This window comes from Paraburkholderia sp. 40 (assembly GCF_050434105.1).
GTDB classification, from domain to species: domain Bacteria; phylum Pseudomonadota; class Gammaproteobacteria; order Burkholderiales; family Burkholderiaceae; genus Paraburkholderia; species Paraburkholderia tuberum.
The window spans coordinates 1,840,690-1,898,360 of record NZ_JBNPVY010000002.1 but is presented as its reverse complement, the minus strand read 5'-3'; the positions used below and the strand labels follow the sequence as shown (position 1 = coordinate 1,898,360).

Annotated in this window: 46 protein-coding genes, 4 tRNA genes, 3 rRNA genes and 4 pseudogenes (2 of these 57 only partly in view); 24 read left to right on the top strand and 33 right to left on the bottom strand. The window is 62.8% G+C overall.

What is annotated here, in order from left to right:
• From OKW28_RS10050 to OKW28_RS09985, 14 genes and pseudogenes are all read left to right on the top strand, one after another.
• Window positions 1-202 carry the 3' portion of a GntR family transcriptional regulator gene (locus OKW28_RS10050; RefSeq protein WP_429445173.1) on the top strand. It extends 611 nt beyond the left edge of the window, so 202 of the gene's 813 nt are visible here — the last part of the coding sequence; the start codon falls outside the window, past its left edge; its stop codon occupies window positions 200-202.
• A gap of 98 nt (window positions 203-300) precedes the next feature.
• Complete coding sequence (locus OKW28_RS10045; RefSeq protein WP_429445171.1) at window positions 301-567, top strand: hypothetical protein; 267 nt, start codon at window positions 301-303, stop codon at window positions 565-567.
• Complete coding sequence (locus tag OKW28_RS10040; protein WP_429445169.1) at window positions 564-1,334, top strand: cupin domain-containing protein; 771 nt, start codon at window positions 564-566, stop codon at window positions 1,332-1,334. The genes OKW28_RS10045 and OKW28_RS10040 overlap by 4 nt, the downstream gene beginning before the upstream one ends.
• Window positions 1,331-1,879, top strand: a complete 549-nt coding sequence (locus OKW28_RS10035; protein ID WP_184040377.1) for a 2,4'-dihydroxyacetophenone dioxygenase family protein — start codon at window positions 1,331-1,333, stop codon at window positions 1,877-1,879. The genes OKW28_RS10040 and OKW28_RS10035 overlap by 4 nt, the downstream gene beginning before the upstream one ends.
• 23 nt (window positions 1,880-1,902) lie before the next feature.
• Window positions 1,903-3,150, top strand: coding sequence for a CaiB/BaiF CoA transferase family protein (locus tag OKW28_RS10030; protein ID WP_429445167.1), 1,248 nt, complete (start codon window positions 1,903-1,905; stop codon window positions 3,148-3,150).
• On the top strand, window positions 3,147-3,911 hold the full coding sequence (locus tag OKW28_RS10025; protein WP_429445165.1) for an enoyl-CoA hydratase-related protein: 765 nt from the start codon (window positions 3,147-3,149) through the stop codon (window positions 3,909-3,911). Before OKW28_RS10030 ends, OKW28_RS10025 begins: the two co-directional genes overlap by 4 nt.
• Complete coding sequence (locus OKW28_RS10020; protein WP_429445163.1) at window positions 3,896-5,704, top strand: acyclic terpene utilization AtuA family protein; 1,809 nt, start codon at window positions 3,896-3,898, stop codon at window positions 5,702-5,704. Before OKW28_RS10025 ends, OKW28_RS10020 begins: the two co-directional genes overlap by 16 nt.
• On the top strand, window positions 5,701-6,861 hold the full coding sequence (locus OKW28_RS10015; protein ID WP_429445161.1) for an acyl-CoA dehydrogenase family protein: 1,161 nt from the start codon (window positions 5,701-5,703) through the stop codon (window positions 6,859-6,861). Before OKW28_RS10020 ends, OKW28_RS10015 begins: the two co-directional genes overlap by 4 nt.
• Window positions 6,862-7,001: 140 nt before the next feature.
• A complete protein-coding gene (locus tag OKW28_RS10010; RefSeq protein WP_429445159.1) occupies window positions 7,002-7,913 on the top strand; it encodes an SDR family NAD(P)-dependent oxidoreductase in 912 nt (303 codons plus the stop codon).
• A gap of 75 nt (window positions 7,914-7,988) precedes the next feature.
• Window positions 7,989-8,483 (top strand): YbhB/YbcL family Raf kinase inhibitor-like protein, encoded by a 495-nt coding sequence (locus tag OKW28_RS10005; protein WP_429445157.1) that lies wholly within the window; start codon window positions 7,989-7,991, stop codon window positions 8,481-8,483.
• Between the two features lie 202 nt (window positions 8,484-8,685).
• Entirely contained in the window at window positions 8,686-9,819 is a 1,134-nt protein-coding gene (locus OKW28_RS10000; RefSeq protein ID WP_429445155.1) for a porin, read from the top strand.
• 29 nt (window positions 9,820-9,848) lie between these two features.
• Window positions 9,849-10,229, top strand: a complete 381-nt coding sequence (locus tag OKW28_RS09995; RefSeq protein WP_429445153.1) for a BON domain-containing protein — start codon at window positions 9,849-9,851, stop codon at window positions 10,227-10,229.
• A 72-nt stretch (window positions 10,230-10,301) separates the two neighbouring features.
• A pseudogene (locus tag OKW28_RS09990) lies at window positions 10,302-10,463 on the top strand (IS6 family transposase); the annotation flags it as partial.
• Window positions 10,464-10,512: 49 nt separating this feature from the next.
• On the top strand, window positions 10,513-10,686 hold the full coding sequence (locus tag OKW28_RS09985; protein WP_429445150.1) for a hypothetical protein: 174 nt from the start codon (window positions 10,513-10,515) through the stop codon (window positions 10,684-10,686).
• Between the two features lie 713 nt (window positions 10,687-11,399).
• Here the strand turns inward: OKW28_RS09985 and OKW28_RS09980 are convergent.
• From OKW28_RS09980 to fdnG, 8 genes are all read right to left on the bottom strand, one after another.
• Window positions 11,400-12,653: a tyrosine-type recombinase/integrase gene (locus OKW28_RS09980; RefSeq protein ID WP_429445148.1), complete on the bottom strand. Its 1,254-nt coding sequence runs from the start codon at window positions 12,651-12,653 to the stop codon at window positions 11,400-11,402.
• A 171-nt stretch (window positions 12,654-12,824) separates the two neighbouring features.
• A tRNA-Sec gene (locus OKW28_RS09975) sits at window positions 12,825-12,917 on the bottom strand.
• A gap of 49 nt (window positions 12,918-12,966) precedes the next feature.
• The gene (gene selB, locus OKW28_RS09970) at window positions 12,967-14,880 is read right to left on the bottom strand and encodes a selenocysteine-specific translation elongation factor (RefSeq protein WP_429445146.1); all 1,914 of its coding nucleotides are present in this window, start codon (window positions 14,878-14,880) and stop codon (window positions 12,967-12,969) included.
• Between the two features lie 13 nt (window positions 14,881-14,893).
• Complete coding sequence (gene selA, locus OKW28_RS09965; protein ID WP_429445144.1) at window positions 14,894-16,342, bottom strand: L-seryl-tRNA(Sec) selenium transferase; 1,449 nt, start codon at window positions 16,340-16,342, stop codon at window positions 14,894-14,896.
• Window positions 16,343-16,386: 44 nt separating this feature from the next.
• A complete protein-coding gene (gene fdhE, locus OKW28_RS09960) occupies window positions 16,387-17,388 on the bottom strand; it encodes a formate dehydrogenase accessory protein FdhE (protein WP_429445142.1) in 1,002 nt (333 codons plus the stop codon).
• A 120-nt stretch (window positions 17,389-17,508) separates the two neighbouring features.
• Window positions 17,509-18,165 (bottom strand): formate dehydrogenase subunit gamma, encoded by a 657-nt coding sequence (locus tag OKW28_RS09955; protein WP_429445140.1) that lies wholly within the window; start codon window positions 18,163-18,165, stop codon window positions 17,509-17,511.
• Entirely contained in the window at window positions 18,162-19,085 is a 924-nt protein-coding gene (fdxH, locus tag OKW28_RS09950) for a formate dehydrogenase subunit beta (RefSeq protein ID WP_429445138.1), read from the bottom strand. The genes OKW28_RS09955 and fdxH overlap by 4 nt, the downstream gene beginning before the upstream one ends.
• A gap of 9 nt (window positions 19,086-19,094) precedes the next feature.
• Complete coding sequence (gene fdnG, locus OKW28_RS09945) at window positions 19,095-22,163, bottom strand: formate dehydrogenase-N subunit alpha (RefSeq protein WP_429445136.1); 3,069 nt, start codon at window positions 22,161-22,163, stop codon at window positions 19,095-19,097.
• A gap of 105 nt (window positions 22,164-22,268) precedes the next feature.
• Here fdnG and OKW28_RS09940 point away from each other — a divergent pair, with 105 nt between their 5' ends.
• From OKW28_RS09940 to OKW28_RS09920, 5 genes are all read left to right on the top strand, one after another.
• Window positions 22,269-22,706, top strand: a complete 438-nt coding sequence (locus OKW28_RS09940) for a beta-xylosidase (RefSeq protein ID WP_429445134.1) — start codon at window positions 22,269-22,271, stop codon at window positions 22,704-22,706.
• A 279-nt stretch (window positions 22,707-22,985) separates the two neighbouring features.
• Window positions 22,986-24,044 (top strand): selenide, water dikinase SelD, encoded by a 1,059-nt coding sequence (gene selD / locus OKW28_RS09935; protein WP_429445133.1) that lies wholly within the window; start codon window positions 22,986-22,988, stop codon window positions 24,042-24,044.
• A gap of 117 nt (window positions 24,045-24,161) precedes the next feature.
• Complete coding sequence (gene mnmH, locus OKW28_RS09930) at window positions 24,162-25,229, top strand: tRNA 2-selenouridine(34) synthase MnmH (protein WP_429445131.1); 1,068 nt, start codon at window positions 24,162-24,164, stop codon at window positions 25,227-25,229.
• Window positions 25,230-25,254: 25 nt separating this feature from the next.
• On the top strand, window positions 25,255-26,310 hold the full coding sequence (locus OKW28_RS09925) for a permease (RefSeq protein ID WP_429445129.1): 1,056 nt from the start codon (window positions 25,255-25,257) through the stop codon (window positions 26,308-26,310).
• 36 nt (window positions 26,311-26,346) lie between these two features.
• Window positions 26,347-26,481, top strand: a complete 135-nt coding sequence (locus tag OKW28_RS09920) for a hypothetical protein (protein WP_018424239.1) — start codon at window positions 26,347-26,349, stop codon at window positions 26,479-26,481.
• 76 nt (window positions 26,482-26,557) lie between these two features.
• On the opposite strand, the pseudogene dhaL reads toward OKW28_RS09920, so the two are convergent.
• Window positions 26,558-28,183, bottom strand: a pseudogene (gene dhaL / locus OKW28_RS09915) (dihydroxyacetone kinase subunit DhaL).
• 33 nt (window positions 28,184-28,216) lie between these two features.
• Here dhaL and OKW28_RS09910 point away from each other — a divergent pair.
• Window positions 28,217-28,411: a hypothetical protein gene (locus OKW28_RS09910; protein WP_429445127.1), complete on the top strand. Its 195-nt coding sequence runs from the start codon at window positions 28,217-28,219 to the stop codon at window positions 28,409-28,411.
• A 50-nt stretch (window positions 28,412-28,461) separates the two neighbouring features.
• On the opposite strand, the gene OKW28_RS09905 is transcribed toward OKW28_RS09910, so the two are convergent.
• The 3 genes and pseudogenes from OKW28_RS09905 to OKW28_RS09895 form a co-directional block, all read right to left on the bottom strand.
• Window positions 28,462-28,538 (bottom strand) — tRNA-Val (locus OKW28_RS09905).
• A gap of 78 nt (window positions 28,539-28,616) precedes the next feature.
• Entirely contained in the window at window positions 28,617-30,107 is a 1,491-nt protein-coding gene (locus tag OKW28_RS09900; RefSeq protein WP_429445125.1) for a M81 family metallopeptidase, read from the bottom strand.
• Window positions 30,104-30,448 (bottom strand): annotated as a pseudogene (locus tag OKW28_RS09895) (M20/M25/M40 family metallo-hydrolase); the annotation flags it as partial. The gene OKW28_RS09900 and the pseudogene OKW28_RS09895, both read right to left, overlap by 4 nt.
• On the opposite strand from OKW28_RS09895, the gene OKW28_RS09890 reads away from it, so the two are divergent.
• Both OKW28_RS09890 and OKW28_RS09885 read left to right on the top strand, forming a co-directional pair.
• On the top strand, window positions 30,399-30,746 hold the full coding sequence (locus tag OKW28_RS09890; protein WP_429447006.1) for a hypothetical protein: 348 nt from the start codon (window positions 30,399-30,401) through the stop codon (window positions 30,744-30,746). The pseudogene OKW28_RS09895 and the gene OKW28_RS09890 overlap by 50 nt on opposite strands.
• A gap of 44 nt (window positions 30,747-30,790) precedes the next feature.
• Window positions 30,791-31,252, top strand: a complete 462-nt coding sequence (locus tag OKW28_RS09885; protein ID WP_429446906.1) for a hypothetical protein — start codon at window positions 30,791-30,793, stop codon at window positions 31,250-31,252.
• A 234-nt stretch (window positions 31,253-31,486) separates the two neighbouring features.
• Here OKW28_RS09885 and OKW28_RS09880 read toward each other — a convergent pair whose 3' ends face one another.
• From OKW28_RS09880 to tnpA, 6 genes are all read right to left on the bottom strand, one after another.
• Window positions 31,487-31,855, bottom strand: a complete 369-nt coding sequence (locus OKW28_RS09880; protein WP_429445123.1) for a calcium-binding protein — start codon at window positions 31,853-31,855, stop codon at window positions 31,487-31,489.
• A 30-nt stretch (window positions 31,856-31,885) separates the two neighbouring features.
• Entirely contained in the window at window positions 31,886-32,374 is a 489-nt protein-coding gene (locus OKW28_RS09875) for a hypothetical protein (RefSeq protein ID WP_429445122.1), read from the bottom strand.
• Window positions 32,375-32,388: 14 nt separating this feature from the next.
• A complete protein-coding gene (locus tag OKW28_RS09870; RefSeq protein ID WP_429445120.1) occupies window positions 32,389-32,754 on the bottom strand; it encodes an IS66 family transposase in 366 nt (121 codons plus the stop codon).
• Window positions 32,636-33,910 (bottom strand): IS66 family transposase, encoded by a 1,275-nt coding sequence (gene tnpC / locus OKW28_RS09865; protein ID WP_429445118.1) that lies wholly within the window; start codon window positions 33,908-33,910, stop codon window positions 32,636-32,638. The genes OKW28_RS09870 and tnpC overlap by 119 nt, the downstream gene beginning before the upstream one ends.
• 65 nt (window positions 33,911-33,975) lie before the next feature.
• The gene (tnpB, locus tag OKW28_RS09860; protein WP_429445115.1) at window positions 33,976-34,323 is read right to left on the bottom strand and encodes an IS66 family insertion sequence element accessory protein TnpB; all 348 of its coding nucleotides are present in this window, start codon (window positions 34,321-34,323) and stop codon (window positions 33,976-33,978) included.
• A complete protein-coding gene (gene tnpA, locus OKW28_RS09855) occupies window positions 34,317-34,727 on the bottom strand; it encodes an IS66 family insertion sequence element accessory protein TnpA (RefSeq protein ID WP_429445113.1) in 411 nt (136 codons plus the stop codon). Before tnpA ends, tnpB begins: the two co-directional genes overlap by 7 nt.
• A 105-nt stretch (window positions 34,728-34,832) precedes the next feature.
• Between tnpA and OKW28_RS09850 the strand changes: the two genes are divergently transcribed.
• On the top strand, window positions 34,833-36,038 hold the full coding sequence (locus OKW28_RS09850) for an IS3 family transposase (protein ID WP_429445111.1): 1,206 nt from the start codon (window positions 34,833-34,835) through the stop codon (window positions 36,036-36,038).
• A gap of 172 nt (window positions 36,039-36,210) precedes the next feature.
• Here OKW28_RS09850 and rrf read toward each other — a convergent pair.
• From rrf to OKW28_RS09825, 5 genes are all read right to left on the bottom strand, one after another.
• Window positions 36,211-36,324: ribosomal RNA gene (rrf, locus tag OKW28_RS09845) — 5S ribosomal RNA — on the bottom strand.
• A 252-nt stretch (window positions 36,325-36,576) separates the two neighbouring features.
• A 23S ribosomal RNA gene (locus OKW28_RS09840) occupies window positions 36,577-39,458 on the bottom strand.
• Window positions 39,459-39,824: 366 nt separating this feature from the next.
• Window positions 39,825-39,900, bottom strand: a tRNA-Ala gene (locus OKW28_RS09835).
• 53 nt (window positions 39,901-39,953) lie between these two features.
• Window positions 39,954-40,030 (bottom strand) — tRNA-Ile (locus OKW28_RS09830).
• A 79-nt stretch (window positions 40,031-40,109) separates the two neighbouring features.
• Window positions 40,110-41,640 (bottom strand): 16S ribosomal RNA (locus tag OKW28_RS09825).
• The 16S, 23S and 5S rRNA genes sit together here with 2 tRNA genes alongside, the layout of an rRNA operon.
• A gap of 734 nt (window positions 41,641-42,374) precedes the next feature.
• On the opposite strand from OKW28_RS09825, the gene rpoD reads away from it, so the two are divergent.
• Window positions 42,375-44,372 (top strand): RNA polymerase sigma factor RpoD, encoded by a 1,998-nt coding sequence (gene rpoD / locus OKW28_RS09820; RefSeq protein WP_429445109.1) that lies wholly within the window; start codon window positions 42,375-42,377, stop codon window positions 44,370-44,372.
• A gap of 330 nt (window positions 44,373-44,702) precedes the next feature.
• Here rpoD and OKW28_RS09815 read toward each other — a convergent pair whose 3' ends face one another.
• From OKW28_RS09815 to OKW28_RS09770, 10 genes and pseudogenes are all read right to left on the bottom strand, one after another.
• On the bottom strand, window positions 44,703-45,806 hold the full coding sequence (locus tag OKW28_RS09815; RefSeq protein ID WP_429445108.1) for a YjgN family protein: 1,104 nt from the start codon (window positions 45,804-45,806) through the stop codon (window positions 44,703-44,705).
• Between the two features lie 627 nt (window positions 45,807-46,433).
• A complete protein-coding gene (locus OKW28_RS09810) occupies window positions 46,434-47,642 on the bottom strand; it encodes a PLP-dependent aminotransferase family protein (RefSeq protein WP_429445107.1) in 1,209 nt (402 codons plus the stop codon).
• Window positions 47,643-47,794: 152 nt separating this feature from the next.
• A complete protein-coding gene (locus OKW28_RS09805; protein ID WP_429445105.1) occupies window positions 47,795-48,967 on the bottom strand; it encodes an NAD(P)/FAD-dependent oxidoreductase in 1,173 nt (390 codons plus the stop codon).
• A 156-nt stretch (window positions 48,968-49,123) separates the two neighbouring features.
• Window positions 49,124-50,623: an L-piperidine-6-carboxylate dehydrogenase gene (gene amaB / locus OKW28_RS09800; protein ID WP_429445103.1), complete on the bottom strand. Its 1,500-nt coding sequence runs from the start codon at window positions 50,621-50,623 to the stop codon at window positions 49,124-49,126.
• A gap of 175 nt (window positions 50,624-50,798) precedes the next feature.
• Window positions 50,799-51,710, bottom strand: coding sequence for a LysR family transcriptional regulator (locus OKW28_RS09795; protein ID WP_429445101.1), 912 nt, complete (start codon window positions 51,708-51,710; stop codon window positions 50,799-50,801).
• Window positions 51,711-51,824: 114 nt separating this feature from the next.
• Window positions 51,825-53,207 (bottom strand): MFS transporter, encoded by a 1,383-nt coding sequence (locus OKW28_RS09790; RefSeq protein ID WP_429292065.1) that lies wholly within the window; start codon window positions 53,205-53,207, stop codon window positions 51,825-51,827.
• Window positions 53,208-53,505: 298 nt separating this feature from the next.
• Window positions 53,506-53,936, bottom strand: a pseudogene (locus tag OKW28_RS09785) (substrate binding domain-containing protein); the annotation flags it as partial.
• Window positions 53,937-53,979: 43 nt separating this feature from the next.
• Window positions 53,980-55,314 carry an MFS transporter gene (locus OKW28_RS09780; RefSeq protein WP_429445100.1) on the bottom strand — a complete coding sequence of 445 codons (1,335 nt, stop codon included), beginning with the start codon at window positions 55,312-55,314 and terminating at the stop codon, window positions 53,980-53,982.
• 12 nt (window positions 55,315-55,326) lie between these two features.
• Window positions 55,327-56,946, bottom strand: a complete 1,620-nt coding sequence (locus tag OKW28_RS09775) for a glycoside hydrolase family 43 protein (RefSeq protein WP_429445098.1) — start codon at window positions 56,944-56,946, stop codon at window positions 55,327-55,329.
• A 42-nt stretch (window positions 56,947-56,988) separates the two neighbouring features.
• Window positions 56,989-57,671: the 3' portion of an HpcH/HpaI aldolase/citrate lyase family protein gene (locus tag OKW28_RS09770; protein ID WP_429445096.1), read on the bottom strand. The gene runs 154 nt beyond the window's last position; the window shows 683 of its 837 coding nt (coding positions 155-837); its start codon lies beyond the right edge, outside the window; the stop codon is at window positions 56,989-56,991.

Genomic DNA, 57,671 nt, shown 5'->3' with positions numbered 1-57,671 from the left:
CCTGTGCGACATGCTGAAGATTCCGTTTGCCTCGCCCGTCGCGAAGATGTCGCGGCGCCTGGTTGACGGCAAAGGCAACGTGCTGTACGCCGGTGTTACCTGGTATCGGGGAGACCGCTACGTCTCCGAGATCGACCTCCCCGCGTCCGCCCTGAAAACCGTGCCTGGGATCACCGAGCCGCAGCGGCGGGCTGTCGGGTAAGCCCGTACTTGACGCCGCTTTGCGCATGCCTAAACTACTAACATTAGGCATTTAGGTTTAAGTCCCTGAAGTTGAGTCCTGAGTGGAGCTCGATGCGCATGCGGAACCTTCTCTTCCTCCTGGCTACCCCCGTCCTTGAGCCGCAAGCGATGGCGGTGGCCCCTTATCCGGCCAAGCCCATCAAGATCATCATTCCCTTTCAGGTCGGAAGCGGACGGGACGCCAGGGCGCGCGTGCTCGACCAATCGCTGCCCGCCAGCAAGGGCAAGCCCGTCATCGTGGAAAATCATCCCAATGCCTCCGGCTTCACGGCGGCGCAGGCCGCCGCCCCGGAGCTCAAGACCGCATGGAGCCAGCCCGAATGAAGCCCGTACCTACCGTGGTCAGGGCGGCCGATCTTGCCGCCTACGCGCCGGCGAACCATACCGGCACCTCTAACGTGCGCGTGATCGGCCCCGAGACTGTCGGCGCGACGGCGCTCGAAGTGCTGGTCGGCACGATCATGAAATCGCACGGCGCGCGGCCGCACGCGCATCCCCACCTGGAGCAATGCGCCTACATGATCGAGGGAACCGGCGAGTCGGGGGCGGAGGGCATCGTGGAAGCGATGGAGCCCGGGACCTGGGCTTACGTGCCGGCCAGCGTGTTCCATTCGTTTCGCGTGACCAGCGACCAGCCCGGGCGTGTGCTGGTCGTCTATACGCCGCCTTATGGCGAGAACCCGGCGCACACGATCACGGAACCCGACGGCGCTGCCGCCGCGCCTGCTCACGGCAAGGTGCGCGTGCTTGCCGCCGGCGACGCCGCCACCGGCACGGTTCCCCTCATCGACCGCGAGACCGCTGACGCGCGCTGGGTCGACATTGCGGCGCTGCGCATGCCTGCCGGCAGCGCATCGGTCTGCGCCTCGGAGCCTGACGCCGAGCAGGTTCTCTACGTCGAAGACGGACGGATCGACGCACGTGTCGACGGGCAGGACTTCGGTCTCACCCCGGGCGACTTCCTGTTTCTTCCGCGCGGGGCCGCTGCCTCCCTGCGCTGTTTGCCGGAGCAGCCTGCGTCCGGCTTCCTTATCAAAGGGCGGCTTCCATCGACTGCCTTACACCCACTAGCAACCGGAGACAACGCATGAACGCAAGAATTCTCGCGCAGCCCACCACGTCCACCGGCGTCCCGCTGCCGCTGCCCGCCCTGCCCCAGGACAAACTTCTGACCGTCAACATCGAGCAGATCCCGCTGATCAGGGATGTCTTTCCGGGCATCCACATCAAGCCGCTGCGCCTGGACCTGGAGCGCGGCGAGTGGGTCTTCATGGCCATCCTGGAACCCGGTTGCTCGCTGCCGATTCACTACCACACCGGTACGGCGCAGGTGTGGACGATCCAGGGCTGCTGGGCGTATCGCGAATACCCCGAGCAGCGGCAGACGGCAGGCTCCTACCTGTACGAGCCCGCCGGCTCGGTGCACACCTTCTACACCCCCGAGGACAACACCGAGGACACCATCACCATCGCCTGGATCGAAGGCGCGCAAGTGAGCTTCAACGAGGACGGCACGTTCCACTCGCTCAATGACGCGGTCTCGATCCGGTACGCGATCGAGGCCCTCGCGGCAGCGCGCGACATCGGACCGGTGCCCTACATCCGCGGCAACGGCGCCGACGTGGCCGGTTCCTGACCGGAAAGAGGAGCACGGACAGAATGAACAACGACTCGAACCAGGGTGGGCCGCTGGCCGGCCTGCGCATCATCGACATCACCGAAGTCGTCATGGGACCTTCGGCCACGCAGATGCTGGCCGACCTGGGGGCCGACGTGATCAAGGTGGAGCCGCCCGGCGGCGACATGCTGCGCGCCGTCGGACCCGGCGGGCGCTCGGGCGCCGGCCCGCTGTTCCTCAACCTGAACCGCAACAAGCGCAGCGTTATGCTGGACCTGAAGCGCCCTGCCGGCAAGGAAGCGCTGCTGAAGCTGGCGCAGACGGCCGACGCGCTGGTCTACAACGTGCGGCCGCAGGCGATGCAGCGCCTCGGGCTGGATTACGAGGCGCTGCGGCTGGTGAACCCGCGCATCGTCTACGTCGGCACCTTCGGCTTCAGCCAGCGCGGCCGCTATGCGGACTCGCGCGCCTTCGACGACCTGATCCAGGCGGCCGTCGCGATCCCCGAGGCCAGCGTGCGGGCCGGTTCCGACGTGCCGCGCTATGCCCCGCTCAACCTCTCGGACCGGGCCACGGGCCTGTACGCGTTCGGCGTGATCTGCGCGGCCCTGCTAGCGCGCGAGCGCACGGGTTGCGGGCAGGCGGTGGACGTGCCGATGTTCGAGACCACCGCGCAGATGATGCTGGGCGATCATCTGTACGGCCACACGTTCATCCCGCCGCGCGGCGGCTTCGGCTATCCGCGGCTGCTCAACCCGCAGCGGCGGCCGTACGCCACGCAGGACGGCCTGGTGTGCCTCGTCGTCTACACCGACGAACAGTGGCAGGCCTTCATGCGCGTGGTCGGCGAGGCCGAGCGGTTCAACAGCGACCCGCGGTTTGCCGACGGCGAATCGCGCACCCAGCATGTCGAGGCGCTGTACGAGATCCTCGCCGACAAGCTGAAAGCGCAGACCACGCAGCAATGGCGCGAGCTGCTGGAGCCGCTCGGCATCCCGGTGTTGCCGGTGCACACCTTCGAGTCGCTGATGGACGATCCGCACCTGCAGGACATCGGGTTTTTCCAGCAGTTCGAGCATCCCACCGAAGGCATGCTGCGAACCATGGCGGTGCCCAGCGAATGGCCGCAAACCTCGCTGCCGCCGCTGCGCCCGCCGCCGCTGCTGGGTGAGCACAGCGCGCAAGTGCTGGCCGAGGCCGGCTACTCGCCGCAGCAGATCCGCGAGATGGCGCAGGAGGGCGTGACGCAAGTGGCGGCGTGCAGCGAGTCAACGGGAGTCGAAGCATGAGCGAGGTCGTGCACGGCAGCCGGCAGGACGGGCGGCTGATTCTCACCATCGACCGTCCGGAGCGCCGGAATGCGCTCAACGCGGAAGTGATCGGCACCTTGCAGAAAGCGCTGGATCGCGCCCGGTCTGACGAGACGATTCGCGCGGTGGTGCTCACCGGTGCGGGCGACGAGGCGTTCTGCGCCGGCGCCGACCTGGGCGGGGATGCCTTCGCGTTCGACTACGCCACGCCGACCAGCGCCTATGCCGACCTGCTGCGCACGGCCCGCACGCTGAACGTGCCGCTCGTCGCGCGGGTCAACGGCGCCTGCATGGCCGGCGGCATGGGCCTGCTCGCGATGTGCGATCTCGCCATCACGGCCCGGCACGCGAGCTTCGGCCTGCCCGAGGTGAAGGTGGGCGTGTTCCCGATGCAGGTGCTCGCCGTGCTGCAGGCCCAGTTGCCGCTGCGCTGCCTGGCGCAGCTGTGCCTGACGGGCGAGCCCATCGACGCGGCGCGGGCACGCGAGATCGGTCTGGTGAACGAGGTGGCTGACGACCTCGACGCTGCGCTCGAGCGCCTGCTGTCGCGGCTGCTCGCCAACTCACCTACCGCGCTGCGGCGCGGCATGTATGCGATGAAGGCGATGCGCTCGATGTCCTTCGAAGAGGCGATCGCCTTCGGCGAAGGGCAGATCGGCCTGCTGGCCCTGACCCAGGACGCGCGCGAGGGCCTGGCCGCATTCAAGGAAAAAAGGAAACCGCAATGGACGGGCAACTGACATCCGCGACGCCGGGCAAGGTCGTGCGCATCGGCGGCGCCTCGGGCTTCTGGGGCGACAGCAGCCTCGGGCCGCTGCAGCTGGTGCGCTGCGGCGCCATCGATTACCTCGTGTTCGACTATCTCGCCGAGCTCACCATGTCGATCCTCGCGGGCGCGCGCATGAAGCGGCCGGAGGAAGGCTACGCCATCGACTTCGTCACGGTGGCGCTGCGCTCGGTGCTGAAGCAAGCCGTCGAGCAGGGCATCCGCATCGTCAGCAACGCCGGCGGCGTGAATCCGAGGGGCTGCGCCGCGGCGGTGCGGGCTCTGGCCGACGAACTCGGCGTACCGGTGCGGGTCGCGACCGTCGAAGGGGACGACGTGCTCCCGCTTGCCGCCGCGATGCGAGCGGCCGGCACGGTCGAAATGACCAGCGGCGAGCCTATGCCGGAGCGCCTGGTGACGGCCAATGCCTATCTCGGCGCACTGCCCATCGCGCGGGCCCTGGCCGCGGGCGCCGACATCGTCATCACCGGCCGCTGCGTCGACAGTGCGGTCACCCTCGGCGTGCTGATGCACGAGTTCGGCTGGGCGGCCGACGACTTCCACCGGCTCGCCGCCGGCAGCCTGGCCGGCCACATCATCGAATGCGGCTGCCAGGCGACAGGCGGCCTGCACACCGACTGGGCCAGCGTGCCGGACTGGGCGAACATCGGCTATCCGATCGTCGAGTGCCGCGAAGACGGCAGCTTTGTGGTCACCAAGCCCGCAGACACCGGCGGCCTCGTCACGCCCGCAACCGTCGGGGAGCAACTGCTGTACGAGATAGGCGATCCGGCCAACTATCTGCTGCCGGACGTGACCTGCGACTTCCGCCAGGTGCGCATGGAGCAGGCCGGGCCGCATCGCGTGCTCGTGACCGGCGCGCGCGGCCGCCCGCCAACCGGCACCTACAAGGTCAGCGCCACCGCGCCGGCGGGCTTCAAGGTGTCCGGGCAGCTCACCATCGTCGGGATCGACGCCGCAGCGAAGGCCAAGCGCACGGGCGAAGCGCTGCTCGAGCGCGGCCGTCGGCTGCTGCACGAGAGCGGGTTCGCGGATTTCCTGGCCACCCATATCGAGCTGCTCGGCACGGAATCAGCCTACGGGCCGCATGCTCGCCCCTTGCCGACGCGCGAAGTTGTGTTGCGCCTGACGGTGAGGCATGCCGACCGGCGCGCACTGGAGATGTTCAGCCGCGAGTTAGCCGCACCCGGCACGTCCTGGTCGCCCGGCACGACCGGTGCCGGTGGCCGTCCCTCGGTGTCGCCGGTGCTGCGGCAGTTCGCCTGGCTCATTCCGAAGGCGCAGGTGACGCCGACGGTCACGCTCGGCGAGACGACATTCGCCGTGACGTTGCCGCCACCGCAAGCGCAGGCCGCGCCCGGACCGCTGGCGCCCATCGAGGGTGCGCTGCCCGCGGGCCCACGCCAGACCGTGCCGCTCGTGAGAATCGCGCTCGGACGCAGCGGCGACAAGGGCGACACCTCCAACATCGGCCTCATCGCGCGGCATCCAGCCCTGCTGCCGGTGCTGCAAGACCAGGTGACGCCAGAACGCGTCGCGGAGTACCTCCGCCATCTGGTGCAGGGGCCGGTCCACCGTTACGAGCTGCCCGGCATCCATGCCATCAACCTCGTCTGCGAACGGGCGCTGGGCGGCGGCGGCATGGCGTCGCTGCGCAACGACCCGCTCGGCAAGGGCATGGCGCAGATGCTGCTCGACATGCCGGTCGACGTCCCCGCAGACCTGCTGCAGGAGCGCCCCGCATGAATTTCGACTTCTCCGACGACCAGCTTGCAATCCGCGACGCCGTCGAGGCCCGCTGCGCCGACTTCGGCGCCGATTACTGGCTCGAGCGGGACCGCGATGGACGCTGGCCCAGCGAGTTCTGTGACGCCGTCGCTCGCGGCGGGTGGTTCGGCGTGACCATGCCCAAGGAACACGGCGGCGCCGGCCTCGGCATCTCCGCGGCTGCGATGGTGATGCGCACGATCGGCAAGCTCGGCTCGGCGGCGGTGTCGTCGGTACATCTGAACCTGTTCGGCCCGCAGCCGGTGGTCGTGTTCGGCAGCGAGGCGCAAAAGCGGCGCATGCTGCCGCCGTTGATCGACGGTTCGGATCGCGCCTGCTTCGGCGTGACCGAGCCCAGCGTCGGTTCCGACACCACACGCGTCAGAACCTTCGCCCGCCGCGCGGGCGACCGCTACATCGTCCACGGCCAGAAGGTCTGGACCTCGACCGCGCAGCACGCCAACAAGATCCTGCTGGTGGCCCGCACGACGGCGATCGAGGCATGCGCGCGGCCGATGGACGGCGTCACGCTGTTCTACACCGACCTCGACCGTTCGCATGTCCGCATTAGCGAGATCGACAAGATGGCGCGCAAGGCAGTGGACTCGAACGAACTGTTCATCGACGGGCTGGAGATTCCCGTCGAGGATCGCATCGGCGACGAAGGCCAAGGCTTCAGGTACCTGCTGCACGGCCTGAATCCGGAGCGCATCCTCGTCGCGGCTGCCGCGCTCGGCGCCGCTGAGACCGCGCTGGCGCGGGCAACCGACTACGCCAGGGAACGCGTCGTGTTCGGCCGGCCGATCGGCAAGAACCAGGCGATCCAGCATCCGCTGGCGGAATGCTGGATGCGCCTGCAATCGGCCGAACTGCTGATGTGGAAGGCGGCGGCACTCTACGAAGCCGGCAAGCCCTGCGGTGTCGAGGCTACGGCGGCCAAGTACCTGGCGGCGGAGGCCAGTTTCGAGACGTCGTTGCGTGCGGTGCGCACGCACGGCGGCTACGGCTACGCGACCGAGTACCACGTCGAGCGGGGCCTGCGCGAAAGCGTGCTGTCGCTGCTCGCACCGGTGACACAGGAGCTCGCGTTGTGCTACGTCGCCGAGCAGGCGCTCGGGCTGCCGAAGTCGTACTGACCCGCGCAGCGCGAGACAAACCGCATCCAGGGCGTGGCAACGGCACGTCCGACGACACCAACCAGATCAATCAGCAACGGTCGATAAACCCGGGCCTGGAGACTGCGAAATGAGGATGAACGTTGCGGGAGGACAGTTTCATGAAGAGGTTTGAGGGTAAGGTCGTAATCGTCGTCGGCGCCGCCGGTCAAGACAACATGGGGCAGTGCATTGCCCGACGCTTCGCCGGCGAAGGCGCCAGCGTGATTGTGGCTGGACGACGCGCGGAGCCGTTGGATCACCTGGCAAGCGAAATCGGAGGCGCCAGCCGGCTTTGCGATTTCACGCGCAAGGAAGACGTCGGAGCCCTCGTTGCCTTCGCGCACGAGCGCTACGGCCACGTCGATGTCGGCATCAACGCCACGGGCTGGGGACTTCTCCGGCCGTTCGAAGAGACGAGTGAGGATGAACTGCAGGCGATGATGGATCTCCAGTTCAAGGGGCCCTTCCAGTTCATGCAGGTGCTCGTGAAAGCGATGAGGCAAAATCCGACGCCGGGGGGCTCGATCATCATGATCTCGCCCGCGACCGCGACGATCATGCTTGAGAACCACGCCGCCTATCTGGGCACCAAGGCTGGCACCGACCACGTCGTGCGCTGTGTGGCCAACGACTTTGGCCATCTCGGAATTCGCGCCAATTCGATCTCTCCTGGCGTCACTCGCACGCCGATGTCGGGTGACGCCCTGGACATCCCGAAATATTGGGGCCTTCGAGGCCGGCTATCCGCTCCGACGTATTGGCACTGTGGACGACGTCGCCGAAGCGGCTTTGTGGTTGGCAAGCGACGTGTGCTTCATGACGGGACAGAACCTGCAGGTCAATGGCGGCCTGACGCTGCGCCGCAATCCGACAGTGACGGAAATGGGCGCCGCCTATGCCCGGGTTATCGCGGACCTGTCCGCATAACGGAATCAATGGGGCAGACACGATTGAATATTCGTCCGCCGCCGAACGTGTCGTGCGTGGGGAGGCCGTGGCGCAGCTGGAGGATGCCGCGCCATGACAAATAAGTGCATCGGTTCCGGGGCGCATCCAGGCGATGCAGCTTTCCTGGTTATCAAATCAAGTAAATCAAAGGAAATGACGTGAGCATCTTCACAGTGATATCGCCTGAATTCAAGGATCAGGAACGGCTGCAACTGGTGCATGAGTTCGATGGCTTCGACGGGACCGGCCAGAACCGTTCGCCCGCGCTGCAATGGCACGGCGCGCCGGCAGGCACGAGGAGCTTCGCCCTGACGCTGTACGACCCGGACGCACCCACCGGCAGCGGCTTCTGGCACTGGATCCTGTTCGATATCGATTCGTCCGTCACCCAGCTCGCCGCAGGCATAGGCTCACCCGACGCCACTGACCTGGGCGCCAGCGGCACTCAGGTCACCAACGACTACGGCGCCACCGGCTACGGCGGTCCCTGTCCGCCCAAGGGCTTGCCGGCGCACCGCTATATCTTCACCGTGCACGCGCTGGGTGTGCGCAAGCTGGAGCCGCCGGCCAACGCGCCCAACGCGGTGGTGCGATTCGTGATCTACCAGAACACGCTCGCTACGGCCACCCTGACCGGCCTCTACAACCGGTGAGGGTGCGCCTTGCTGTCACTGTTTGAACCGCTCGCCAGCAGCCCCAGGGCCATCTGCCCGAATCGAGGAACACGATCTAAGCATGGGGACTGCTTCCTGCCCCACTCGATGCCGGTAGAATCGCCCGGCCCAGTTTCATTCCAGCACTAGCCGTACGCCTGCCGGAAGTGTCCTGCGATTGCAAAACAATTAGGAGACCGAGATGAAATCGAAGTGGAGTGGCGCTGCAGCGCTTGTCGTGTTCGCGAGCGCAGCACACGCGCAATCGTCGGTGACGCTGTACGGCATACTCGATACCGGGTTCCTGTATCAGAGCGCGAACGCGAGCAACTTTCAGTCGAAGGTGAATCTCGGGCATGTCTACGAGCTCAAGGACGGCGGCATCTATGCGAGCCTCTGGGGCTTGAAGGGCACCGAGGACATCGGCGGCGGCTACAAGGTCAACTTCAAGCTGCAGGGGTCGTTCGACACACCCACCGGGAGGGCCGGATTGGCCGACACACCGACCGCCACCGCGATGTTCAACCAGCAGACGACGGTGGGCGTGTCGAGTCCGTACGGCACGCTCGACCTGGGCCGGCAGATCCTGCCGATGATCTATGCGATGGCGGACACCGACGTACGGAACGCCCAATACTTCGGCAGCATCCTGACCGCATGGCTCGGCCTGAACCAGGCCGCGGGCTGGCCGGGCACCAGCACGAACGGCTCCATCGGCGCGCTGTATGACGACAATGCGATCGTCTACCAGTCGCCGAAATTCTACGGCGCATCGCTTGCGCTCGAGTACGCGCCGGGCGGCGTCGCCGGGAAGTTTCAAGGCGGCACGCGCGAGTCGGCCGTGCTCAAGTATTCGAACTACGGCCTCAACGTGGCGGGGGTGTACTACAACGGACACGATGCCAACCCGTTTGCGCCCAACGGTGCCGTGACCCCGGCGACAGGCCTGAACAACAACCGGTTCTGGTACGTTGGCGCGCAATACACGTTTTACAATGTTTCCGTGTCGACGTCGTACGGCATGGGCAAGAATCCGGCGAAAAGCAGTCAAGACAGCTTCGAGATGATCTCCGCTGGCCTCGGCTACCAGTTCACCCCATTCTTCAAGGTCACGTCGGGCTTCTATTACCTGAGGGACCGGAATTTTTCGTCCAACCAGTCGAATCTGTTCGCGGTGGGCGCCGAATATAACCTGTCCAAGACCACCCTCGCCTACGCACAGGTCGGGTACGTCAACAACCGGGGCAACATGAGCCAGACGATCGTATACGCTGCGCCGGTTCCGGAAGGAACGTCGAGCACCGCAGCAATGATCGGCATCCGTCACGCTTTCTGACCCGTGAACCACGACAATCGGAGCATCGAATGAGCACAACCAACATGGCACTCAGGATGGCCGGTGGCATATTGCTCGCGCTGGCATCGGTTCACGTCTCGGCGCAGTCAGGCGCAGCGAGCGCGGCGTCGAATGGCGCCGCGACGGCGGCGTCGGCCGCACCGGCGGCCAAATCGGACCGGGCGGCCAGTCGCGCACTGCGCCGCAAGGTCTATTCGGCCATCGTGAAGCACAAGGAGATCAACGCCGGGAACATCAGTGTCGTCGCGAAGGGCGGTGCAGTCACCCTCTACGGGACGGTCGTCGACCCATCGCAGATCGACAAGGTGGCCGAAATCACCAAGGGCGTCCCGGGCGTCATCTCCGTGACCACCAAGCTGACGGTCGAGAAACCGTTCGGCGGCCAGTAAGCTATGGCGGTTCTGTTGCAGTAAGGCCGGTCCGCTATGATGTGCGGAACGACATGAACGACTGAAAGCTCGATGAAGACGATGAATCCGGTGGTGGCCCGAGTGCTCAAACGCCTGCATTATCCGCTGGACGTGATTCTGACTTGCGTGCGCTGGTACGTGGCCTATCCGCTGAGCCTACGGCACCTTGAAGACATGTTGGCTGAGCGCGGCGTTTGGGTCGATCAACTCACGCCTCGCTCGCTCGACGCTTGACCGCTTGCACGTAGGGGAGTGCGATCGCATGGTCGACGTCAACATTAAGGGCGAGTTGTACGGCATCGTCGCTGCGTTGGAGTTGACGATGGTGGCTAATAAAGCACACGTCATCAACGTCTTGTCGGCGACCGGACATAAGTTCGGTCCATGCATTGGACCGACATACAAGAAGGTCCGCCAGACTCCGGCTATGACTTGATGTCGTTGTGTGGATCGCGCAAAAACAAAATGCGGCTAGGCCCAGACTCTGCGGGGTTTTCCGCCGTTTCTGGCGGAGAGGGAGTGATCGAACAGCGCTGCGCTCTGCGGAGTGATAAACCTATAGGAGCCAAATCGATGTTTCGATCTGAGCAGCGATCCACCACCTTGCAGTGTCCTCATAGAGATTCCGTCAGGCTGTTATCGATAGGCCGTACTAGTATCCAACGCGCATTCCTGGTTTTCCTAAGCGAATGAACTGCTGCTCCGCCGCCCTACAGTTGGACCGCTGGCAGCCCCCGAGCCGTCAGAAATGGGACTGCGTTACCAGTAAACAGGTTGTCGCGAACACAGTTCTCGCATTGCGCGCATTGATATACGAGCCTCAATCTCGTGAGCAGCGAACGCGGCCGGCCCCTCGACGCGACCCAAAATTCCGCTTTGTTCCCGCGAGAGCCGTCCGTCCTGTGGGGGCAAACGTGGGGGCAAAATCGCCCCAAACGAAAAGGCTCTCAGAGCCGAAGCCATGAGAGCCTTATATCTATTGGTCGGCGCGAGAGGATTTGAACCTCCGACCACCTGCACCCCATGCAGGAAATGATTCTCCACACGAAGACAAAGTCCCCCTGCGACTGCCTGCCCGTCAGTAATGCTCAATGAACGATCGAAAGAAACCTGTCGAATGGTCCGGCTTTCTCCGTGTTCGAACAGCAACTATGCAGCGAACGCTTCTGATACCGCCGACGCCGTTGGCACAGTGCTCTCCTGCGCTTTGCCGCTATACCTTCCCCAGTCTTCCATCATCAGGCGCCGACGCTCAAGCTGGTCGCGACGCCGGTAGGCCGCTACCGTCTGCGATACGATGATGTGAGCCAGTGCTTCTTCGGCGAGTGAATCCGGGTATTCCGTACATTCGGCCACCCAGTCGCGAAACGTCGACCGGAAACCATGCACAGTGATCCCGTCCCGCGACATGCGCCTCAGCAGAGTCAGCATCGCCATGTTCGACAATGGGCGACCTTCCTTGCAGCCCGGGAACAGGTAGCCGTATTTCGCCCGCGGCAGCGCGCTGCGTACGATGTCGACGGCCCGTTCACAAAGCGGCACGCGAAGCAGCCGGCCACTTTTCGTCCGGTCGCCGGGTATTGACCAGATACGGTTGGCGAGGTCGAACTCCTCCGGCCGCGCAAAGCGGACCTCGTTCGTGCGGGTGGCTGTGAGGATAAGCAGGTGCAGGACCCGTGCTGCACGCCTGGGGCGCTGCTCCAGGTCGCGAATAAACCCGGGCAGTTCTTCCCAGGGCAGCGCGGGATGATGTCTTACCTGTGAGCGTTTCTTCGAGCGCGGCAATACGAGTTGCAAATGGTCAACGTACCGTGCCGGGTTGCTGCCGGTGCGGTGGCCCATGATAGTCTCGGCGTCGAGGATGGCCTTGATACGGCCGCGCACCCGGCGCGCGGTTTCCGCCTTTTTCGTCCAGATCGGCTGAAGAATCCGCACGATCATCGCGGTGTCGATATCGCGCACCCGGACCTCGCCGATCACCGGGTATGCGTACCTCTTGAGCGTATTACCCCACTGTTGGACATGCTTGCGGTTTCGCCACTCGGGCTCCCGCGCGCAGATGAACGCTTCGGCTGCCTCACGGAACGTCACGTTGGCATCCGCCGAGATATCGAGCAACTGTCGGCGCTGCTGCTCGCGCCGCGCGAGGATGGGATCAATCTGGTCACTGACCATCTCGCGGTAGCTGGCGGCCAGTTTCCTCGCCTCGCCAAGCGAGACTCGCGAAACCGGACCGAGGCCCATCTCCCTCAGGCGGCCGTCAAGCCTGAACCGGAACACCCACGAACGCGCGCCACTGTCCGCGATCTGCATGTAGAGACCACCGCCGTCGGCGTAATGGCCCGGGGCCACCTCCTTCGCGATCCGCAGTGCGCTGAGCCGGTGCAACTGTCGTCCTGACATGCTTCCCTCCTGCCCACTTACCCATCTTCCTACCCATACTTCGTGTGTAAATTGTGTGGGACCTTACCGGAATCAGCAAGCACGTCGTTACCCATAAACCGCTTTAAAATCAGCGGTCTAGAGGACGTTTTCGGAAGAAAGATATCGGAATACCCGGGAAGGCTTGCCGGGCGGAAGGCAGCCGGAGTCGAACCGACCTGAGAGCGTCTGACGCCCTCAACTGGGTTTGAAGCCCAGCCGCACCACCGGATACGAATGCCTTCCTACGGTGATTGAATGACGCGTGCCCGATAGAAACAGACCGCCAGCCAGATCAAGGCAGATCGAGCCAGCGGCTATCCGTGCGCACGAGGTGCAGGCCACGGTGGAAGCGAGTATACCCAACCCGGTCGAAGAACTCCAAAAGCTGGATCGCGCGTTTTCGGCCGAGCCCGGTCGCGTCGCGAAACGGCGCGGCCGCCACGGTGCCGCCGCTCTTGTGCGCCTCCGCCGCCGCGATCGACGCAAGTTCGCGAATCACCTGCTGGTGATAGAACAGGTCATGCACGACCTGGAACAGCTCGCCCTGACGCGCGAGCTTGCGCAGCAACTGACGCGCGCGCTCCTCCGGCACACCGTGCGCATTCGCGAGCTCGCGCACCCACGGCGGATCGAAACGCCCCGCCTCGATCTCGGGCAGCAGCGTCGCGGCAAGCGCCTGATCGGCGGCGTCGAGCGTCACGGCGTGGCCGGGCAAATGCAGCCACGGTCCGCGTCTGACGAGCTCGCCACGCACCGCCGCAACGTCGACCAGCGCGCGCCACAGCGCGTCGTCGACCAGTGGCGCCGCGATGCGCCGCAAGCGCGACACGTCCGGGCCGAGTTCGTCGGGCGAGCGCTCGTGGTATTGCGCGAGCGCGCTCGTCAGGCGCCCCTCGAGCGTGTGCCATGTCGCGTCCGCGACCAGCAGCGCGTCATGGCCCGGCAGTTCGATCGTGCGAGTCGCGGCGGGCAACGCGAGCGCGGCTGCCGGCATCCCCGTGAGGCGCTCCAGCAACGCCCGCGACAAACCGTGCGGCGCGCGAGCGAACAGCGCGTCGAGTGAGCCGGTGTCGAGCAGCGACTGCATCGCGTCGAGCCAGCCGAAGCGCTCCGGCGAGCGCCGCTTGCGCGCCGGAGCGAACGCATCGAGCACGTGCCCACCGCCCACCGTGCGATTGGCCTGAGCGTTACGCACGACGAAGCGATCGCCCGGCACCGTGCACACCGGCCGCTCGAACACGAGTTGCACGCGCGCGCGCTGACCGGGCGCGAGCGTGTCGCCTTCGAGCAGCGCGACATGCGCAACCTGATGCTGCGTGCCGAGATGCACGTGCAGCGGCTCCCAATGTTCGAGCGCGTGCGGCGCGTCGGCGAGCAGCGTCAACGCGACGTCGACGCGCTCGCTCGCTTGCGACAGTCGCGGATCGACGATCCAGTCGCCGCGCTCGATCGCACTCTTCTCGATGCCCGCCAGATTCAGCGCGCAACGCTGGCCGGCGCGACCGGTTTCGGCGGGGCGATTCTGCGCGTGGATGCTGCGCACGCGCACCGATTCGTTTTTCGGCGCGAGCAGCATCGTGTCGCCGACGCTCACGCTGCCCGCCACCACGGTCCCGGTGACGATCGTGCCCTGCCCCGCGAGCGTGAACACGCGATCGACGGCGAGGCGGAACAGGCCGTCGTCGCGCTTCATGCGCCATGCGGCGGCCTGCTCGCGCAGATGCGCGTTCAGCGCGGCGACGCCTGCATCGCCCGCGCGTGTCGCGCAGGTATCGAATATCGGCGCGTCGCGCAGCACGCTGCCAGCGACGAACGCGCTCACTTCATCGCGCACTTCGCGCAGGCGCTCGTCGTCGACGCGATCCACTTTCGTCAACGCGATTGCGCCGCGCCGGATGCCGAGCAGTTCGACGATCGCCAGATGTTCGCGTGTTTGCGGCATCACGCCGTCATCGGCGGCGACTACGAGCAGCGCGAAGTCGATGCCGCTCGCGCCCGCGGTCATCGTATGCACGAGCTTTTCGTGGCCCGGCACGTCGATCAGACCGAGCACGTCGCCGTTGTCGAGCGGTACGTACGCGTAGCCGAGCTCGATCGAAATGCCGCGTGCTTTCTCTTCCTTGAGCCGGTCCGTGTCGACGCCGGTCAGTGCCTTCACGAGGCTGGTTTTGCCGTGGTCGATATGCCCAGCAGTACCGACGATCATGCGTGCCCGTCCTTCAGCTGCTTTTCGGTTGCGCGATCAGCTGTGCGATCAATTGTGCTTCGTCGGCGGCTTCGAGGCAGCGCAGATCGAGCCGCAACGCGTCGTCCGCGATCCGGCCGAGCACCGGCCGCGCCATCTCGCGCAACTGCTTTTCGAGCGCGAGCAGATGACGGCCGCCGCGCTTGCCGTCGGTCATCCTGATGACGAGGCCATAGCTCGGCAGCACGTCGACGGGCAATGCGCCGCTGCCGATCTGGCTGAACATCGGCTCCGCGGCCACGCTGTAGCGCGCGTCGATCGCCTGCTGTAGCGCCGGTAACACGCGCTGCGCGGCGGCGTGAATATCTTCGGCAGGCCGCGTGAGGAGCCGTAGCGTGGTCAGCCGCTCCGTCAACTTCTCCGGCGCGCGATACAACTGGAGCACAGGCTCCAACGCCGCAAGTGTCAGCTTGCCGACCCGCAGTGCGCGCTTCAGCGGATGCTTCTTGATCTTCGCGATCAGATCGCACCGCCCGACGATCAACCCAGCCTGCGGGCCGCCGAGCAGCTTGTCGCCGCTGAACGTGACCAGATCGGCGCCGGCCGCGACGGTCTCGCGCACCGTCGGCTCGCGCGGCAAGCCCCATTCGGCGAGATCGACGAGCGTGCCGCTGCCGAGATCGACGGCGACCGCAAGCCCGCGCGCGTGCGCGAGCGGCGCGATCTCTTCGATACCGACTTCCTTCGTGAAGCCACTGATCGCATAGTTGCTCGCGTGGACTTTCATCAGCAGCGCGGTACGCGCGTTGATCGCCTGTTCATAGTCCTTCAGATGGGTGCGGTTCGTCGTGCCGACTTCGCGCAGCTTCGCGCCCGCGCGGCTCATGATGTCGGGAATGCGAAACGCGCCGCCGATTTCGACGAGTTCGCCGCGCGACACCACCACTTCCTTCTTCGCCGCGAGCGCGGACAGCGTGAGCAGCACCGCGGCGGCGTTGTTGTTGACGATGGTCGCCGCTTCGGCGCCGGTCAGCTCGCAGATCAGATCGTCGATCAGTTCGTCGCGGTCGCCGCGCGTGCCGGTGGCGAGATCGAACTCGAGGTTGGCCGGTTGCGTGAGCGCGCTCATCACGGCGCGCACCGACTCATCGGGCAGCAGCGCGCGGCCGAGGTTCGTGTGCAACACGGTGCCGGTCAGATTGAACACGCTGCGCAGCCGCGACGCGTTACGGGCGAGCAGCGCCGCGGCGACCGTCGCATGCAACTGCGCGGTATCGAGCGCGCTCACCGCCGGGTCGGCCGCCGCATCGCCCGATTGCGCACTGATGCGCCACGCATCGAGCGCGTCGCGCAGCGCGTTGAGTACCTGGGTGCGGCCGTATGCGCCGATGAGCGGCACGAATTCTTCCGACGCCAACACCTTGTCCACCGACGGCACGCGCGCCATCAGCGCGCGCAATGCCGAGCTGCTCACATCGCTCACGAGCAATCCTTGTCGTTTTGAACTTGCGTCCGGTCAGGTCGCCGTCAGGCCGACTCGTCGCCCTCCGTTTCGGCCGCGCCGGCCGTCTGCTCCGGCCACAGCCATGGATGCGGCGACGCGCGCCGGTAACCTTCCGCGCCCATCAGCAGATCGAGCGTGAGGCTCGCGAGGTCGTCCGCGAATGGATCGAACTCGTAGTCCTTCGCCTGAATGCCGATCTTGCGGTAAGTATGGCATTCGTCGCACGACTCCGCCTTCAGCGCGGCGTTTTTCGATTCGGCCTCGCGCGCGGCTGCGTCGGCGTCGGGCGAGCCGGCTACCTGGTACGCGATGCCCTTCGTCGAATCGCAGTTCGAGCATTTGCTACGGACCATATGCCATTCGGTCGCGCACAATCCGCATTGCAGATACCGATAGTTGTCGTACGCGCCGCCGATGCGCAGCGTGCTCGCCACCGGATGCGAGCCGCACACCGGGCACAGGCCCGGTGTGTCGAGGTACGGTACGGCGCGCTTGTCGATGTCGGCGGCGAGGTCGGTCCATACGACCTGCAGCGCGGCCATGATGAACGGCGCGCTCGCCGGCTCGACGTCGGCGAAGCGCTGCGCGAAGATCGCGTCGGCCTGCGCTTCGAGCGCGGCGACGTCGAGCGAGCGCAGGCGCGCGAACAACGCCACGAGCGGCGGCGTCAACGGGGGACCCGCCGCTTCGATCCTGTCGAGCAGTTGTAGCAACACGTCGCGCCACGCCGGATCGCGCTCGCCGGACAGCGCCGGAATCAGCGGCATCGAATACTGCTGCGCGCTCGCGATCAGCTCGGGGCTCGGTGGCTGGGCCTTGAAGTGCGCGAGCACCGCCTGCTGCGCATCGGCGAGCGCCGCCATCAGCCGCAGGTAGCCGGCGATCGGATTGCCGCGCGAGGCGAGCTGACGCAGGCGCGCGGCGCGCGGCGCGAACACCGCGAGCCGCTCGGGCATGCGGATTCGGGGTATTGCCGAGGGATCGAGCGACTCGATGTCGGCGGCTTCGAGAATGCGTTGAGTCAAGATATCGACCTCTGAAAACTGAAGGGCCGCCGCCCGTCATCGACGAGGCGCGGCGGCCCGGTGCGAAGGGCGCTGCGGCGCATTGAAACATGCGCTGGGGCAGCGCCGATTGAGCATACTTTACTTGCCGATGATTTCCCTGAACCAGTTTGGATGATGCTTGCGCGCCCAGCCATAGGTAACGGTGCCGCGCGTCATCGCACCTATGGAGCCCTTGACCCACAGCGCCGCATAGATATGCACGATGATGCCGACGATCAGCAGGAATGCCGTCACGGCATGCACGAGCGCCGAGAGCCGGATCACACCAATCGGGAAATAGAACGAAAAGTAGCGCCGCCAGATCACGATGCCGCTCAGCAACAGCAGCAGCATACAGATCACCATCACGAAGAACAGCAGCTTCTGCCCGGCGTTGTACCTGCCGATTGCGGGCAGGCGTTCCTCGCGATTGTTCAGCACGTCGCCGATCTGCTTCATCCACTGGATATCCGCCTGGTCCAGATAGTTGTGATGCCAGAAGCGCAACGCAAGAATCAGGAACGAGATGAACATCACGCAGCCGATGAACGGGTGCAGAATCCGCGTCCACTGCCCGCCGCCGAGTACCACGTACAGAAACGCCATCGACGGATGGAACATCGCGAGACCGGACAGCGCAAGCAGGACGAAACAGATCGCGGTGATCCAATGATTCGTGCGCTCGTTCGGCGTATAGCGCACGATCAGGCGGTTGCCCGTTACGTCCGTGAAGTCGGTGTGCTCCGAGTGGTTCATTGCGTACCCTCCCGCGAACGGCGTGCTTCTTCGGCTTCCTTGACGGCTGCGGCTTCGTCGGCCTCGGAAACCTCGTTCGGGCCGACCCGCGTGTAGTGGAAGAAGCCCGCGAGCGCGGCGATCCCCATAATGGCGAGCCCGATCGGCTTGGCTATGCCCTTCCACAACGAGACCAGCGGACTGATGCGCGGATCGTCCGGCAGGCCGTGATACAGCGACGGCCGGTCGGCGTGGTGCAACACGTACATCACATGCGTGCCGCCGACCTTGGCCGGGTTATACAGGCCAGCGTTCTGAAAACCGCGCTCCTTCAGATCGACGATGCGGTCCTCGGCCTGCTGCTTCATGTCCTCCTTGGTGCCGAACATGATCGCGCCGGTCGGGCAGGTCTTCACGCAGGCTGGTTCCTGGCCGACCGCCACCCGATCCGAACACAGCGTGCACTTGTATACGCGGCGATCCTGCTTCGACATACGCGGTATGTCGAACGGGCAGCCGGCGATGCAGAAGCCGCAGCCGATGCAGTTCTCCTGGTGGAAATCCACGATGCCGTTCGTGTACTGCACGATCGCGCCCGGCGACGGACAGGCCTTCAGACAGCCCGGGTCCTCGCAGTGCATGCAGCCGTCCTTGCGGATCAGCCATTCGATATCGCCGGCGGAATTCTCGTACTCGGCAAACCGCATGACGGTCCACGAATTCTCGGTGAGGTCGGGCGGGTTGTCGTAGACGCCCACGTTCACGCCGATCTCGTCGCGCAGATCGTTCCACTCCATGCAAGCCGTCTGACACGCCTTGCAGCCGATGCACTTCGACACGTCGATGAGCTTCGCGACCGTGCCCGTGGCCGGCTCGCGAATCACCGGCGGCTGCGTGGTGGTGGCCGAAACGCGTCTGATGTCCAGTGATTGCAGTGCCATCTCTGTTCCTTATGCCTTTTCGACCTTGACGAGGAACGACTTGAATTCCGGTGTCTGCGAATTCCCGTCGCCCACCGGGGGCGTCAGCGTATTGACGAGATAGCCCGGCCTTGCGACTCCCATGAAGCCCCAATGCAGCGGCAGCCCGACGGTCTGCACCTTCTTGCCTTCGATCATCAGCGGTTTGATCCGCTTCGTCACGACCGCAACGGCAACCACATGCCCACGGTTCGAGCTCACCTTGACCCGGTCGCCGGCCACCACGCCGATCTCCTTCGCGAGGTCGTCGCCGATCTCGACGAATTGCTCGGGCTGGATGATCGCGTTCAGATGCGCGTGTTTGGTCCAGTAGTGGAAATGCTCGGTCAGACGATAGGTGGTTGCCGTGTGCGGGAAGTTCTCGTGTGAGCCGAAGGTGGCCTTGTCGTCCGGGAACACGCGCGCCGCCGGATTGCTGACGGCCAACTTGTTGTCCGGATGCAGCGGGTTGTAGCCGAGTGGCGTTTCGAACGGCTCGTAGTGCTCGGGGAATGGCCCTTCCACCATATTCTCGCGCGCGAAGAACCGAGCGACCCCTTCCGGATTCATGATGAACGGATTCATGCCGTTTTCGGGCGGCTCGTCGACCTTGAAGTCCGGAATGTCGGCGCCCGACCACTTGCTGCCGTTCCACGCGATCAGCTTGCGCGTCGGATCGAACGGCTTGCCGCTGAGGTCGCACGACGCGCGGTTGTACAGAACCCGCCGGTTCACCGGCCATGCCCAGGCCCAGTTCAGCGTGTTGCCGATGCCGGTCGGGTCCGAGTTGTCGCGGCGGCCCATCTGGTTGCCCGCCTGGGTCCACGCGCCGCAGAAGATCCAGCAGCCGCTCGAGGTCGAGCCGTCGTCGCGCAGCAGCGCGAAACTCGCGAGCTGCTCGCCCTTCTTCGCGAGCACCTTGGTCGTGTCCTTCGGATCGGTAACGTCCGCGAGTGCCTTGCCGTTGAACTCCATCGCGAGTTCTTCGGGCGTCGGGCTTTCCGGGTTCGCATACGGCCAGCTCATGTTCAGGATCGGATCGGGATACTTGCCGCCGTCCTTGCGATAAGCGTCGCGAATACGCAGCCACAGCCCCGCCATGATATCGAGGTCGCTCTTCGCTTCGCCGGGACCGTCCGCGCCCTGCCAGTGCCACTGCAGCACCCGGCTCGAACTAACGAGCGAGCCGCGTTCCTCGGCGAAGCAGGTGGTCGGCAGACGGAACACCTCGGTCTGGATCGAGCCGCTGTCGACGTCATTGAACGGGCCGTGGTTCTTCCAGAACTCCGACGTTTCGGTCGCGAGCGGATCCATGATCACGAGCCACTTCAGCTTGGCCAGCGCCGCGCCGTTCTTCGCCTTGAACGGCGCGGCGGCAAGCGGGTTGAAGCCCTGCGCGAGGTAGCCGGTCATTTTGCCCTGATTCATCAGCTCGAAGACCTGCAGCAGGTCGTAGGACTTGTCGAGCTTCGGCAGATAGTCGAAAGCGAAGTTGTTTTCGGCGGTCGCCTTGTCGCCCCACCACGATTTCATGAAGCTCACGTGGAACGCGCGATAGTTGCGCCAGTAGCTCAGCTGGTTCGGCCGCAGCGGCTGCGTGGCGCGCTTCGCGATGTAGGCGTCGAAGTCCTGCTCCGCTTCCATGGGCAGCGTCATGTAGCCCGGCAGCAGGTTCGACATCAGGCCGAGATCCGTCAGGCCCTGGATGTTCGAATGGCCGCGCAGCGCGTTCATGCCGCCGCCCGCGATGCCGATGTTGCCGAGCAGCAGCTGCACCATCGCGCCGGTGCGGATGATCTGCGAGCCGATCGAGTGATGCGTCCAGCCGAGCGCGTACATGATCGTGGCCGCGCGCCCAGGCACCGACGTCGACGCGAGCATCTCGCACACGTGCTGGAACTTCTCTTTCGGCACGCCGCAGATTTTCTCGACCTGCTCGGGCGTGTAGCGCGAGTAGTGCTGCTTCATCAGCTGATAGACGCAGCGCGGGTCCTGCAGCGTCGGGGCGACCTTGGCGAAGCCGTCGTCGCCGCGCTCGTAGTCCCACGAGGTCTTGTCGTAGCTGCGCTTCCCGGCGTTGTAGCCGGAAAACAGGCCGTCCTTGAACGCGAAATCCTCACGCACGATGAACGGCATGTCCGTGTAGTTCTTCACGTACTCGTGCTGGATCTTGTCGTTCGTCAGCAGGTAGTTGATCACTCCGCCGAGGAACGCAATGTCCGTACCGGTGCGGATCTGCACGAAGTAGTCCGCGACCGACGCCGTACGCGTAAAGCGCGGGTCGACCACGATCAGGCGCGCCTTGCGGTGCGCCTTGGCTTCGGTGACCCATTTGAAACCGCATGGGTGGGCCTCGGCCGCATTGCCGCCCATCACGAGAATCACGTCCGCGTTTCTGATGTCGACCCAATGGTTCGTCATCGCTCCACGGCCAAACGTCGGGGCAAGACCTGCCACCGTCGGGCCATGTCAGACACGCGCCTGATTGTCGAATCCGAGCATGCCAAGACTGCGAACAGTCTTGTGCGTCAGATAACCCACCTCGTTGCTGCCGGCCGATGCCGCGAGCACGCCGGTAGTCAGCCAGCGGTTGACCTTTTTGCCGTCTTCGGTCGTCTCGACGAAGTTCGCGTCGCGGTCTTCCTTCATCAGCTTCGCGATGCGGTCTAGCGCGTCTTCCCACGAGATGCGCTTCCACTCGCTCGCCCCGGCCGCGCGGTACTCGGGATAGCGCAGACGGCTCGGGCTATGGATGAAGTCGATCAGGCTCGCGCCCTTCGGGCACAGCGTGCCGCGATTGACCGGATGGTCGGGGTCGCCCTCGATGTGGAAGATGCTCGTCTTCACATTCTTAGCCTCGTCGCCAAGACCGTACATCAGGATGCCGCAGCCCACCGAACAGTACGGGCAGGTGTTGCGGGTTTCAGTCGCACGCGACAATTTGTACTGACGGACTTCGGCCAGCGCGGGTGTCGGCGAGAAGCCCATCAGGGCCAGGCTCGATCCGGCAAGTGTCGTGGCAGAGACCTTCAGGAATTGTCGCCGAGTCATTTGCGTCATTGCATGGCCTCGGCTCTTTTGGGGACAAAATTGATTATAGATGCCGTTTCGCGACATGCATCGTATTCGCCACCCCGGTAAATGGGACATGCGAAAGTCACTTGAATGAAGGGCGGCACGCTGCCTGCACGATTTATTCCCGCTGCTGGGCACCGTTCATGCTGCATCCGCGAATCGGGACTCCCATTGACCTTATCGGCGGATTATTGCGCTCCTATGAACTCCCCGACTTTCTCCTGTCGCGCGGCACGCGGCGCGGCCTCGCTGGCGCTCCTCGGCGCCGCGCTGTTGGCCTCGAGCCCGCGCAGCTTCGCGCAGATTCCCCAGCCGCGCGGCTCTTCGCAAATGGAAAGCCGCTCGTCCGCGATGGGTTCGACGCCCGAACCGGCTGCTTCGGCGGTTCATGAATCGCAAAAACCTCAGTCGAAAGACAGCGGGCAGGGTAGCGCGCGCGGCAAAACCACCGGTCAAGGACAAAAACCCGAAGGGGCTGGCGGATTTAACAATGGCCTGTATGGGACCGGCGCGGGCAGCAATAATTGAGGTTCTGGAATCTCGATAACTGGTTTGTTAATTGTCGACGCCGATCAATTCGCGCGGCGCCGCGGAATTGCGTTGTAGCGTAAAGAATTCGTTTCATCGCGCGGACATGCCGCTTGCATTTCCTTCGGCATTAGTATTTTTTACGCGGCCGTCTATCGCTGGCAAAACGGGGTTCGAAACGGTTTCGGCATAGCGCCGGTTTGCGCCCGTGCCGACGCTGCACAGTGTGAAAACAACCCTCATAATGCGGTCATTCGACGAACCCCAACTCTCGCCCCCATGACCCAAGTTCAAGCAAGCCAGTCGCCCCGCCTGACGAGCCTGTCGCACGGCGGCGGCTGCGGCTGCAAGATCGCGCCCGGCCTGCTCGCCGATCTGCTCAAGCGCAGCGCGCCGCTGCCATTCTTCCCCGATCTGCTGGTCGGCAACGACACCGCCGACGACGCCGCCGTCTACAAGCTCAACGAAGACCAGGCGATCGTCGCGACCACCGATTTCTTCATGCCGATCGTCGACGATCCATTCGACTTCGGCCGCATCGCCGCGACCAACGCGATCTCCGACGTCTACGCGATGGGCGGCAAGCCGATCATGGCGCTCGCGATCGTCGGCATGCCGATCAACGTGCTGCCGCACGACGTGATCGCGGCCGTGCTGAAAGGCGGCGAATCGGTCTGCGCGGAAGCAGGCATCCCGGTCGCGGGCGGCCATTCGATCGATTCGGTCGAGCCGATTTACGGCCTCGTCGCGCTGGGCATCGTCGATCCGAAGCGCATCAAGCGCAACGCGGGCGGCCAGGCCGGAGACGTGCTGATCCTCGGCAAGCCGCTCGGCGTCGGGATTCTGTCCGCGGCATTGAAGAAGGACCGGCTCGACGAGGCCGGCTACGCGGCAATGATCGGCGCAACCACCAAGCTGAACCGGCCGGGCGCCGAGCTGGCGCGGCTCGACGGCGTGCATGCGCTGACCGACATCACCGGCTTCGGCCTGCTCGGCCACACGCTGGAACTCGCGCGCGGCTCGAAGCTGACCGCGCGCGTGCGCTACGCGGACCTGCCGTGGCTGCCGAACGTCGCGAGCCTCGCGAAAGCAGGCATTTTCACCGGCGCATCGGGCCGCAACTGGGATGCCTACGGCCACGACGTGGTGCTGCCCGCCACCTTGCCGTCCGTCGGCCGCGCGTTGTTGACCGATCCGCAGACGTCGGGCGGGCTGCTGGTGTCGTGCTCGCCCGAAGAGGTAGACGAAGTGCTCGCGCTGTTCCGCGCCGATGGCTTTGCCGACGCACGGGTGATCGGCGAGCTGGTGAGCGGGGAAGCGCGGGTCGAAGTCATCTGAGGTAGGTGGCCGAAGGACGTCACTGGAGAACCCCGGGAAGGACGCATATAACCGGCCCGAACGAGCCGCCCATGCGATAATTTCTGTCTTCCCGCGGTCCGTTTTGTCCCTACTCCCTTGAAAAGTCTTCTAGTCAGCCTCGACAAAGCCGGCGATTTCGATGAAATCGTCGACGTTCGCACTCCGCTCGAGTTCGAGGAAGACCATATTCCGGGCGCGACCAACGCGCCAGTGCTGAGCAACGAGGAACGCGTGCTGGTCGGCACGACCTACAAGCAGGTGTCGCCGTTCGAGGGCACGCGGCTCGGCGCGGCGTTAGTCGCGCGCAACATCGCGCATCATCTGGAAACCACGTTCGCCGACCGGCCGCGCAACTGGCGCCCGCTGATCTACTGCTGGCGCGGCGGCAAGCGTTCGGGCTCGGTCACGACGCTGTTCAACATGATCGGCTGGTCGGCGCGGCAACTCGACGGCGGCTACAAGAGCTACCGGCGCGCCACGCTGGAGAGGCTCGAAACCCTGCCGCGCCGTTTCAGCTATATCGCGCTCGTCGGCCCGACCGGCAGCGGCAAGACGCGGCTGCTGTCGGCGCTGCATGAGGCCGGCGCGCAAACGCTCGACCTCGAGGCGCTCGCCTCGCATCGCGGCTCGTTGCTCGGCGCGTATGCGGGCGTGGCGCAGCCGTCGCAAAAGCGTTTCGACACGCTGCTCGTCACCGCGCTGCGCGACTTCGACGTGAACCGGCCGGTGTTCGTCGAGGCGGAAAGCCGACGCATCGGCTCCGTCACGCTGCCGCTTGCGCTGCTCGAAACGTTTCATCGCGGCGCGTGCGTCGAGGTGCGCTCGAGCAGCGAGGACCGCGCGGCGTTTCTGCTGCAGGATTACGCGCATCTGTTCGAGCATCCCGATTACTTCAAGGGACAGCTGGAACGGTTGATCGGTCTGCACAGCCGCGAGCGGATCACGGGCTGGCTCCGGCTCGTCGACGAGAACCGGCGCGCCGAGCTCGCGCGCGAACTGATCGAACGGCACTACGATCCCGCATACGCGCGCAGCAGCGGCCAGCATTTCGAGCAGTTGCCGGACGCGCTGCAACTCGATTTCCGCCCGAACGACGCCGACATCGTCGAGCAGGCAAAAATGCTGCTCGCGCAGCTCGATACCCGCACGCTAGTCGTCGGTTGATCCACAACGACATTCAACAACCATCATGCAGTCAACCCTTCGGCAACCCCGCGTCCCGCTCGGCTGGATCGTATTTCTGCTGATCGCCGTCGTCGGCCTCTTCTATGTGAAGTGGTTTCCGTACTACAACCGCGCGTTCGTCGCCGCGAGCCAGCATTCGATCGGCAAGTCGATCCTGATGGGCACGTCCGCGAGCGCGCCGGCGGCCTCATGGCAGGCCGCGATCGACTTCGCGCTCGCTTACGGCAAGGCAATCTGGCAGGCGATGGTGCTCGGCCTGCTGCTCGGCTCCGCGGTACAGGCGCTGATTCCGCCGCAATGGGTCGCGCGCGCGCTCGGCCGTGCCGACTTCAACAGCGTCGTCAAAGGCGGCCTGATGTCGTTGCCGGGCATGATGTGCACCTGCTGCGCGGCGCCCGTCGTCGCGGGCCTGCGCGCGCGTGAAGCGGCGCCGGGCGCGGCGATTGCTTTTTGGCTCGGTAATACCGCGCTGAATCCCGCTACGCTGATCTTCATGGGCTTCGTGCTCGGCTGGCAGTGGATGGGCCTGCGCCTCGCGCTCGGCATCCTGATGGTGTTCGGCCTCGGCTACGTCGTGAACCGCATGGTTACGCCGCAGGAAGCGCAAGCGTCGCGAGAGGCCGTCGCGCAACTGGTGAGCGCCGACGATCCCGGCACCGCGTTCTCGCGCTGGATCACGATTCTGGGGCGCATGACGCTGCGGCTCGTGCCGGAATACATCGCGCTCGTGCTGATTCTCGGCGCGGCGCGCGCGTGGCTGTTTCCGCACATCGGCCCGGACGTCGACAACAGCCTGCTGTGGATCATCGCGCTGTCGATCGCCGGCACGCTGTTCGTGATTCCGACCGCGGGTGAAGTGCCGATCATTCAGGCGATGCTGTCGTTCGGCATGGCCGCCGGCCCCGCCGGCGCGCTGCTGATGACGCTGCCGCTCGTGAGCGTGCCGTCGCTCGCGATGCTCGCGCGGTCGTTTCCGCGGCGCGTGCTGACGGTGGTGGCCTGTGCAGTGGTGGTGTGCGGTGTCGTCAGTGGATTGCTGGCCGTTACGCTGGGCTTCTGAGTCGGTTTTTGAGTTCGAGTCGTAGAAGAAGGAAGCATGAAACGTATTGCCGCATTCGCTGTCACGTGTTGGTCCGCTGCCGGGCTGCTGTACGTTGGACAGCACTCGGTGGCGCTGATCGCACTGAGCGGCGTCGTGGCGTTCGCAGGGTTCGATCTGCTGCGGCCGTGACGGCGGCGTAGTTTTTCCCTGCTGCGAAAGTGCGCTCGTCCCTTGCGCTCGCCGTATCGTTCGCGTCCGCCTGCGCCTAACCGGGAAGCGCGTCGCGAATCGCCGCGAGCCACAATGCGACCGCATGCGCGCCCGGGTCCATATGACCGAGCGCGCGCTCGCCGACATAGCTCGAACGCCCGCGCCGCGGATGCATCGATGCGGTACGAGAAGTGCCATCGCATGCCGCCTCGACGGTGGCCTGCAATGCGGCATCCGTCGACACTCCCTGAGCGAGTGCGTCGTGCAGCGCGTCGGCAGCGGGCCTCAGCGCATCGACCATCGTCCGGTCGCCCGGCCTCGCGCCCCCCAGTTCCATCAACCCATCGACACCGGCGCTGAACGCCGTCGCCCATTGCCGGGCGGTGGTCCCGCCCGACTGTTCGAGCGCGGCCGCCGCGCGCAGCAGCATCACCGCGTACAGCGGACCCGACGTGCCGCCCACCACGCGCCGCAGCGTCGCCGACATGCCGCGCCCGGGGTGGTTGCTGACGCATAGGAATCGAGCTCGAGCTGCACCGCGCGTGCGCCGCGCGCGAGGCTGATGCCGAGGTCGCCGTCGCCGACGCGCTGGTCCATTCCGGTCAATGTCGGCTCGGCTGCCAGCAGGCACTCGCAGACCGCTTCGTTCGCGCACCGCGACCTGCGCGACGCGGCCACTCAGCGCAGGCCATGCGCTCGTCTGTGAGGCGGCGTCGAGCAGGCTCAGCCGTTCGTCATCGATACGCAGCAGCGTCAGCGAGACGCCGGCCATTTCGAGCGCGCTCAGGAACGTGCCGGCCCACGCGCGCGCGACTTCGATGCCGCGCCCGGCAAGCTCGCGCAGCGCGGCACCAGCCACCACGTTGAGTTCGCTCGGCGGCGTGCCACCCAGATTGTTGACGAGCAGCGCGACGCGCTCGCCCGCCTGCAACGCGAGATTGTCGACGATCTTTGCAAGCAGCTTGCCGACGATCGCGTCGGCCGGCTCCAGCGCGCCGCGCGCCACGCCGGGTTCGCCATGAATGCCGAGGCCCCATTCGATTTCGCCATCGCCCAGCGCGAAGCCCGGCTTGCCCGCGGCCGGCACCGTGCACGGCGCCAGCGCGACGCCCATCGTGCCGAGCGACGCGGCCGCTTCCCGAGCGAGCCGCGCGACCTCGGCCAACGGCAAACCGCGCGCGGCCGCCGCGCCCGCGATCTTGTGAACCAACACTGTGCCCGCGAGTCCGCGACGGCCCGCGTGATCGCCGCTCGCGCTCAGCGCGACGTCGTCGGCGACGATCATCATCTCAACGAGGATGCCCTCGGCGCGCGCGATTTCGGCCGCGAGGCCGAAGTTGAAGCGGTCGCCCGTGTAGTTCTTGACGATCAGCAACGCGCCCGCGGGGCCGGCCACGGCGCGTATCGCGTCGAGCACGGCGTCGGTGGAGGGCGAGGTGAAGATCTCGCCGGCCACCGCCGCGCTCAGCATGCCGTGGCCCACGTAGCCGCCGTGCGCGGGCTCGTGGCCCGAGCCGCCGCCCGAGATCAGCGCGACCTCGCCGCGCGCGGCCACGGCCTGGGCATCGGCGCGCAAGACGATCGTGCCGCCTTGCAATAGCGAGAGTTGGGGATTGAGCGCGATGAGCCCGTCGAGCATCTCGGGGACCACGGTGGACACATCGTTGATGAGCTTCTTCATTGCGTCAGCTCCGTTGGATGCTGGTGGCATCGCATGATCGAAGACGCGATGGGAACGGCAGTCGGGTCGGCGGCGAAAGCGGAAGGTCTAACTGTATCGCGCATTGTCGAACGACGACGCAACAGCGAGAGAGCGCGCATGAATGTGCACGAGCCACGAGCGGACAACGAAAACGAAGGGGACGTGATGCCGAACGGCGAAACTGAGGGAACGGCTGGATGGATTTGACAGGGACGTAGACGAAAGCGGAACCGCTTTCGTCTACGTCACAGATGCGTTGGTAGGCTCGATTGGATTCGAACCAACGACCCCCACCATGTCAAGGTGGTGCTCTAACCAACTGAGCTACGAGCCTTTAGAGGCGCGAATTATAGAGACTCCATGCGGACTGCACAAGCCCTTGCCGCGATTTATCGAAACGCATGCATGTTGATCAGTTCGTCGCGGTCCATTCGGTGTGAGGGTCCAATGGATAAACCGGCCGCTTCACGTGCTCGAAGCTGAACAGACCATAGTCCGAACTCGTGACGCCGCGGCTATCGCATTCGACGAGTGCCTCCGCGATCGGCACGAAAACCGGCCGGCAATACATGCGTGATTTGAGCAGCAGAAAACGCGCGCGGCGCGGATCGATGCCGACGCTCTCGAACACGCCGAGATCCCACGGCTCATGCGTTCGTTCGGTCACGACGAGTTTCACCGTGCCGGTGTCGAGCACTGCCGCGCGCCCCATGTACGCGCGCTGGCCGGTGTAGGTCGGGCCGCTGATCACGTATTCGCCGTCGGTCAGCGCGCGCACGACGCCGGTCATGGCAAGCGGCGAACGCGAGGGCAATGCATCGTTTGTGAGCTTGTTGCCGATCGCGAGCGTGACCGTGCTACCGACACCCGAGGCCGCCAGGGCCGCGACCGCCTGCGGATCGCACAACGGCCCGCTGACGATGCCTTCGAGGCCCTGCCTCAACGCTTCCTCGAGCAAATCCATCGTGTCGCACGTGCCGCCCGACATGCAGTTGTCGCCGTGATCGAGCATTAGCACCGGTTTATCGGCGGCGCGTGCCAGCGACGCCGCCCGCGCGACCGATTCGGCAAGCGGCGCGCTGCGATAGACGAAATCGTCGCGCTCGTCCCAGATCTGCCGCGCGATGCGCTCGGCGACCGCCTCCGCATCCGCGCGCTCGCCATTGCCCACGACGACGACGCTAATGCATGGCGCTTCGATATCGGCGAGCGAGAAGCCCGCCAGCACCGACACCGCGAGCATGCCGTCGGCCTCGGCGGCGCGCGCGGCATCGAGCGCGCGTTTCATCGCGCCGTCAACGCTCGCGCTGCGCAGCGTGTGCGTGAGCAGCGGCGGCTGACGCCACGCGATCACCGGCTTCGCGTGGCCCTCGATCATGTCGAACAGCAAGCGCGCAGCATGTGCGCCAGTCTCGTACATGTCGACGTGCGGATAGGTCTTGAAGCTGACGATGACGTCGGCGTTGTCGATCATTCTTTGCGTGACGTTGCCATGCAGATCGAGCGCGACCGCGATCGGCGCGTGCGGCAGCGACGCACGCACGCGACTGAGCAGATCGCCTTCACCGTCGGTCGAGTTCTCGGCGACCATCGCGCCGTGCAGATCGAGCATCACCGCGTCGCAGCCCGTAGCGGCTGCCACGATCGCGTCGCAGATCGCATCGTAGGCGGCGGCGTCGACCGGCCCGCTCGGATTCGCCATGGCGGAGATCGGCGTCACGATTTCGGCATGCACGCGCTCGGCGGCGTCGATGAACGCGGCCATCGCGGTTTGCATGCCCTTGTTTTCGTCGAACGCGGCGCGGCCGTAGCTCGGACCGTTGCGGCCGAATGCGGCCAGCGGGGTCTCTACTGGCGAGAACGTGTTGGTCTCGTGGTTCATTCGTGCGATCAGGATCTTCATGCGCGCATGCTCCCCGTTCTCGACGCCGCGCTCGGCATCACCTGCAGCAGCATATTGCAGCCGGCTTGCAGATGATCGGCGCGCGCGTCCTCGATTTCATTGTGGCTGATGCCGTCCTTGCAGGGAACGAAGATCATCGCGCTGGGTGCGACGCGCGCGAGATAGGCGGCGTCGTGGCCCGCGCCGCTGATCACGTCCATCGACGACACACCGAGCCGCTCCGCGCTCTGCCTGACCTCGGCGATCCATTGCGCGGCGAATGGCTGCGGCGGGAAGTAGACGACCTGCTCGATGTCGATGGTTATGGGGGCGTCCAAGCTGCCGCTCGCGCTGGTGGCGGCGGCGTCCGGCTTGCTGGCCGAGGTTGTTCCAATCGTCATGATAGAGAGGTTTCGCCGAGGTAGATGGCCGGACGAGCGCGAGGTGGCAATGCGGCGCGACGCCGTTCCGTGGGCAAGCATAGGAAGCAAAGCCGCTGGATTCGTGGGGAGTGAACGGCGCATCGCGGGCGATGTAGGTGCCAATTCGCTCGACGACGGCCGCCGCGACGTGCCGGCAATCTGCGCGCAAGTGGCCGTCAGCAAACGTTTTCGTCGAAGGAAGTGGCTAAAACGCAATGAAGGCTCAACCTTTTGCTAAGCGCGCCGTTATTGCATGTGCTCAGGCAAACCCCTCGGATCTCCATGGCACAACCAATTCCTTTCCGCAACACTGGCGCCGCCCGCGCGCGACATGCCAAAGCCATGCTGTTGCCCATCGCGCGCCAGATCGCCGACGATCTCGCGTTGCGAGTTCATCTGTCGCTCGACGCACTGCGCCGCGGCCGCGGTACGAAGAGCGATGCGCAGACGGTCACGCAGATCATGCTGTTGACCAGCTACCTCGCTGATGCCGGCTTTGGCTCGATGAGCCACGAAGAGCTCCACGCCGCGAACCGCGCCTCGGCGATGGTGTTCGACGGAGGTCGGGAACGCAACGAATGGAAGCTGGACGAAGCGGGATTCGCGCTCTTTGCATCGATCGCAACGAGCTACGATCGGCAGCTGCATCGCGCTCCGCTTTGGGCGATTACGGAGGCCAGCGAAAGACTCGACCGCTTTATCGCAGGGGGATCCGATCGAGCGCCGGCGCGTAAGCGGGCTTAGCGTGTTTGGAGGAGGTGCTGGCCGGCCGAGCCAGAAGGACACGGATTTTGGACGACCGCGTCGGAAGTCGCCGGGTTACGCGGATGCGTCGCGGATCGGAAAGTAGTGAAGCGCGCGGTATCCATCAGCGCAACCCGTCAGAAGTTGGAATTTAGTACGAGACCAACAACGCTGCGAGAGATCAGGACGAGGTGAGCGAGATCCCGCTGCGGCAGTGCGACGGCTCGCTGGATGTCAGAACGCGTAACCTTGATCGTGCCAGTAGTGCCAGTCAGCGACGGCGAGTCGTGTCGGTTTATCGCTGTTCACGGGGGTGATCTGAGCCAGGGGTGCCACCACCTCACGTTGGCCCCACCGAACCCGGACGAAGATGCCAACCCGACACAGGTCTTCATGAGCGAGTCCGGTGACCGAGACGTGTTCACCCGGGTGCAGCGGTGAAGAGGCCATTGCCTGGCGAACGCCGGCCTCGAATGGAAACGAGAGCTGTTCTTCCAGATAGCAGTACCACGACATCGCCCGCTCTTCCTCGGTATAGGCGTCGACCACCACTTCCATCTCAATGCGATGTTCACGTTTTGCGTCGATCCTGGGCTTGGCCATGATGTTGTCTTCCGACCGGTGTTGATAGGGCTATAGATCGACGATACGCCGCAGCAGGCCGTAGGAAACGCGCCAGTGCCCCTCGGAATCTGTCACGGCAATCGAGGCCGTTTTCGAGTTGAGTCTGACGATGGTGCCGACACGCTCGCTCAGGTGTTTGTCCGTGAAACCGACGGTGTCGCCGACGAAGAACTCTTCGCGTTGTGCGCGCGGTGGCGGTGCCGGTTCAGGATGAATCGGGGCTGCGCTATCGGCAATGATCGCCGCGTACGGTAGCGCCCAGCGGCGCCGGCTCGCATTGTCCTGAACGACCGCCTGTGTTTGCCGAAGCTCAACGACGGTTCCCTGCAATGGAGGGGCCAGCGGGTTGTCGGCGATATAACTGATAGCCATGCCGAGGTGCAGGCGCTGCCGTACTTCCAGAATGCGTCGGGGATCATCGAGCATTTTTCCGACGGCGAGATAAAGGCGATAGAGTTCGGCGCTGGGCGCCTGCCGAAGTGAGTCGAGAATGTCCATGAATGTGAGGGCGTTTAACGGGCGAGCGGCAACAGTTCGTGCACGCGATTGACAGGATACGATGGCAGCTTCTCGAGCGTGTCCTTGAGCCACGCGTACGGCTCGAAACCGTTCAGGCGAGCCGTGCCGAGCAGCGAATACATCGTGGCGGTCGCGCGGGCGCCGCGCGGGGAGCCCGCGAACAGCCAGTTCGCCCTTCCGAGGGCAATGGGTCGGATTTGCCGCTCGAGCGCGTTGTTGTCCGGCAGCAGGATGCCGCTCTCAGTGTAGCGAACGAGCGCCGGCCAGTGACGTAACGCATAGCCGAAGGCCTTTGCAAGCGCGCGCCTGAGCCAGCAAGCCGATGACGTTGCCTTCCAGCCATTGCTGGAACAGCGCAAGTAGCGGCAGTGCTTCAGTTTGCCGCGCCGCATATTTGAGGTCAGGCGTCTGGTCCTTGATCCGCGACTCGATCGCATACAACTGCGCGATCCACTGCAGCGCCTGCGCGGCAAGTCCTGGTTTGCTTTGCACCTTCGCGATTTCGAAGAAGCGTCGGCGGCAATGGGCCCAACATCCGACCTCGACGATGGCGCCGGTTTCGTAGAGCGCGTCATGTCCGCTGTATGCGTCGGCCTGCAGATAGCCTTTGTACCTTTGCAGGTACCGTAGCGGATGCGAACCCGCGCGCCACTCAGCGAACTCGAACACGACCGCCCGCGGATGGTCGACCCAGATGCCGTTCTTCTCACGTTGGCCGGCGCCCAGGTATCCCCATAATCGCGCGGTGCGTGTGGCCTTGCGACCCTTCTCGAGCAATGGCAATGACGTGTCCACGTGCATGCGAGGCGCCTGCAACTGGTGAGCCCGTAGCGGTGGCAGCAGCACTTCGAGCAGTTCGGCTGCCGCCAGCTTCCATTCGCACAACGTTGCGCGGGGCAGGTGCACACCACGTCGTGCATAGCGCATCTCCTGCCGGTTCAATGGCAGATGATCGACGTAGGTGTTGGCCAGGATGTTAGCCAGCAGGCTCGCGCTCGCGTTGCTCTTCGGCAGCGGCGACGGCTGGGCGCTGGCCGTCACGATGGTCGACTCGCCAACCTTCTTTGCCGCGTACCTGAAGCGGATATGCTCAATCACGGTGAGCCTGGATGGCTCGTAGTGCAGCGTCTCGCTGCGCTCTTCGCCGTTGCGTTCGAGCGAATCGAATGCCGCCTTCTGTTCGTCGCTCAGATCGTATTCAATGCGCGTGCGCGGCAGGTCCTTCGGCAGGGCCGGACGTCCCTTGCGGGTGTGGCCCGTGACCGGAACCTCGGCGGGCTCGGGCGGAACGGGTAACTCCCTCGCGGCATCGAACAGCTCCGCCTGGCCCGCCGGCCGCTCGGAACTCGCCCCGAAGCGAGCGCGGTTCGCCTGGGCAATCTGGTGTTGCAGTGTTTCCAGTTGCTCCCAAAGCACGCATGCCAGCCGGTTCTGTTCGAGCGCGAAGGCTTGCAGCGCATCGGGCTCGACCGGCAATTCCGCGACAGTGATGGCAGAGGGCGGCATGCCTGTCATGATGCCCAACTCGCGCGACGTTTACAAGATGCCGCAGCGTCGTATCTACGCAGGCGAGAGCAAAGTCAGCTCACGCGCGTCACCGCGACGGCACAATGCGGCTCGCGCGCCGGGATCTCGATGCCTTCCAGCCAGGCGCTGAGTTCAGCGAGCGTGAAGCCGCGTTGGGCGGGTGACGACGGTGATGGAAAATGTCCGTGTTCAAGCCGCTTGTACCAGAGCGCGAAACCGGTGCGATCCCAATACAGGCACTTGACCTTCGTGCGGTCCCGACCAATGAACACGAACAGATTGCCAGAAGCCGGCTTCTGGGCAAGAAGCGGTTCGACCAGATACGACAGTGTGTCGATCGACTTGCGCATGTCGACCGGATCACGGCAGATGTAGGCACGAACGTCGGCGGCGATCAGCACCGCGCACCTCCAGGCTGCCCGAGCACGAAGCGCACAATGCGCTCGGCGTGCGCGTCCGTCAGTTCGATGCGAACTCCGGCGAGTGACAGCATCACCCGATCACGCGTAGACGACGTGTCCACTGTCGGTGATGGCACCGCTGGAGGCGCCCCGATGCCCGCATGGGAAACGACGAACGCCGCGTCAACGGTGAGCGCCAGCGGACGCTCGGCTTCATGCTCCAGGCTCGACAGTCTCTTGCGCCACAGACCGAACGTACTGACGGCAAGTCCCTGCTCACGGCAGAAGCGACGCTCGCCAAGTCCGCTTCCTTTCCAAGCCATGACCATCTCTCGCCAGAACGCCTCACCCTGCCGAGGCCGTCGCGTGCCCGTCGATACAGTCTCTCCCGTGGTGTTCTCCATCGCATTGCTCCGTGGAGCGGTCTCCTGAATCGCCGGACACAGTTTCCCCCTAAAAATGGCGGGTAGGCATACGACTTTGTTTTTGACTAACAACAAAAAGAAGTGATGGAAGTGTTGACGGGACCGGAACGCCGGCGGCGGTGGTCGGCCGAAGAGAAGCTGGCGATGGTGAGAGAGAGTTTCGAGCCGGGCAAGTCGGTCTCGATGGTTGCACGCCAGCACGGCGTGAATCCGAACCAGCTGTTTCACTGGCGCACGCTGTATCAGGATGGCAGCCTGTCGGCTGTCAGTACCGGCGAGGAAGTCGTACCAGCGTCGGAGCTGAGCGATGCGCTGAAGCAAATCAGGGAACTCCAGCGACTGCTCGGCAAAAAGACAATGGAGAACGAGATTCTCCGTGAGGTGGTGGAGGTGGCGAAGTCGCGAAATGGATTGCGCGCTCACCCTCATTGCCGGGGGACGAGCAGTGAAGCAGGTCTGCGACGTTCTGTAGCGCGCTCAAACGTGGCGGCAAGGCTTGCACGTCCAGCCGACTGGCAGGAGGGACGCAGCGCCAGGAAGATGGACGATGCCGGGCTGGTCGAAGAAATACGGCTGACCGTCACTGACCTGCCGAGCTATGGTTATCGCCGGGTCTGGGGTATGTTGCGTCGGCAGCGGGAGAATCAGAGCGCGGCCCCCGTCAATGCCAAACGGGTGTACCGGGTAATGCGCGTTCACGGCCTCCTGCTACAGCGCAAAGCGCTCCCTCGACGCCCGCAGCGCCGGCACGATGGCAAGGTCGCGGTGGCGAAGAGCAACCAGCGCTGGTGCTCGGACGGCTTTGAGTTTCGTTGCGACAACGGTGAGCCGCTGCGTGTCACGTTCGCTCTGGATTGCTGTGACCGTGAAGCGATGAGCTGGGTGGCGACAACTGGTGGCCACAGTGGCGACGTGGTGCGTGACGTCATGCTGGCAGCCGTCGAGAAGCGCTTTGGCAACGTCTCGAAGGCACCGGCTGAAATTGAACGGCTGACGGACAACGGCTCAGGCTACACGGCGGAGAAAACCAGGACCTTTGCGTCTGACATTGGTTTGAAACCGTTGACCACACCGGTGTGCAGCCCGCAAAGTAACGGCATGGCAGAAAGCTTCGTGAAAACGATGAAGCGTGACTATGTCGCCTTCATGCCGAAGCCAGATGCCGCAACCGCAGCGCGCAATCTCGCCGTCGCGTTCGAGCATTACAACGAGCAACACCCTCATAGCGCGCTGAAGTACCGCTCGCCACGCGAGTTCAGGCGCAGGACCGATTCATCAACTCAAGTGTGAGGCGGTGTCCGGAGGTACAGGGGCAAATCCACTCCGTCGTTACGATGGCTACACCTTCGCACCGCGCGTACTTGCGCTCAAGACGGGGTGCGCTGACGGATACAGCGCGCAAAGTCGGCCGCGTAAGCGCAAAAACCCCACCGCGGCGGGTGGGGTTTCTGACTGGGGAGGAGCCTGACGATTACCTACTTTCACACGGGCAATCCGCACTATCATCGGCGTGGAGTCGTTTCACGGTCCTGTTCGGGATGGGAAGGGGTGGGACCGACTCGCTATGGTCATCAGGCATGACGGGTTGCTGCGTCGCAGGGTTGGAGTCAACCGGTTGCGCCACAGCCAATCGGGAAGAAGCGTAAAGGATTCGGGTGGGGGTTGTGTTGTTTCTGGCACAACACCGATCTCAACCGTGTGCGTGTTCCTGCCCCCTTCGGGGGTGGGGTCCGGGTAAGCGCTTTGCATGGGCCCGGAGTAAGTGCTGAAGCACTAACTCCGGCCGACAGCTGAAGCGCCAACGCTGACCGCAAAACACACCGGTTATAGGATCAAGCCTTACGGGCAATTAGTATCAGTTAGCTCAGTACATTACTGTACGTGCACACCTGACCTATCAACGTCCTGGTCTTGAACGACCCTTCAAGGGGCTCGAAGCCCCGGGGATATCTCATCTTAAGGCGAGTTTCCCGCTTAGATGCTTTCAGCGGTTATCTCTTCCGAACATAGCTACCCGGCGATGCCACTGGCGTGACAACCGGTACACCAGAGGTTCGTCCACTCCGGTCCTCTCGTACTAGGAGCAGCCCCCTTCAAATATCCAGCGCCCACGGCAGATAGGGACCAAACTGTCTCACGACGTTTTAAACCCAGCTCACGTACCTCTTTAAATGGCGAACAGCCATACCCTTGGGACCGGCTACAGCCCCAGGATGAGATGAGCCGACATCGAGGTGCCAAACACCGCCGTCGATATGAACTCTTGGGCGGTATCAGCCTGTTATCCCCAGAGTACCTTTTATCCGTTGAGCGATGGCCCTTCCATACAGAACCACCGGATCACTATGACCTGCTTTCGCACCTGTTCGACTTGTCAGTCTCACAGTCAAGCACGCTTATGCCATTGCACTATCAGCACGATTTCCGACCGTACCTAGCGTACCTTCGTACTCCTCCGTTACACTTTGGGAGGAGACCGCCCCAGTCAAACTGCCTACCATGCACTGTCCCCGACCCGGATCACGGGCCAAGGTTAGAACCTCAAACAGATCAGGGTGGTATTTCAAGGACGGCTCCACGCAGACTGGCGTCCACGCTTCATAGCCTCCCACCTATCCTACACAGACCGGTTCAAAGTCCAATGCAAAGCTACAGTAAAGGTTCATGGGGTCTTTCCGTCTAGCCGCGGGGAGATTGCATCATCACAAACACTTCAACTTCGCTGAGTCTCGGGAGGAGACAGTGTGGCCATCGTTACGCCATTCGTGCAGGTCGGAACTTACCCGACAAGGAATTTCGCTACCTTAGGACCGTTATAGTTACGGCCGCCGTTTACCGGGACTTCAATCAGGAGCTTGCACCCCATCATTTAATCTTCCGGCACCGGGCAGGCGTCACACCCTATACGTCCACTTTCGTGTTTGCAGAGTGCTGTGTTTTTATTAAACAGTCGCAGCCACCAGTTTATTGCAACCCTTTCACCCTTCTGGCGCAGGCCAGTCAGGCTATGAGGGCGTACCTTATCCCGAAGTTACGGTACCAATTTGCCGAGTTCCTTCTCCCGAGTTCTCTCAAGCGCCTTAGAATACTCATCTCGCCCACCTGTGTCGGTTTGCGGTACGGTCACTGTGAAACTGAAGCTTAGAGGCTTTTCCTGGAACCCCTTCCAGTTGCTTCGTCGCCTGAGCGACTCGCCTCGCACCCTTGAATTCCGCGCCCGGATTTGCCAAAGCGCCTTCTCCAATGCAAGGACCGGGACTTCCAACACCCGGACAACCTTCCGCGATCCGTCCCCCCATCGCATTTCACAATGGTGCAGAAATATTAATCTGCTTCCCATCAGCTACGCATTTCTGCCTCGCCTTAGGGGCCGACTCACCCTACGCCGATGAACGTTGCGTAGGAAACCTTGGGCTTACGGCGAGGGGGCCTTTCACCCCCTTTATCGCTACTCATGTCAGCATTCGCACTTCCGATACCTCCAGCACACTTTCCAGTGCACCTTCGCAGGCTTACGGAACGCTCTCCTACCATGCACATTACTGTGCATCCGCAGCTTCGGTATATGGCTTAGCCCCGTTACATCTTCCGCGCAGGACGACTCGATCAGTGAGCTATTACGCTTTCTTTAAAGGGTGGCTGCTTCTAAGCCAACCTCCTGACTGTTTTAGCCTTCCCACTTCGTTTCCCACTTAGCCATATTTGGGGACCTTAGCTGGCGGTCTGGGTTGTTTCCCTCTTGACACCGGACGTTAGCACCCGATGTCTGTCTCCCGTGATTGCACTCTTCGGTATTCGGAGTTTGCTATGGCGTAGTAATCCGCAATGGACCCCACAACCATGACAGTGCTCTACCCCCGAAGGTGATACACGAGGCACTACCTAAATAGTTTTCGGAGAGAACCAGCTATTTCCAGGTTTGTTTAGCCTTTCACCCCTATCCACAGCTCATCCCCTAACTTTTCAACGTTAGTGGGTTCGGTCCTCCAGCACGTGTTACCGTGCCTTCAACCTGGCCATGGATAGATCACCTGGTTTCGGGTCTACACCCAGCGACTGGACGCCCTGTTCGGACTCGCTTTCGCTACGCCTGCCCTAATCGGTTAAGCTCGCCACTGAATGTAAGTCGCTGACCCATTATACAAAAGGTACGCCGTCACCCCTTCGCAGAGGCTCCGACTGTTTGTATGCATGCGGTTTCAGGATCTGTTTCACTCCCCTCCCGGGGTTCTTTTCGCCTTTCCCTCACGGTACTGGTTCACTATCGGTCGATCACGAGTATTTAGCCTTGGAGGATGGTCCCCCCATCTTCAGACAGGATTTCACGTGTCCCGCCCTACTTCTCGTACACCCAGTTCTTCCATGCTGTTTTCGTCTACAGGGCTATCACCTGCTATGGCCGCACTTTCCAGAGCGTTCGACTAACAATACAGATAACGTGTACAGGCTGATCCCATTTCGCTCGCCACTACTCTGGGAATCTCGGTTGATTTCTTTTCCTGCGGTTACTTAGATGTTTCAGTTCACCGCGTTCGCCTCACGCAGCCTATGGATTCAGCTACGGATACTCCATTAGGAGTGGGTTTCCCCATTCGGACATCTCCGGATCAATGCTCGTTTGCCAGCTCCCCGGAGCTTTTCGCAGGCTACCGCGTCCTTCATCGCCTGTGATCGCCAAGGCATCCACCACATGCACTTGTTCGCTTGACCCTATAACGGGTGTGTCTCTGTCGACCAGTGTTAGCGCTTTAGCGCTTACTCTGGTCCCATCCCCGGAGGGGACAGGTTCCCGAAGGAGTCGACCATTCACGTTCCGTTACAGGTTGAGTATTCGTGTTGCGCCGTATTCCAAGGCAATCTTTCGATCACCTTTAAAATACATCGATACAATCACAACCCTGATTCACCTACTCACACACCCATCTCCAGGTATGCTTTCGTGAATCTCTTTACTACTTCTTCCTGATTGTTAAAGAACGGCAGCCGGTATGAAGCCTGTGCCTCATACCGCTCTGACTGGCTCAATCGCCAATGCGCAACGCTCTGCCTTCAGGCAGAACCCTGCGCATTGAGGATTGGTGGAGGATGACGGGATCGAACCGACGACCCCCTGCTTGCAAAGCAGGTGCTCTCCCAGCTGAACTAATCCCCCAGTCCCACAGATATTCCAGCGGCCCCAGCCCTTCAGCTCACCAGACAAGACCGTGGTGGGTCTGGATGGATTCGAACCATCGACCCCCGCCTTATCAAGACGGTGCTCTAACCGGCTGAGCTACAGACCCCTGATATCTGTCTGCGTTGCTTCCATTAACCACAGCCGATAAGCGTGAGCACTTGAGTGCAGTGAATGCACAGCTCTGGAAAGGAGGTGATCCAGCCGCACCTTCCGATACGGCTACCTTGTTACGACTTCACCCCAGTCATGAATCCTACCGTGGTGACCGTCCTCCTTGCGGTTAGACTAGCCACTTCTGGTAAAACCCACTCCCATGGTGTGACGGGCGGTGTGTACAAGACCCGGGAACGTATTCACCGCGGCATGCTGATCCGCGATTACTAGCGATTCCAGCTTCACGCACCCGAGTTGCAGAGTGCGATCCGGACTACGATCGGTTTTCCGGGATTGGCTCCACCTCGCGGCTTGGCAACCCTCTGTTCCGACCATTGTATGACGTGTGAAGCCCTACCCATAAGGGCCATGAGGACTTGACGTCATCCCCACCTTCCTCCGGTTTGTCACCGGCAGTCTCCCTGGAGTGCTCTTGCGTAGCAACTAGGGACAAGGGTTGCGCTCGTTGCGGGACTTAACCCAACATCTCACGACACGAGCTGACGACAGCCATGCAGCACCTGTGTTACGGCTCCCTTTCGGGCACTCCCGCCTCTCGGCAGGATTCCATACATGTCAAGGGTAGGTAAGGTTTTTCGCGTTGCATCGAATTAATCCACATCATCCACCGCTTGTGCGGGTCCCCGTCAATTCCTTTGAGTTTTAATCTTGCGACCGTACTCCCCAGGCGGTCAACTTCACGCGTTAGCTACGTTACCAAGCCAATGAAGGCCCGACAACCAGTTGACATCGTTTAGGGCGTGGACTACCAGGGTATCTAATCCTGTTTGCTCCCCACGCTTTCGTGCATGAGCGTCAGTATTGGCCCAGGGGGCTGCCTTCGCCATCGGTGTTCCTCCACATCTCTACGCATTTCACTGCTACACGTGGAATTCCACCCCCCTCTGCCATACTCCAGCGCTGCAGTCACCAATGCAGTTCCCAGGTTAAGCCCGGGGATTTCACATCGGTCTTACAGCACCGCCTGCGCACGCTTTACGCCCAGTAATTCCGATTAACGCTCGCACCCTACGTATTACCGCGGCTGCTGGCACGTAGTTAGCCGGTGCTTATTCTTCCGGTACCGTCATCCCTCACGGATATTAGCCACGAGGTTTTCTTTCCGGACAAAAGTGCTTTACAACCCGAAGGCCTTCTTCACACACGCGGCATTGCTGGATCAGGCTTGCGCCCATTGTCCAAAATTCCCCACTGCTGCCTCCCGTAGGAGTCTGGGCCGTGTCTCAGTCCCAGTGTGGCTGGTCGTCCTCTCAGACCAGCTACAGATCGTCGGCTTGGTGGGCCTTTACCCCACCAACTACCTAATCTGCCATCGGCCGCCCCTTGAGCGCGAGGTCTTGCGATCCCCCGCTTTCCTCTCCCGAGCGTATGCGGTATTAATCCGGCTTTCGCCGGGCTATCCCCCACTCCAGGACACGTTCCGATGTATTACTCACCCGTTCGCCACTCGCCACCAGACCGAAGTCCGTGCTGCCGTTCGACTTGCATGTGTAAGGCATGCCGCCAGCGTTCAATCTGAGCCAGGATCAAACTCTTCAGTTCAAACCTGTTACTGTTTTCGGGCTCTCTCGAACCCGGTCGCTCACTCAACGTACTGACGATGATTGATCCGTCTTCCGACAGACAAACCTTCCTCCAATACTGTGTGAGGCTTCTGATACTTCTGCCTGACAGCAGATTCCACAGAATCCGCCGCCGCATTCCGCATCAAGCGCCCACACTTATCGACTGTTAGTTTTTAAAGATCGGTCCGCCAAACCCGCCGCGCCTGAACCACCACTACCCGGCACTGCTTCGTTTGCGTCGCTGCGTCTGCAGCAGAGAAACGAGATTATGGAGAGCGGTCGACAACACGTCAATACCCTTCTGCGAATTTCTTTTGGGGGACAGCATTTGGGGACAGCATGCGAGGATACGACTCCATATACAGGAAAACGACATGGAGCCCCCTTGCGCAAGGAGCAACTCGCCCCTATCTAGGTTACGTCGCGCGCATGGCCACGGACTATGCACCTGCGTAGCCTCACGCATGCCTGCGACAACAGCGGCGATGATTTGATGTGCACCCATGAGCGCGAACCCCCAAGCTCGTATATAATGCGAGCCGCGCAAAATTTCGCATATCCATCGGCCCGCTTCGAGCGGGCTCATCTTTTTTGCTCCCCAGAGCACAGCCCAACAACCGCGTTGAGTCACATCAGGTGATGCTGAGCCCTGCTCGAAACGCCTGACGGTAGCGTCTTGCGTCTCATAGCGAAGCCTCTAGAGGAAATTACGTGAACCCTTTTGATCGCGAAGATTCGCAACACGACACCGCCGCCTTCACTGCCAAAGTTCCGTCCGGCCGTTCGGCCAAAGGCAAGGGCGCCGGCAAAGCGATTCCCGTGGCAGCCGAGCTGCTGCCGCAACAAGCCGAAGAACGCCAGCGCCTGATGCGCGCACTGATCCAGCTGGGTAAAGAGCAAGGCTACCTGACCCACGCGCAGATCAACGACCACCTGCCCGACAATTTCACCGCAACCGCCGCGATCGACAGCATCGTCAGCGCGTTCAGCGACATGGGCGTGCAGGTCTACGAGCAGGCCCCTGACGCGGAAACGCTGCTGCTCAACTCGAATTCCCCCGCCGTGGTGTCGGACGACCAGGCGGACGAGGAAACCGAAGTCGCGCTGTCGACCGTCGACTCCGAGTTCGGCCGCACCACCGACCCCGTGCGTATGTACATGCGCGAAATGGGCGCGACCGAGTTGCTCACCCGCGCAGGCGAAATCGCGATTGCGAAGCGCATCGAAGACGGCCTGCACGAAATGGTGCAAGCGATCGCCGCGTGCCCGCTCGCGATCTCCGCGATCCTCGCGAGCGCGCAGCAGGTTGTCGACGGCGAGCTGCGCATCGACGAACTCGTCGACGGCCTGAATGAAGAGACGGCCGCCGCAGAAGAAGTCGCGAGCGCCGACACGGATGCCGATGAAGACAGCAACGCCGACGAAAACAGGGAAGACGAAGAAGACGACGACGTCGGTCCGGCCGATTCGTCGGCGGCGGACGAAGCTCGCCTGAAGCAGCTCACGAGCGACTGCCTCGAAATCTTCGCCCAGGTCGGCATTCTGTACGACCAGATGAACGCGTCGCACACGCGCGGCGACGTCACGTCGAAGGCCTATCTGCGCGCACGCGAAGACATTCAGCAGCACCTCGCGAAGATCCGCTTCACCGCACGCACGATCGACCGTCTGTGCGGCGACGTGCAGCGCCAGGTCGCGCAAGTGCGCGCGATCGAGCGCAACATTTTGCAGATTGTCGTCTCGAAGGCCGGCATGCCGCGCGAGAAGTTCATCGAAACGTTCGCGGGTAGCGAGGCCGACCTCGGCTGGACCGAGCGTGCCGCGCGCACCGGCGCGTCGACCTATGGTGCGGCGCTCGAGCGTCACCTGCCGGCCATCCAGTCCGAACAGCAGAAGCTGATCGACATCGAAGCGACGGTGTCGCTGCCGCTCAAGCATCTGAAAGAAATCAACCGCCAGATGGTCGCGGCCGAATCGAAGATGCGCAAGGCCAAGAGCGAGATGATCGAGGCGAACCTGCGTCTCGTGATCTCGATCGCGAAGAAGTACGTGAACCGCGGCATGCTGTTCCTCGACCTGATCCAGGAAGGCAACATCGGTCTGATGAAGGCCGTGGACAAGTTTGAATACCGTCGTGGCTGGAAGTTTTCGACGTACGCGACGTGGTGGGTCCGTCAGGCCGTCACTCGTTCGCTCGCCGATCAGGCGCGCACGATCCGCGTGCCGGTGCACATGATCGAAACGATCAACAAGCTGAACCGCATTTCGCGCGAGATCCTGCAGCAGACCGGCCAGGAAGCGCATCCTGCGGTGCTCGCGGAACGCATGGAACTGTCGGAAGAGAAGGTGCGCGGCATTCTGAAGATCGCGAAGCAACCCGTATCGCTCGAAACGCCGGTCGGCGACGACGGCGATGCGACGCTGGGCGACATGATCGAAGACGCTGGCGTATCGTCGCCGGCGGATGCCGCGATGCAGGCCGACCTGCGTGCCGCGATCGACGACGCGCTCGACTCGCTGTCCCCGCGCGAAGCGAAGGTGCTGCGCATGCGCTATGGCATCAACACGAAGTCGGATCACACGCTTGAAGAAGTGGGCAAGCAGTTCGACGTGACCCGCGAGCGGATCCGTCAGATCGAGAGCAAGGCGATGCGCAAGCTCATGCATCCGAGCCGTGCGGACCGTCTGAAGTCGTTCCTCGACCGATAAGCGTTTGCCACGCTTGCCGTGCGCGCTGCACGGCAAGCCGCCCACATCGTCATACACAAGCAGCGGGATGAACCGGTCGACGGTGAGTCCCGCTGTTTGCTTTTGTGCTGTACTTTTCCACCATTCTTCAGGCGCGAATTCTCCGCTTCGCTTCCCCCTGTTGTCCACAGATTTTGGGAACAAGCTTGTGGACAACCTGCGCATGACTGCGCTAACTCATTGAGCGTACTGCGTTTCGCGCTCGCGCCTGAGATGAGTCGCGTGTCTCGTTGCTTGCCGCACATCTTGCGAACCGCCGTCCATTGCCGCGCTCTCAACGCGAGTCCAATCTCAGAAGGCGCCACCATGATCGAGCAGATTCAGCATGCCCTCGCCGGTAAGCGGCGCCGCCACGGTGCTTTGCCCCAGCATATGCGGATCGAGGTAGCCGGAAACCTGCAGCGTGTCGACGGCAAAGCGCATCAGCCGATGCAGCACGATTGGCGCCCCAAGGCCGAGCGTGAACACGATGATCGCAAGGTTGCCACACTGCAAACTGAGCAGACGCGCCACGCTGACGTTACTGCCGAAATGCAATTGCGAGCCGAGCGACGTATTGCCCATCACGTGGCGCGTCAGCGCGACGACATAGAAGCCGCGGATCAGCATCGTGCCGATGGAGAACAGCGCATAAAACAAAAACAGCGATCCGAGCGCGGCCCGCGACGGCGCCGTACTCGCCCCCGGCACGTGGCCGACATGCATCGATGCGAGAGCGCCCTTCAGAAATACCATGAACAGCACCGCGAACAACGCGACCACGCCGACGAACGTAACGAGGAACAGACCGTAAACGACCCACGCGCGCCCCTTGAAGCGAAGCGCCAGGCTACCGAAGCTGCTCGCGTTGATGCGGCACTCCATTAGACGCATCGATGACCACGGCGTCATCTGGCCAAGCGTGACAACGCACAACAGCGCGTAAAGCAACGCGCGCACGCCGAAGCCGAGCGCCGAGCCGGTCATGCCGCCGCGAATACCGCACCACTGCGTCCGGCTCAGCCGATAGCGCTGCGCGCCGAAAAACGCACCCGCCGCGAACACGACGATCAGCAGATACAACGCGATGACAGGCAGCGAACCGAGTGCCGCGCTTTTCGTCAGCATGCGCAAGACCACGCTTAGCGCGCCAGCCGCGAACACCGCGCTGAACACGACCACGATCGCGAACAGAAAGCCCTTGAATAGCTCCGCCCCGGTGCCCGTGTACTCGAAGCGCTCGTCCTGAAACCGCATGCGCGACCAGACATAGCGGCGGTTGTTCGTGGTCGCCCAGAAGCGGTAAATACCGAGCGTCACGATTTGCAGCACAAGGTTTCTGAAAAAAATGCCGTAGAGGTCGCCGAGCGTGCCGTCGTAGATCAGCAGCGGCCGCTTCTCGTCGAGTGAATTCATTGCGTTGCCCTCTTTTCCTCAATTTAACGTTTTTGTGGCCCACTCACGCATTCTCCTGCGGCACTCATATGCGGCATGCATGGGCGAACGCGACGGGCGACGATGCTTTCCCGTGCGAAGGCCGACTCGTGTGGCGCGAACCCGTGTAAAACCTGTCTTTCAGACATTCCGGGAATCACGCAAAACGGAAGCCGGCCGGCAAGCACGATAATTACACGGTTTCTTATCTTTATAAATGGCATTTCCGCATATAAATCGACCACTTCCATTACAAGATTTGGTAACGCCCGAATTTATTCGAATTGCATAATCTTGAAATTAAGGCATGCAATAACGATTTCATTGGGGGCAATCATTTGAGGGGCCACTCGCGCGTACGCGCCGTTCGACGTGGCAATCCCGGACGACCTCATCTGCGGCTTGCCACGGTCGGTCTCATAGAAGGCACGCGCGGACGAAAACGATTGCGTATTCGAACTCAACGCGATTCGCGATTAATAAGGAATGCGGTGAGTTCTGTTAAATCGCCACAATTTATGGCATTTGGATAAAAAAACCCGGCTGCACATTAGATGCTCGCCGGGTAATCTGCCGCATTCCACTGATTGTGTTGATGCAATCAGGATTTTATTGCTCGTCGAAGTACTGCTCGAGCGCGCGGTTCATTCGGTGCACGCCGGTTTCAATCTCCTCCACACCCGGCGCGGCAAACGACAGGCGCAGCGCAGCTCTATCGGCCGCGTCCTTGTAAAACGCGACACCCGGCACGAACATCACGTTCTGTTCGATGCACACGCGCAGATAGTCGGACGCATCGCGTGCCGCGTTCAGACGCGCCCACACGAACATGCCGCCGGCCGGACGATGAAATACGATGTGCCGCGCGAGATGCGTGTCGAGCGCATCGCATAGCGCGCGGCATTTGACGGAATACGCATCGATAATACGTGGCAGATGCCGCTCCAACCCGCCGCTCGCGAGGTACTCGGCGGCAATCGCCTGGGTCCAGGGCGCGCTGCATAGATCGACGGTCTGCTTGGCGACCACGCATCGCCGCACGATCTCCGCGTGCGCGACCATCCAGCCGACACGCAAACCCGGCGCGACGATCTTCGACAGACTCGATAAATGCACGACCCAGTCGCGTGAACCGGGCACCTGCTCGCTCAATGCGAAAAGCGAAGGCACTGCCGTGCCATCGAAACGCAGATCGCCATACGGATCGTCTTCGACGATCACGAACCGATAACGCGCCGCCAGTTTCAACAATACGATTCGACGTTCGAGCGACAACGTCGCGCCGGTCGGATTCGCGAACGTCGGCACCGTGTACAGCAGCTTGGGAGCGCAACGCAGCGTGCCCGTCTCGAGCACCGCGGCGAGCTTCGCCACGTCGAGGCCGTGTTGATCGACGGGCACCGTGACGACGTCGGCCTGTTGCAGCTTCAGCGCCTGCAAAGTGGCCGGATACGCGGGCTGCTCGACGAGCACGACGTCGCCGGGCGCGACCATCACGCGCAGCAACAGATCGAATCCTTGTTGCGAACCGGTCGTCACCAGCAGGTCTGTTGGCGCGCATGGCGTGCCGCGCCGTGCCATCAGCTGCGCGAGCTGTTCCTTGAGGATCGCGATGCCATCGGTCGGGCCGTATTGCAGACACAGCGTCGGCTGTTGCGAGGCGCGCGCGGCCGCGGCATCGAGTCCTGCACGGTCGAACAGATCGCTCGCCGGATAGCCGCCGGCAAACGAGATCATGCCGGGCCGCGCGAGGTATTTGAACAGCTCGCGGATCGGCGAGCCGCTCGGGGCTTCGAATGCGGAATTGAATGAGAACATGATGACGGCCGCCTGCCTTTCGTGTGATATCGATTGGAATGTCGAAGACAATCGGCGTCGATTGTGGCCATCGGCGGGCTCTGCGGCAAACGATATCTACGCACTACTTATTGCGTTTTTCGCATGACCCGCGCATCGAGCCATATAAGGCGCTACACCACGTTCTTTTCGATGATCGGCCGGTTTTCGAGTACGCGCGTAAAGCTTAGTGAACTGAGATCGAGCGTCGCATAGCGGCCATGCAGAATCAATTCGCTGATGCCGCGTCCGGTTGCCGGCCCTTGCTGCAAACCGTGGCCGCTGAAGCCGTTCGCGAAAATGCAGTTATCGATATCCGGGTGATGGCCAATGATCGCGTTCTGATCGAGCACGTTGTATTCGTAATAGCCGGACCAGCAGTTCTGCACGCGTAGCGCCTCGAATTGCGGCACGCGATTGGCGAGCGTCGGCCAGATCACGTCGTCGAATAGCACGTGATCGACTTCATCGAGCGGTAGATCGTCGGGATCGTTATCGGCCGACGGCGACGTGCCGCAGATATACGAATTGCCTTCAGGCCGGAAGTACACGCCGCTCGGATCGATCAGCAGCGGACAGCGTTCAAGCTTTGCCGGCGACGTGACGTTGAAGATACTGCGCCGCCGCGCATAGACGGGCAGATCGATGCTGACCATCTGTGCGACCTTGCGCGACCATGCGCCGGCCGCGTTGACGACGACGTCGCAAGCATAGGTCTCACCGTCAGCGGTTTGTACATGCATGACGCGATTGCCCTCGCGATGGAGCGCGGTGACGTCTGCCGCGACATAGCGCGCGCCGAGCGCCTGCGCTTTCTTGCGCAGCGCCTGTACTAAACCGTAGCCGTCGAACCAGCCCTCGCCGCTTTCGCCATAAGCGCCGGCAACGAGGTCGTTGGTATTGAGCCAAGGGAAGCGCGTTTGCAAGCCATGCGTGTCGAGCAGGCTGATATCCGCGCCGAGGCTTTTTTGCAGCGCGTGATTCTCGCGCAGCGTCGCTTCACCGGCAGGTGTCGCGAGAAACAGGTAGCCGCCTTCGTGCAGATCGATCGAGGGCCGGGTGCCGTCGACTTCGAGCCGCTCGCCGATCGAGCGAAGAAACTCGATGCCGAACAGCGACATCTGAATGGAAAGCGGCGTAGAAAACTGCTGCCGGATCGACGCCGCCGACAAGGCCGACGACGAACGCGCATAGGTCGGATCGCGCTCGATTACCGTGACGCCGACTGTCGGATCGGACAGCCGCAAGAAATACGCAATCGAACTGCCGATCACCCCACCGCCGACGATCACGACTTTCGAACTCACGTCTTACTCCACGAGTAACGTGGCCGCTCCGGAACGCCGGGCGGCGCAAACGGATTGCTATCTGGAACGCGCGGCTGTGGCGCGCCGGACGGCGACGGCGGCGCACCGGCATCAACGCGATGCGCCGCCATCGTTCACGACGTCACACTTGCGCGCTCAGTCGAGATTGAAGTCGATACCCTGCGCAAGCGGCAACGCCGACGAGTAGTTCACGGTATTGGTCGCGCGACGCATATAAGCCTTCCATGCATCCGAACCCGACTCGCGCCCGCCGCCCGTTTCCTTTTCGCCGCCAAACGCACCGCCGATCTCCGCGCCGCTCGGTCCGATGTTGACGTTCGCGATGCCGCAGTCGCTACCCGAAGCGGACAGGAAGCGTTCCGCTTCGCGCAGGTCGCTCGTGAACACGCACGACGACAAGCCGTGATGCGCTGCATTGTTCGCCTCGACCGCATCGGCGAAATCGGCATAGCGCAGCACGTACAGAATTGGCGCGAACGTTTCCTTCAGCACGACCGACGTTTGCGACGGCATCTCGACGATGGCCGGACGCACGTAGTAGCCGCCCTCATAACCCTTCACTTCGACTCGCTCGCCGCCGAACACCTTGCCGCCCTCGGCCTTCGCCTGCTGCAGCGCTTCCTGCATGCGGTCGAACGATTGACGGTCGATCAGCGGCCCCATCAGCGTGCCCTTTTCGAGCGGATTGCCGATCGGCACGCGGCTATACAACTGCTTCAGACGCTCGACGGTCTTCTCGTACACGCTGTCGTGCACGAACAGACGCCGCAACGTCGTGCAGCGCTGACCGGCCGTACCGACCGCCGAGAACAGGATGCCGCGCATCGCGAGTTCATGGTCGGCCGTCTGCGTGACGATGCCGGCGTTGTTGCCACCGAGTTCGAGCAGCGAGCGGCCGAAGCGCTTCGCCACTTCGACGCCAACCTTGCGACCCATTTCCGTGCTGCCCGTCGCGCTGACGATCGACGCGCGCGGATCGGCCACGAGCTTTTCGCCCACGTCGCGTCCGCCGTTGATCAACGCGGCCAGGCCGGCTGGCGCGTCGCCGAATTCCTTCAGCGCGTCTTCGAGAATCCTGTTCACGGCCAGCGCCGAGAGTGGTGTCTTTTCCGACGGCTTCCAGATCACCGCGTTGCCGCACACCAGCGCGAGCGCCGCATTCCATGACCAGACCGCCACCGGGAAATTGAACGCCGAAATCACGACGCAGGTGCCGAGCGGATGCCACGACTCCGCCATCCGATGACCCGGGCGCTCGGACGCGATCGTCAAACCGTACAACTGACGCGACAGACCGACCGCGAAATCGCAGATGTCGATCATTTCCTGCACTTCGCCCATGCCTTCCTGCAGGATCTTGCCCGTCTCCAGCGAGACGAGGCTGCCGAGCGCCTGCTTCTGTTCGCGCAGCCGTTTACCGAGCAGCCGCACCAGCTCGCCGCGGCGCGGCGCCGGCACGTTACGCCACACGGCAAACGCGTCTTTGGCCCGGGCGAGCGCCGCGTCGACCTCGACCGCCGTCTGGCTGGCCACACGGCCGATGAGCTCGCCGGTGATCGGCGAATGAACGGCGATATCGCCGGCTTGCGAGGCTTGGGCAATGCCGAGATGGGCGAGGATAGTGGACGCGTCCATGTGAACCCCTTTAATTTCCGATACGAAACAAGAGTAAGTTCGGAAACTATACACGCGGGTTTTTGTGGCGGCAAGAAGATGCTTGGGGAGTGAAATACCGGTTGACAAAAGGGGGGGGGGCGCTGTTTCCAGAAGGAAACTTCGTCAGACTTCGGGCGGGTGTCACGCTCGCGCGTCAAGCATCTGGCCCGCCATCCTCCTCCAGCACCGCCATCAACCGGTCGACCAGCGCACGCGCGAACGGCGGCAAGTCCTTCAGACTGCGCACGCAGATCTTCAGCTTGCGCACGGCCCACGGATCGTTCAGGCCGACGATCGCGATCTGCATCGTCTTTCTGTGCCGCAGCGCGACCGACTCCGGCACGATGCCGATTCCGACACCCGCCTCGATCATCCGGCACGCGGCCTCGAAGTTGCCGACCTGGATGCGAAGTTTGAGACGCGCGCCGAGCGCATCGGCGGCACTCGTGATGAACGCGTGAATCGCGCTCGACGTCGGCAGGCTCACGAAGTTCGCGTTCAGCACCTGCGAAAAATCGATCGACGCTTGTCTCGCGAACGGATGCTCGCACGACGTAACCAGCACGAGCCGATCGTCGCGATATGGCAGCATCTGCAGATGCTCGGCATGCACATTGCCCGCGACGATGCCGATATCGGTCGCGCTGTCGGCGACGCCCTTGACGATCTCGCCGCTCAGCACTTCGCGCAGATCGATGTTCACGTCCGGGTGATCGCGCAGGAAACGGCTCAGCACGGCCGGCAGAAACTCGCTGATCGCGGTCGTGTTGGCCCAGATGCGCACGTGGCCCTTGATGCCCTCGCCATACTCCTGCATGTCGCCGGCCAGATGCTCGACGCGTTCGAGCACGAGCCGCGCGTGATGCACGAAGGCTTCGCCCGCGGGTGTCGGCGTCACGCCCTGGCTGGTTCGATAGAGCAGCTTGATGCCGAGCTGCTCCTCGAGATTCTTGACCCGGTTGCTGGCGGCCGGCGCCGATAGGTGCGAACGCTCCGCCGCACGCGCGAGGTTGCGCGTGTCGGCGATATGCAGGAGCAGGCGTAAATCTACGAAATCGAAGTGCATGATGAAAGCTGCTAGCGAAGCATGCGCAAAGCAAACTTTCATCTTAACCGGGTACAGTGAAAATTTAGCCGGGGAAAGATCCGAATCGACAGATCACCTTGATGCGCGCACGGCTTAAGCCGACTCTCGCATCATCTCCGCTTGCGGTATCAGCTCGGCATCGGGCGAAATCTCTTCGAGCGTCTGCTGACTCGTTTCGATGCGCAGCGCGAGAATCGCGATACTCAGCAACAACAGCACGCCACCGACCATCGTCAGCACACCCGTCACGCCGAACTCCGTGTAGAGCAGCAGCGCGACGTAGGGTGTCGACATCGACGCCGCGCGGCCGCACGTGCCGGCCACGCCGGTGCCGCGCAAGCGATGCGCGGTCGGAAACAGCTCGGGGATATAGCCGAACAGGCCGAGCGTGCAGACCGTGTAGATCGTCGTGACGAGCGCGAAACCGACGACCGCGATCGGCACTGGCGCGCGCATCTGCACGTAGACGAAGCCGAGCACGATCGTTGCAAGCGAGAACAGCACGATGCCGTTGCGTCGCCCCAGGCGGTCCGTCACGAGATAACCGACGACAGCGCCGGCCGGCGCACCGAACGACATCAGCAGCACGAAGCCGAGCGACTGCACGATGGTCAGACCTTCCTTGACGAAGAACGTCGGCAGCCACGCGACGAAACCGTACAGCGACATGTTGATCGCCATGCAGGTCAGCGCGGCGACCAGCGTGCGGCCGATCATGCCGCGCGCGAACAGCGCCGAGAACGGCGCGGCCGGCACCTCGTGACTGACCACGCGCGAAACCGGCGGCAGCTTGCCGACGCGCGCCTCGACCTGTCGCTCGATTGCCGAGACGGTGGCCTCCGCCTCTTCGAGCCGGCCGACCGTTTCGAGCCAGCGCGGCGACTCCGGCATCCGATGCCGCAGGAACCACACGACCATCGCGCCAACCCCCGCGATCGCGAACATGTAGCGCCAGCCGAGATGTGGAATTACCCAATAGCCGACTGCGGTCGCGCCGAGCAGACCGGAGTTGATGATCAGCGCGAGCAGCGCGGTCCAGCGGCCGCGTGTGGCGGGTGGCACGAACTCACACAGCGTGCCGGCCGCGACCACGAGTTCGGCGCCAAGACCGATGCCCATGACGAAGCGCAGCAGGATCAGCCAGTAGATGTTCGGCGCGAAGCAGGCGGCGAGCGATGCGATGCCGAAGATCGCGAGATTGGCCTGATACGAATAGCGTCGACCGAAGCGGTCGCCGAGATAGCCTGCCAGCCCCGCGCCGATCATCATGCCCATGAAGGTCGCGGAGATGAAGAACGAGCCGAGGCGGAGATCGGTGAAGCCGGTTTTGACCATCGCCGCGAGCGCGCCGTTGGCGAGATAGATGTCGAAGGCGTCGAGGAAAGCACCCGCGCCGATCAGGCCGAGGATGTTCCAGTGGAAGCGGGTGATCGGCAGGCGGTCGAGGCGTGCGCCAGAGTTGATGGGGGCTGGCAAATTGTGTCTCCTGTCTTTTTAGGCTGCGCGCGGGCGAGAGGCGCGAGCGCGGAATAGTTCTGCGAGGCCGCCTTCGTTCGATGCGGCGGCTCGGGGCAGAGCGCTGAACGGCCGTTGTCGGATCGTGCAGGGCCGTTGGCTTCAAGAGTGCGACAGGTGACGTGGGGTGGGAATTGGGCTTTTTGGAGGTGAGTGTTCCGGTTTGATTAAGGGAATGGTAAAGAAGCGATTTGCATACCCGAAAGGCGGCAGCGCATCGAGGTCGATTAATGCAAGCCGTTTGTGTAACGGCCGCTCGCTAGTGAGCGTTCGCCAACTCGACAACTAAGTCCAGAAAGGCACGCGTCTTCGCCGGCATGTGATGCCGTGACCGATAGCACGCGTAGAGGGGATAGCGCTCGTCAGCCCAGTCGGGAAAGAGATTGATCAACCGCCCCTCTTTCCTGTCTCCGAATTGCGGAATTCCAGGCATCGGTGGCTCGGGCCTTCGAGATCTTCCTGCTTTGCCGGCCGCCCCAGTCGCGCGATGTACGACGGCGCGGCGACCGTCACCGCGACCGTGTCGAACAGCTTGCGTGCGACGAGAGTCGATGTCCTCGGCTCGCCGAACCGCAGCGCAAGGTCAAAGCCCTCGAGAACGAGATCGTCGAAATGGTCGCGCGCGATGAACTCGATTTCGAGTTCAGGATACGCATCCATGAACTGATTGAGTCGTTGCCCAAAGCCGGTGACTGAGCCGCAATTATCGCCGGCTCAAGCCCCATCGCGCCATTTATCCCGCTGTCCGGTTTTGCACGGGCACTTCTGCGCCGGCGCTCCGCGTGACAGAGTCGCTGAGGTCCGTCCTCGTATTGATGAACCAGGCGGAAACCGAAGCCAACAAGAAGCAGCCGACGAAGAGGTGGAATACGACATTGAAGTCATCATTCGTCCTGGTCAGGATGTAACCGACGATCAGCGGGGAAAGAAATCCTGCCAGCTGACCCGCCGAATTGACAAAGCCGATTGCCGACCCGATGACCTTGTTCGGCAGCGCGACGTTCGGGATGGTGTACAGCGAACAGCCGGCCATGGTTGAGAAGACGTAGCCGATCGTCTGAAAGAACACCGCCGTTTCCGCGGTCTCCGCATGGGCCGTCAGATAGGCAAAGATGGCGGCCACGACGCAGCCGAGGACGACAAGCAATTCGCGACGATTGCGGAAGAACTTGTCGGAAAGAAAGCCCGTGATGCAATAGGCAATCGTGCCGACGAGAAATGGCACCGACGCCATAATGCCCATTCTGGCCGTCGAAAGACCGCGCGCTTTCAGCAGATACGTCGGGAACCAGCTCATGATGCCCCACGAGGCGATGCTGAAGACGAACAAGGTAACGAAGCACCACCAGACCAGCGGCGTTTTCACCAAACCAGCAAAATCCGCTTTGCCGGCAGAGGCAGACAAAGACTTTTCGCTGGTACCGATTTCCTCCAATTCGATCTTCGAAACGTGCTTGCTGTCTTTCGGGCTGTTTCTGATATAGATCCAGCCGAATACGGCCATCGCGACACCGGGTATGAACAGACTCGTGAAAATCGCGCGCCATCCCCACGCGGCCATCACGGCCGCCACGAACAGCGGCGCCAATGCGGGTCCCAGCGCATTCGTGGTCATCATCAGCCCGGTTGCCCGTCCCACTTCGCGCTTTGGGAACCACGCCGACAGTGCCTTGAACGCGGCGGGAGGAAAGAGCGCTTCGCCGATGCCGAACGCGACCCGCACCACCAGCAGCAAGCCGAGCGAATTGCACAGCCCGGTAAGCGCGGTGAAAATCGTCCACCAGGTGATGCCGATCGTCGTCATCAGCCGCGGACCGAATCTGTCTGCAAGCAGGCCAGCCGGGATCTGACATAGCGCGTAGCTGAAGAAGAACGCGCTCAGGATTCCACCCATTTCCATCGCGGACAGATGAAACTCGGACGCAATGAATGGAATAGCCGCTGCCATGATCATTCTGTCCATGTAACAGAGCAGATAGATTGCGAACAAAATAAGCAGCACGAGGTAGCGATGTCTCCAACGAAAGCGCATGAGATCTTCCTTATTATTAAATGACAGCGATGACACGAAATCCGAGCTTTAGCCGATCAATTGGCGGTAAGAGAACGACTTGAAATCGGCAGGCTCGCGAAAGCCAAGCATGTCGTTGACGGTGATACCTGCGAATGCCCCCGTGAAGCCGATGGGGGTTGCATATTCATCGCTGAGTTTCGTGAAATCCTTTTCCAGTTCAAGGTCCTTCCAGTCACCGTGCGTCAAGCGATAGAAGAAGCGCAGTTTCGCGTCCACGACGCGAATCCGCAGGTCGATCCCGGTGGCCTCGGGCAGCGTCGCCAGTCGATTGCTGTAGGCGAAGCTGCCGGCATCCATTTCCATGTAGGACAGGATTTTTGTGCCGTCGTCGTCGCGCGTGACGAACAGATAGTAGAAGGTGTTCTCGTCGTAACGCGCCATGAGCCCAGCCATGTGCAAATATGACATGGGTGAAAATTCCAGCGCGGTTTCGACTTCGAACTGCCAGTCACGGATGCGACAGGCCAACAAGCTTTGATGGAACCGCGAAGTCGGCGACTCTTGCCCCCTTATCCGCAGATAGCCCGGACGTTCGTGAAGATTGCACCAGTCGTCGCCGATGGGGATGCGCAGACTCTGCAGTTCCAGGGGCAGCGCGGCACGTTGTCCGAAATCGATCGTCCAACTGCTGTCGAGCCTTTGCTCGATATCCGAGCCGATCGCAAAAGATTCGGCGGGAACCACTCCGCCACTGGCGAGGCGGGGCCAGTCGGCATGCCATTCGATAGGTGCGACACAGGTTTCACGGCCTAGCGGCGAGCGCTTCGTGTGCGCATCGATTGGTCTCGATCCGAGGTACGTCATGTACCACTGGCCGTTGGGACCCTCGACCAGATTGCCGTGGCCGGTCCGCTGAATCCGTCCATTCGCGTCGCGCGACGTGAGCATCGGCGTATCAGGATGAAGCTCGTATGGACCGAAAATGTCGCGGGACCTGGATACACACGTTGCATGTGTATAGCCTGTGCCCCCCTCCGCTGTGGTCAGGTAGTACCGGTCTCCCTTCTTCAGCAAATGCGGAGCCTCGTAGATCTGACATTTCATGAAGTAATCGGTCTTCAGGTTGGCGCCTTTATAGATGACGTGCTCTTCGCCGATCAGCTTTTCCTCCTGCACCGAGTATTCCCGCAGAACGATTCCGACGAACAGGTCTTCGTAGATACCTCTGAAATCGCGCCGGATATAGGCGAGCCACTTTTTGCCAGATTCGTCGTGGAACAGGGATGGATCGTATCCACCGGACACGAGATGCACGGGCTCCGACCAGGGTCCGGTGATGTCCGGGGCGGTTACGAGGTAGTTGTGCATGTCACGAAGCGGGGAGATCTTCTGCTCGCCTTTCCATGCCTTGGTGTCGGTATAGACGAGCCAATAAAGACCGTCGTGATAGGAGAGGGCTGGCGCCCATATGCCTCCGGACGGCTGCTCTCCGATCAGGTTCAATTGCGATAGCCTGTCGAGAGGCGTGGCCTTGAGTTCCCAGTTGACGAAATCTTTTGATTCGTAAATGAGAACGCCCGGATACCATTCAAACGTTGAAACCGCGATATACCACGCATCCTTGCCACGGCACACGCAAGGATCCGGGTTGAAGCCGCGCAGAACTGGATTTTGAATAGTACTCATCGGGAGGGTATTTTTTGACGTGCTGAGAGGAACAGATCTTCTTTATCGACAACGTTGCGACCCCGAGCTTTCGGAATCGCCCACAACCCTCCGCGCCCGCAGAATCACCGGCATATCGACCATCCTCCCATCCACGGCAACCGTGGCGCCATGGCTCGCCTCGACAGCCGCAAGCACCCGTTGCGCCCACTCCACCTCGGGGTCACTCCATGCATACGCGCGATGCACCGGGTCGATCTGCTTCGGATGAATGCAAAGCTTGCCGCCGAAACCGAACCGCCGGCCGCGCCGCGCATCAGCTTGCACCGCATCAGCATCGGTAATGGTCGTCGACACGCCATCCACCGGCGCACCAATGCCAGCCAGCCTCGACGCAAGCACGATCTGCGAGCGAAACAGATGCAACTCCTCGCCATCCCCATCGATGCCGAGATCGATCTGAAAATCCAGCGTACCGAATACGATACGCAGCACGCGCGGCGCGCTGCATAACTCCGCAAGATTCGCGAACCCGCGCGCAGTCTCGACAATCGGCAGCACGCTCAACGCCGGATGCGCGTTCGCCAGCACCGCGTTGATCTGTTCGCGCGTCTCAGCCTTCGGCAGCACGATTCCGGCGACGCCGGTCTGCCCAACGAGCGCCGCAACGTCATCTGGAAACCATGGCGTATCCGAGCCATTGATACGCACCCAGGCGGCCCGCGATGCGTTAGCCGACACCGTGG

Coding starts and splice junctions, on each gene's coding strand:
- OKW28_RS10045 (WP_429445171.1), top strand. CDS start 301: ATGCGGAACCTTCTCTTCCTCCTGGCTACCCCCGTCCTTGAGCCGCAA.
- OKW28_RS10040 (WP_429445169.1), top strand. CDS start 564: ATGAAGCCCGTACCTACCGTGGTCAGGGCGGCCGATCTTGCCGCCTAC.
- OKW28_RS10035 (WP_184040377.1), top strand. CDS start 1,331: ATGAACGCAAGAATTCTCGCGCAGCCCACCACGTCCACCGGCGTCCCG.
- OKW28_RS10030 (WP_429445167.1), top strand. CDS start 1,903: ATGAACAACGACTCGAACCAGGGTGGGCCGCTGGCCGGCCTGCGCATC.
- OKW28_RS10025 (WP_429445165.1), top strand. CDS start 3,147: ATGAGCGAGGTCGTGCACGGCAGCCGGCAGGACGGGCGGCTGATTCTC.
- OKW28_RS10020 (WP_429445163.1), top strand. CDS start 3,896: ATGGACGGGCAACTGACATCCGCGACGCCGGGCAAGGTCGTGCGCATC.
- OKW28_RS10015 (WP_429445161.1), top strand. CDS start 5,701: ATGAATTTCGACTTCTCCGACGACCAGCTTGCAATCCGCGACGCCGTC.
- OKW28_RS10010 (WP_429445159.1), top strand. CDS start 7,002: ATGAAGAGGTTTGAGGGTAAGGTCGTAATCGTCGTCGGCGCCGCCGGT.
- OKW28_RS10000 (WP_429445155.1), top strand. CDS start 8,686: ATGAAATCGAAGTGGAGTGGCGCTGCAGCGCTTGTCGTGTTCGCGAGC.
- OKW28_RS09995 (WP_429445153.1), top strand. CDS start 9,849: ATGAGCACAACCAACATGGCACTCAGGATGGCCGGTGGCATATTGCTC.
- OKW28_RS09985 (WP_429445150.1), top strand. CDS start 10,513: ATGGTCGACGTCAACATTAAGGGCGAGTTGTACGGCATCGTCGCTGCG.
- OKW28_RS09980 (WP_429445148.1), bottom strand. CDS start 12,653: ATGTCAGGACGACAGTTGCACCGGCTCAGCGCACTGCGGATCGCGAAG.
- selB (WP_429445146.1), bottom strand. CDS start 14,880: ATGATCGTCGGTACTGCTGGGCATATCGACCACGGCAAAACCAGCCTC.
- OKW28_RS09955 (WP_429445140.1), bottom strand. CDS start 18,165: ATGAACCACTCGGAGCACACCGACTTCACGGACGTAACGGGCAACCGC.
- fdxH (WP_429445138.1), bottom strand. CDS start 19,085: ATGGCACTGCAATCACTGGACATCAGACGCGTTTCGGCCACCACCACG.
- OKW28_RS09940 (WP_429445134.1), top strand. CDS start 22,269: ATGAAGGGCGGCACGCTGCCTGCACGATTTATTCCCGCTGCTGGGCAC.
- selD (WP_429445133.1), top strand. CDS start 22,986: ATGACCCAAGTTCAAGCAAGCCAGTCGCCCCGCCTGACGAGCCTGTCG.
- OKW28_RS09925 (WP_429445129.1), top strand. CDS start 25,255: ATGCAGTCAACCCTTCGGCAACCCCGCGTCCCGCTCGGCTGGATCGTA.
- OKW28_RS09920 (WP_018424239.1), top strand. CDS start 26,347: ATGAAACGTATTGCCGCATTCGCTGTCACGTGTTGGTCCGCTGCCGGG.
- OKW28_RS09910 (WP_429445127.1), top strand. CDS start 28,217: ATGATCGAAGACGCGATGGGAACGGCAGTCGGGTCGGCGGCGAAAGCG.
- OKW28_RS09900 (WP_429445125.1), bottom strand. CDS start 30,107: ATGAAGATCCTGATCGCACGAATGAACCACGAGACCAACACGTTCTCG.
- OKW28_RS09890 (WP_429447006.1), top strand. CDS start 30,399: ATGTCGATGGTTATGGGGGCGTCCAAGCTGCCGCTCGCGCTGGTGGCG.
- OKW28_RS09885 (WP_429446906.1), top strand. CDS start 30,791: ATGGCACAACCAATTCCTTTCCGCAACACTGGCGCCGCCCGCGCGCGA.
- OKW28_RS09880 (WP_429445123.1), bottom strand. CDS start 31,855: ATGGCCAAGCCCAGGATCGACGCAAAACGTGAACATCGCATTGAGATG.
- OKW28_RS09875 (WP_429445122.1), bottom strand. CDS start 32,374: ATGGACATTCTCGACTCACTTCGGCAGGCGCCCAGCGCCGAACTCTAT.
- tnpC (WP_429445118.1), bottom strand. CDS start 33,910: ATGACAGGCATGCCGCCCTCTGCCATCACTGTCGCGGAATTGCCGGTC.
- tnpA (WP_429445113.1), bottom strand. CDS start 34,727: ATGGAGAACACCACGGGAGAGACTGTATCGACGGGCACGCGACGGCCT.
- OKW28_RS09850 (WP_429445111.1), top strand. CDS start 34,833: ATGGAAGTGTTGACGGGACCGGAACGCCGGCGGCGGTGGTCGGCCGAA.
- OKW28_RS09815 (WP_429445108.1), bottom strand. CDS start 45,806: ATGAATTCACTCGACGAGAAGCGGCCGCTGCTGATCTACGACGGCACG.
- OKW28_RS09810 (WP_429445107.1), bottom strand. CDS start 47,642: ATGTTCTCATTCAATTCCGCATTCGAAGCCCCGAGCGGCTCGCCGATC.
- amaB (WP_429445103.1), bottom strand. CDS start 50,623: ATGGACGCGTCCACTATCCTCGCCCATCTCGGCATTGCCCAAGCCTCG.
- OKW28_RS09795 (WP_429445101.1), bottom strand. CDS start 51,710: ATGCACTTCGATTTCGTAGATTTACGCCTGCTCCTGCATATCGCCGAC.
- OKW28_RS09775 (WP_429445098.1), bottom strand. CDS start 56,946: ATGAGTACTATTCAAAATCCAGTTCTGCGCGGCTTCAACCCGGATCCT.